Source organism: Psychrobacter sp. TAE2020 (assembly GCF_018919485.1).
In the GTDB taxonomy this organism is placed as follows: Bacteria; Pseudomonadota; Gammaproteobacteria; order Pseudomonadales; family Moraxellaceae; genus Psychrobacter.
Genome location: NZ_JAHLMU010000001.1, coordinates 2,020,688 through 2,078,358, shown reverse-complemented (window position 1 = coordinate 2,078,358; position 57,671 = coordinate 2,020,688). Strand labels below are relative to the sequence as shown.

47 protein-coding genes and 1 pseudogene (2 of these 48 running past the window's edge) are annotated in these 57,671 nt (G+C 41.9%); 21 read left to right on the top strand and 27 right to left on the bottom strand.

The genetic code is table 11. From position 1 onward, the window contains the following. Window positions 1–291 carry the 5' portion of a DEAD/DEAH box helicase gene (locus KPY62_RS08460; protein WP_216581608.1) on the bottom strand. The gene continues 2,697 nt to the left of window position 1, outside the view, so the window shows 291 of its 2,988 coding nt (coding positions 1–291); its start codon is at window positions 289–291; the stop codon falls past the left edge of the window. Window positions 292–1,026: 735 nt separating this feature from the next. On the opposite strand from KPY62_RS08460, the gene KPY62_RS08455 reads away from it, so the two are divergent. Continuing rightward, the gene (locus KPY62_RS08455; RefSeq protein ID WP_216581607.1) at window positions 1,027–2,187 is read left to right on the top strand and encodes a MalY/PatB family protein; all 1,161 of its coding nucleotides are present in this window, start codon (window positions 1,027–1,029) and stop codon (window positions 2,185–2,187) included. A 178-nt stretch (window positions 2,188–2,365) separates the two neighbouring features. Here the strand turns inward: KPY62_RS08455 and KPY62_RS08450 are convergent, their stop codons facing one another. Further along, window positions 2,366–3,712, bottom strand: a complete 1,347-nt coding sequence (locus KPY62_RS08450) for a YadA-like family protein (protein ID WP_228730628.1) — start codon at window positions 3,710–3,712, stop codon at window positions 2,366–2,368. 375 nt (window positions 3,713–4,087) lie between these two features. On the opposite strand from KPY62_RS08450, the gene guaA reads away from it, so the two are divergent. The 4 genes and pseudogenes from guaA to KPY62_RS08430 all read left to right on the top strand — a co-directional run bounded on the left by guaA (window position 4,088) and on the right by KPY62_RS08430 (window position 9,068). After that, window positions 4,088–5,695 carry a glutamine-hydrolyzing GMP synthase gene (gene guaA / locus KPY62_RS08445; RefSeq protein WP_216581606.1) on the top strand — a complete coding sequence of 536 codons (1,608 nt, stop codon included), beginning with the start codon at window positions 4,088–4,090 and terminating at the stop codon, window positions 5,693–5,695. A gap of 370 nt (window positions 5,696–6,065) precedes the next feature. Continuing rightward, window positions 6,066–7,517, top strand: a complete 1,452-nt coding sequence (locus KPY62_RS08440) for a dihydrolipoyl dehydrogenase family protein (RefSeq protein ID WP_216581605.1) — start codon at window positions 6,066–6,068, stop codon at window positions 7,515–7,517. 44 nt (window positions 7,518–7,561) lie between these two features. After that, window positions 7,562–7,759: pseudogene (locus KPY62_RS08435) on the top strand (GMP synthase (glutamine-hydrolyzing)); the annotation flags it as partial. 193 nt (window positions 7,760–7,952) lie between these two features. Continuing rightward, on the top strand, window positions 7,953–9,068 hold the full coding sequence (locus KPY62_RS08430; protein WP_216581604.1) for a hypothetical protein: 1,116 nt from the start codon (window positions 7,953–7,955) through the stop codon (window positions 9,066–9,068). A gap of 80 nt (window positions 9,069–9,148) precedes the next feature. On the opposite strand, the gene KPY62_RS08425 is transcribed toward KPY62_RS08430, so the two are convergent. From KPY62_RS08425 to KPY62_RS08405, 5 genes are all read right to left on the bottom strand, one after another. Then, window positions 9,149–10,153, bottom strand: a complete 1,005-nt coding sequence (locus KPY62_RS08425) for an oxidoreductase (protein ID WP_216581603.1) — start codon at window positions 10,151–10,153, stop codon at window positions 9,149–9,151. Window positions 10,154–10,259: 106 nt separating this feature from the next. Continuing rightward, window positions 10,260–11,237 carry a zinc-binding dehydrogenase gene (locus tag KPY62_RS08420; protein WP_216581602.1) on the bottom strand — a complete coding sequence of 326 codons (978 nt, stop codon included), beginning with the start codon at window positions 11,235–11,237 and terminating at the stop codon, window positions 10,260–10,262. 228 nt (window positions 11,238–11,465) lie between these two features. Continuing rightward, complete coding sequence (locus tag KPY62_RS08415; RefSeq protein ID WP_216581601.1) at window positions 11,466–12,203, bottom strand: GDYXXLXY domain-containing protein; 738 nt, start codon at window positions 12,201–12,203, stop codon at window positions 11,466–11,468. Continuing rightward, window positions 12,200–13,465: a DUF4401 domain-containing protein gene (locus tag KPY62_RS08410; protein ID WP_216581600.1), complete on the bottom strand. Its 1,266-nt coding sequence runs from the start codon at window positions 13,463–13,465 to the stop codon at window positions 12,200–12,202. The genes KPY62_RS08415 and KPY62_RS08410 overlap by 4 nt, the downstream gene beginning before the upstream one ends. Next, a complete protein-coding gene (locus KPY62_RS08405) occupies window positions 13,458–14,573 on the bottom strand; it encodes a DUF2157 domain-containing protein (RefSeq protein WP_216581599.1) in 1,116 nt (371 codons plus the stop codon). Before KPY62_RS08405 ends, KPY62_RS08410 begins: the two co-directional genes overlap by 8 nt. Window positions 14,574–15,562: 989 nt before the next feature. Between KPY62_RS08405 and KPY62_RS08400 the strand changes: the two genes are divergently transcribed. The 5 genes from KPY62_RS08400 to oppF all read left to right on the top strand — a co-directional run bounded on the left by KPY62_RS08400 (window position 15,563) and on the right by oppF (window position 21,717). Further along, window positions 15,563–17,236, top strand: coding sequence for an ABC transporter substrate-binding protein (locus KPY62_RS08400; protein WP_416384032.1), 1,674 nt, complete (start codon window positions 15,563–15,565; stop codon window positions 17,234–17,236). 386 nt (window positions 17,237–17,622) lie between these two features. Then, window positions 17,623–18,543 (top strand): oligopeptide ABC transporter permease OppB, encoded by a 921-nt coding sequence (oppB, locus tag KPY62_RS08395; protein WP_216581598.1) that lies wholly within the window; start codon window positions 17,623–17,625, stop codon window positions 18,541–18,543. A 102-nt stretch (window positions 18,544–18,645) separates the two neighbouring features. Continuing rightward, window positions 18,646–19,551, top strand: coding sequence for an oligopeptide ABC transporter permease OppC (gene oppC / locus KPY62_RS08390; protein WP_216581597.1), 906 nt, complete (start codon window positions 18,646–18,648; stop codon window positions 19,549–19,551). A 12-nt stretch (window positions 19,552–19,563) separates the two neighbouring features. Continuing rightward, window positions 19,564–20,679, top strand: coding sequence for an oligopeptide ABC transporter ATP-binding protein OppD (oppD, locus tag KPY62_RS08385; RefSeq protein WP_216581596.1), 1,116 nt, complete (start codon window positions 19,564–19,566; stop codon window positions 20,677–20,679). Window positions 20,680–20,682: 3 nt separating this feature from the next. Beyond that, window positions 20,683–21,717 (top strand): murein tripeptide/oligopeptide ABC transporter ATP binding protein OppF, encoded by a 1,035-nt coding sequence (gene oppF, locus KPY62_RS08380; RefSeq protein WP_216581595.1) that lies wholly within the window; start codon window positions 20,683–20,685, stop codon window positions 21,715–21,717. A gap of 212 nt (window positions 21,718–21,929) precedes the next feature. Here oppF and KPY62_RS08375 read toward each other — a convergent pair whose 3' ends face one another. Next, on the bottom strand, window positions 21,930–22,481 hold the full coding sequence (locus KPY62_RS08375; protein ID WP_216583256.1) for a DinB family protein: 552 nt from the start codon (window positions 22,479–22,481) through the stop codon (window positions 21,930–21,932). 41 nt (window positions 22,482–22,522) lie between these two features. Further along, window positions 22,523–22,777, bottom strand: a complete 255-nt coding sequence (locus tag KPY62_RS08370) for a DUF2798 domain-containing protein (RefSeq protein ID WP_201623412.1) — start codon at window positions 22,775–22,777, stop codon at window positions 22,523–22,525. A 185-nt stretch (window positions 22,778–22,962) separates the two neighbouring features. Between KPY62_RS08370 and KPY62_RS08365 the strand changes: the two genes are divergently transcribed. Continuing rightward, the gene (locus tag KPY62_RS08365; protein WP_324033917.1) at window positions 22,963–23,142 is read left to right on the top strand and encodes an aspartate/glutamate racemase family protein; all 180 of its coding nucleotides are present in this window, start codon (window positions 22,963–22,965) and stop codon (window positions 23,140–23,142) included. On the opposite strand, the gene KPY62_RS08360 is transcribed toward KPY62_RS08365, so the two are convergent. Then, entirely contained in the window at window positions 23,132–24,694 is a 1,563-nt protein-coding gene (locus KPY62_RS08360) for an MATE family efflux transporter (RefSeq protein ID WP_228730627.1), read from the bottom strand. The genes KPY62_RS08365 and KPY62_RS08360 overlap by 11 nt on opposite strands. A 239-nt stretch (window positions 24,695–24,933) precedes the next feature. Here KPY62_RS08360 and KPY62_RS08355 point away from each other — a divergent pair, with 239 nt between their 5' ends. The 3 genes from KPY62_RS08355 to KPY62_RS08345 all read left to right on the top strand — a co-directional run bounded on the left by KPY62_RS08355 (window position 24,934) and on the right by KPY62_RS08345 (window position 29,391). Next, window positions 24,934–25,881 carry an alpha/beta hydrolase gene (locus KPY62_RS08355; protein WP_216581594.1) on the top strand — a complete coding sequence of 316 codons (948 nt, stop codon included), beginning with the start codon at window positions 24,934–24,936 and terminating at the stop codon, window positions 25,879–25,881. A 272-nt stretch (window positions 25,882–26,153) separates the two neighbouring features. Beyond that, a complete protein-coding gene (locus tag KPY62_RS08350; protein ID WP_216581593.1) occupies window positions 26,154–27,344 on the top strand; it encodes a hypothetical protein in 1,191 nt (396 codons plus the stop codon). Next, window positions 27,334–29,391 (top strand): hypothetical protein, encoded by a 2,058-nt coding sequence (locus KPY62_RS08345; protein ID WP_216581592.1) that lies wholly within the window; start codon window positions 27,334–27,336, stop codon window positions 29,389–29,391. The genes KPY62_RS08350 and KPY62_RS08345 overlap by 11 nt, the downstream gene beginning before the upstream one ends. 50 nt (window positions 29,392–29,441) lie before the next feature. Here the strand turns inward: KPY62_RS08345 and KPY62_RS08340 are convergent, their stop codons facing one another. From KPY62_RS08340 to KPY62_RS08330, 3 genes are all read right to left on the bottom strand, one after another. Beyond that, the gene (locus KPY62_RS08340) at window positions 29,442–29,984 is read right to left on the bottom strand and encodes an acyl-CoA thioesterase (protein ID WP_216581591.1); all 543 of its coding nucleotides are present in this window, start codon (window positions 29,982–29,984) and stop codon (window positions 29,442–29,444) included. Between the two features lie 52 nt (window positions 29,985–30,036). After that, on the bottom strand, window positions 30,037–31,068 hold the full coding sequence (locus KPY62_RS08335; RefSeq protein ID WP_216581590.1) for a YheT family hydrolase: 1,032 nt from the start codon (window positions 31,066–31,068) through the stop codon (window positions 30,037–30,039). Between the two features lie 277 nt (window positions 31,069–31,345). Next, entirely contained in the window at window positions 31,346–31,945 is a 600-nt protein-coding gene (locus KPY62_RS08330; RefSeq protein WP_216581589.1) for a YigZ family protein, read from the bottom strand. A 167-nt stretch (window positions 31,946–32,112) separates the two neighbouring features. Between KPY62_RS08330 and KPY62_RS08325 the strand changes: the two genes are divergently transcribed. Continuing rightward, window positions 32,113–32,817: a pseudouridine synthase gene (locus tag KPY62_RS08325; protein ID WP_216581588.1), complete on the top strand. Its 705-nt coding sequence runs from the start codon at window positions 32,113–32,115 to the stop codon at window positions 32,815–32,817. Between the two features lie 401 nt (window positions 32,818–33,218). Then, window positions 33,219–34,274, top strand: coding sequence for a thioredoxin fold domain-containing protein (locus KPY62_RS08320; RefSeq protein WP_216581587.1), 1,056 nt, complete (start codon window positions 33,219–33,221; stop codon window positions 34,272–34,274). A 150-nt stretch (window positions 34,275–34,424) separates the two neighbouring features. Here KPY62_RS08320 and KPY62_RS08315 read toward each other — a convergent pair whose 3' ends face one another. Next, window positions 34,425–35,084, bottom strand: coding sequence for a DUF2939 domain-containing protein (locus KPY62_RS08315; protein ID WP_216581586.1), 660 nt, complete (start codon window positions 35,082–35,084; stop codon window positions 34,425–34,427). Window positions 35,085–35,751: 667 nt separating this feature from the next. Between KPY62_RS08315 and dnaJ the strand changes: the two genes are divergently transcribed. Next, window positions 35,752–36,888 carry a molecular chaperone DnaJ gene (gene dnaJ / locus KPY62_RS08310; protein WP_216581585.1) on the top strand — a complete coding sequence of 379 codons (1,137 nt, stop codon included), beginning with the start codon at window positions 35,752–35,754 and terminating at the stop codon, window positions 36,886–36,888. 222 nt (window positions 36,889–37,110) lie between these two features. Then, window positions 37,111–37,953: a 4-hydroxy-tetrahydrodipicolinate reductase gene (gene dapB, locus KPY62_RS08305; protein ID WP_216581584.1), complete on the top strand. Its 843-nt coding sequence runs from the start codon at window positions 37,111–37,113 to the stop codon at window positions 37,951–37,953. Window positions 37,954–38,047: 94 nt separating this feature from the next. Here the strand turns inward: dapB and KPY62_RS08300 are convergent, their stop codons facing one another. From KPY62_RS08300 to erpA, 8 genes are all read right to left on the bottom strand, one after another. Then, complete coding sequence (locus KPY62_RS08300) at window positions 38,048–39,223, bottom strand: type III PLP-dependent enzyme (protein ID WP_216581583.1); 1,176 nt, start codon at window positions 39,221–39,223, stop codon at window positions 38,048–38,050. Window positions 39,224–39,408: 185 nt separating this feature from the next. Next, window positions 39,409–39,951 carry a peptide deformylase gene (gene def / locus KPY62_RS08295; protein WP_216581582.1) on the bottom strand — a complete coding sequence of 181 codons (543 nt, stop codon included), beginning with the start codon at window positions 39,949–39,951 and terminating at the stop codon, window positions 39,409–39,411. 286 nt (window positions 39,952–40,237) lie between these two features. Next, on the bottom strand, window positions 40,238–40,492 hold the full coding sequence (locus KPY62_RS08290; protein ID WP_216581581.1) for a GlsB/YeaQ/YmgE family stress response membrane protein: 255 nt from the start codon (window positions 40,490–40,492) through the stop codon (window positions 40,238–40,240). A gap of 430 nt (window positions 40,493–40,922) precedes the next feature. Continuing rightward, window positions 40,923–42,512, bottom strand: coding sequence for a UDP-N-acetylmuramate:L-alanyl-gamma-D-glutamyl-meso-diaminopimelate ligase (mpl, locus tag KPY62_RS08285; protein ID WP_216581580.1), 1,590 nt, complete (start codon window positions 42,510–42,512; stop codon window positions 40,923–40,925). A 320-nt stretch (window positions 42,513–42,832) separates the two neighbouring features. Further along, window positions 42,833–43,456: a copper resistance protein NlpE N-terminal domain-containing protein gene (locus tag KPY62_RS08280; RefSeq protein WP_228730626.1), complete on the bottom strand. Its 624-nt coding sequence runs from the start codon at window positions 43,454–43,456 to the stop codon at window positions 42,833–42,835. A gap of 454 nt (window positions 43,457–43,910) precedes the next feature. Beyond that, on the bottom strand, window positions 43,911–44,423 hold the full coding sequence (locus KPY62_RS08275) for a disulfide bond formation protein B (RefSeq protein ID WP_216581579.1): 513 nt from the start codon (window positions 44,421–44,423) through the stop codon (window positions 43,911–43,913). A gap of 109 nt (window positions 44,424–44,532) precedes the next feature. Further along, on the bottom strand, window positions 44,533–46,107 hold the full coding sequence (gene gshA, locus KPY62_RS08270; RefSeq protein WP_228730625.1) for a glutamate--cysteine ligase: 1,575 nt from the start codon (window positions 46,105–46,107) through the stop codon (window positions 44,533–44,535). Window positions 46,108–46,508: 401 nt separating this feature from the next. After that, entirely contained in the window at window positions 46,509–46,889 is a 381-nt protein-coding gene (erpA, locus tag KPY62_RS08265; protein WP_216581577.1) for an iron-sulfur cluster insertion protein ErpA, read from the bottom strand. A gap of 894 nt (window positions 46,890–47,783) precedes the next feature. On the opposite strand from erpA, the gene KPY62_RS08260 reads away from it, so the two are divergent. Beyond that, the gene (locus KPY62_RS08260; protein WP_216581576.1) at window positions 47,784–49,853 is read left to right on the top strand and encodes an ABC-F family ATP-binding cassette domain-containing protein; all 2,070 of its coding nucleotides are present in this window, start codon (window positions 47,784–47,786) and stop codon (window positions 49,851–49,853) included. Window positions 49,854–49,911: 58 nt separating this feature from the next. Here KPY62_RS08260 and KPY62_RS08255 read toward each other — a convergent pair whose 3' ends face one another. Further along, window positions 49,912–50,274 carry a septal ring lytic transglycosylase RlpA family protein gene (locus KPY62_RS08255; protein WP_216581575.1) on the bottom strand — a complete coding sequence of 121 codons (363 nt, stop codon included), beginning with the start codon at window positions 50,272–50,274 and terminating at the stop codon, window positions 49,912–49,914. 485 nt (window positions 50,275–50,759) lie between these two features. On the opposite strand from KPY62_RS08255, the gene KPY62_RS08250 reads away from it, so the two are divergent. Then, on the top strand, window positions 50,760–51,758 hold the full coding sequence (locus KPY62_RS08250; RefSeq protein WP_216581574.1) for a DnaJ C-terminal domain-containing protein: 999 nt from the start codon (window positions 50,760–50,762) through the stop codon (window positions 51,756–51,758). Window positions 51,759–51,838: 80 nt separating this feature from the next. After that, window positions 51,839–52,162: a chaperone modulator CbpM gene (locus KPY62_RS08245; RefSeq protein ID WP_216581573.1), complete on the top strand. Its 324-nt coding sequence runs from the start codon at window positions 51,839–51,841 to the stop codon at window positions 52,160–52,162. A gap of 150 nt (window positions 52,163–52,312) precedes the next feature. On the opposite strand, the gene KPY62_RS08240 is transcribed toward KPY62_RS08245, so the two are convergent. The 4 genes from KPY62_RS08240 to KPY62_RS08225 form a co-directional block, all read right to left on the bottom strand. Continuing rightward, window positions 52,313–53,500 carry an MFS transporter gene (locus tag KPY62_RS08240; RefSeq protein WP_216581572.1) on the bottom strand — a complete coding sequence of 396 codons (1,188 nt, stop codon included), beginning with the start codon at window positions 53,498–53,500 and terminating at the stop codon, window positions 52,313–52,315. Window positions 53,501–54,080: 580 nt separating this feature from the next. Then, entirely contained in the window at window positions 54,081–55,286 is a 1,206-nt protein-coding gene (gene sstT / locus KPY62_RS08235; protein WP_216581571.1) for a serine/threonine transporter SstT, read from the bottom strand. Window positions 55,287–55,626: 340 nt separating this feature from the next. Further along, window positions 55,627–56,133: a DNA polymerase III subunit chi gene (locus KPY62_RS08230; RefSeq protein ID WP_216581570.1), complete on the bottom strand. Its 507-nt coding sequence runs from the start codon at window positions 56,131–56,133 to the stop codon at window positions 55,627–55,629. Between the two features lie 6 nt (window positions 56,134–56,139). Continuing rightward, on the bottom strand, window positions 56,140–57,671 hold the 3' portion of the coding sequence (locus KPY62_RS08225; RefSeq protein ID WP_216581569.1) for a leucyl aminopeptidase. The gene runs 106 nt beyond the window's last position; only the last 1,532 of its 1,638 coding nucleotides appear in the window; its start codon lies off the right edge, out of view; its stop codon occupies window positions 56,140–56,142.

Sequence of the window (57,671 nt, the reverse complement as noted above, 5' to 3'; positions counted from 1 at the left end):
AAATTTTCCTGCTACAACAAGTGATAGTATTGTTTCAGTTTTACCAGTACCTGTTGGCATAACAATAGTTGCTGACTCGCTATGATCGGATTTTTCATATCCTAAGCCGGCATGAATTGCGCCTATTTGAGGAGGTCTTAATCCTTCATTATTACTATCTTCTTCTCTAAAAGCAAAAAAACCATTTTTCCATGAATTGATTACATCTTTATAGTTTTTATTAACCTCATTAATCGGTTGCCAGTAAACAGCATTTTCACCAATTTTCTTAGTTTTGATAATAGTATCCACAGAATATCCTTTTTTGATATTTTATAATCTGAACAACTACGATTCAATATGTATTAAAGTTCGAGTTATCTACATTTATTATAATCCAATTAGCTTATATATAGGTATAATTAATAAATATTTGTTTACTAAAATTTAAGAGCTAATTTACGAAGTTACGTTTTAGATATAACTTTTGAACAGCCTAAAAATTGCAATACGAATTTAGCGTATAGGATGAGTTATTTTTATTAAACTTTTGAAGAGAATGACGACAAGGAGTTACCCAAAATTTTATATCTGAATTACACATTCGGCGCGTTACACTATCGCTAACCCACTCTATTTTCCTTAAATAAATTATGCTTCGTCTAAAAAGGTTGCCCTAAAAAGCAGTTTAGCCCTGACAGTAGCGGCTATCCTTGTCTGACCAATAAGATTGCGGGGAGTTGGCTAGAGGTGGTCGCTCGAATGTTGGAACGACTCTAGCTTTAGTCACCGCCTTAGTGGACAGGCAAGATAATAGCGGATGGCAGGATTAGCTCCCACATCCTCATCTTTAATAACACTAGCTAAATAACCTCTTGAACCCTCCCACAATACTTCAACACCTCTACGCAACCGCTATAAAGTCACTGGCAATCGCCGCAGTCATCCTATACCCTAAATCATTATTTCTATTTATTAGTCTAACCTGTAAAATCGCCTTAAATCTTTGCCTGTAATAAGCCAAAGCCACCATCCAAGAGAACGCCTATGTTGTACAACTTTGATGAGATAATTGACAGACGTCATACTGGGTCGCTCAAATGGCATTATAGCGACGATACCATTGCGCTTTGGGTGGCGGATATGGATTTTAGAGCCGCACAGCCTATTTTAGATACGATTGAACGAGTAGTACATCATGGCGTATTGGGCTATACCAAACCCACTGCGGCGTTATACGAGTCAATTATTAACTGGCATGGCAGTCGTTATGGTTTAGCACTGGAGAAACAGCACATCCTATTCTCCCCCGGTGTCGTACCAAGTTTGGCGCTGATGATGAGAATATTTACTGAGGTGGGCGATGCAGTACTGGTCAACGATCCTATCTATACGCCTTTTATGACTAAGGTTCGTGATAATGGGCGACGGCTTATCCTCTCGCCATTAATAGAGGTGGAAGGACGCTATCAGCTAGACTTGGCTGATATCGAAGCTAAGATAGTGGCGCATAAGGTGAAGCTTTTTCTGCTATGTAATCCGCATAACCCAGGCGGACGGGTATGGACAGTAGATGAGCTTGAGTCGCTGCTTTTGATTTGCAAAAAGCACGATGTAGCGATTGTTAGTGACGAGATTCATCAAGATTTGACCTTGAGCAGTCATGAGTTTATACCATTTTTAAGCCTAGCAAAAGACTACGAGCATAAAGTAGTGAGCATCACCTCAATGACTAAAACTTTTAATGTAGCAGGCATTAAAGGCTCAATGATCTTTGCTAAAGACGAGGCCTTAATTGAACAAATCAGCCAACAGCAGCGCTTAAGTGACGAGCATGATTTGAATCTATTTGCTTATGAGGTTATGCAGAGCGCTTATGAGCAAGGCGATGAGTGGTTGGCGCAGGCGTTGACGTACATTGAAGCCAATATTGACTTGGTTTGTGATTTTTTAGCGCAGCATCTGCCTGATATTAAAGTTATGCGCCCAGAGGCCTCCTATCTAATATGGCTCGATTGCTCAGCGTATGCTCAGGACGATCAGACTCTTTATGACCAGCTTCGCGCTGCGAAAGTCGAGCTCAGTGCAGGCATCCAATACGGTAATGAGGGCCATGTGAAAATGCGCTTGAATGTCGCCTGTCCCAAAGCCCTGCTGGTGGAAGGCTTAAATCGTATTCATGCTGCCTTTAATGACATAAAATCTTAATCAGGCAGATAAGACTTTCATACTGATTGCCCATTACTTAATACTGCTTCGGCTACTAGCCAAAAACCCTGCAATGGCAGAGTTTTTATTAATTTTGGCTAGTTTGATCGAGATTAGTTATATCCAGTTAACCCTATCTACCTAAACATTAGGGGTTAACTAGATGTCTATCAGCTACTTACCAAGCAAAAGTTACGCCACCACGTGCGCCTACTTTCCCGGTATCAAGACCAACCCCTGCACCCGCTGAGATAGTCATGCTATCGCTAAGTCGACCAGCAAACGAGGTGCTCAGTGCTGAGCTACTATTATAATAGCCTGTACCGAAAGACATAGCGTAGCGCTTCCCTGAAGGAATAACTGGAGTCTCTAACGACAGCGCCATAGCGATCCCATCTTCGGCTTCATCTAAACGATCTGATTGACGATTGTATTCACTGCGTAAATCACTTATTTGTCTAGTGTTAATAGCGGTAGCTGCCCCAAAGTTTGCAACTTGCGCATTGGTATTGGCTAACTGATTGGCAGTCGCTAATGACTGTACAGTAACGCTAGTCCCTAAAGTGCCGTTAGCATCGGTAGTTACTATATTAGTACTGCCTGCTTGTGAGGCGGTACTCGCTTGTAGTTGACCTGCACCACCGAGAGCAATCTGGTTATCACTACCAGCTGCTGCTTGGTTACCGATAGCGATACTGTTTAAACCGCCAGCATTTGCCGCTTCCCCTACTGCTGTTGAACGTACACCACTAGCCTTGGCTAGATGACCAAAGGCTTGTGCTCGCTCAGCACTGGCAGTTGACTGCCAACCTACGGCAGTCGCACCTGCTTGAGTGGCTTGGGCTTGCGCACCGATAGCAGTTGAAGATGTGCCAGAGGCGGTAGTTTTACGTGCACCACTTCGGTCTCCTCCTATAGCCACGCCATCCTCTCCTGAAGCAACAGCAGTATTACCAATCGCAACAGCGTTAGTACCTGAAGCAACAGCATCTTCAGCACCAGCAAAACTTTGAGCACCTGATGCAGTAGTTTGATGACCAACTGCCGTAGCCATAGCGCCAGAAGCCTGAGCCTGCCAGCCCAAAGCGGTTGCTCCTGGAGTGTTCGCTAGACTCTCGCCACCAATTGCCGTGGTCGAATTACCTAAAGCCTGCGCACCTGCACGCGAACCATTTTCAGATACACCGCCCCCAAGTGCCACAGCGTCAATACCATCAGCCTGTGAGTTAGCGCCAATCGAGATAGAGTTTTCGAAAGAGGCAAAAGCAGTATTACCTATCGCCAAGGCATTTTCAGCCGCCGCAAAGGAGTTTTGACCTACTGCAGTGGCGTTATCAGCAAAGGCGCTAGTGTTCGGGCCACAAGCCAAAGCATCGGTTCCAAAGCTGGTTGCTCCCCCTGAATCGCCACTTGCCAGTTGACACTCAGCTGCCATCACGGTGGAGCTGCTAAAAGAAATGGCAGCGATTGCTAGTGAAAGTGCGCTGATTTTGAGTGCTGAGCCTGATAGAAAGTCCATTTTCATTATCGTTCATCCTTTTTAAAGGTATTAGGCACTTTAGTCGATTCGGCTAAAGGCTGATAGAGGTCAGAGCACTTGAAGTAACAGCATAATGGTCAGCTGGTACTGTTAAACTTGCCTTAACACCTTAGCACTATTGTGTAGTTAGATTCGACTATTATTTTACTGCTATTTGCAAAAATTACATTTAAATCAATAGCTAAAAGTTATTTACTACAAGCTGTTGTTGTTCAAAGCCTCTATTTCTAAGTAACCATGAAAGGTATAATTAAAACAATAAGCAAAATAGTCATTATTAATTATCATACCAACCGCCATTACTACCCCGAAACTTGTTAAAATAGGCCACCAATTTTATCTATTGATGGACATCTATTTATGACCACTGCCACTACGCCTAATGCTGCCATACCTACCATTAAAGAAGATCGCATCCTAATCCTTGATTTTGGCTCGCAGTACAGCCAGCTTATCGCTCGCCGTGTACGTGATTCAGGCGTATTCTGTGAGATGTTCCCTTATGATATCGATACTCAGCGTATCATCGACTTTGGTGCCAAAGGTGTCATCTTGTCAGGTGGCCCTGAGAGTGTTCATGCTGACAATAGCCCACGTATCAATGAGGCGGTGTTTGAGTTAGGCGTACCAGTATTAGGTATTTGCTACGGCATGCAAGCGATGGCAGAGCGCTTCGGTGGTAAAGTTCACGCTAGCGACATCCATGAGTTTGGCGCATCGACGATCAATATTGATAGCACCTCCAAGCTTACAGACGGCATCGAAGATGCCGCTGGCAAGCTAAATGTATGGATGAGTCATGGCGATAAAGTGATCGATTTGCCACAAGGCTTCAATATCGTTGCTAGCACGCCAAGCTGTCCAGTAGCGATTATGGCTGATGATACTCGCCATTATTATGGTTTACAGTTCCATCCAGAAGTCACTCACACTGCACAAGGCCAAGCATTATTAGGGCGTTTTGTCCATGAAATTTGCGACTGCGCTGGTAGCTGGACGGCTGATAACATCATCGATATGCGTATCGAACAGCTTAAAAAGCAAATCGGTGACAAGCAAGTATTGCTCGGTCTTTCAGGTGGGGTAGACAGTTCAGTCGTCGCCGCACTATTGCATAAAGCTATCGGCGATCAGCTGACTTGTGTATTCGTTGATACTGGCCTATTGCGCCTCAACGAAGGCGACCAAGTGATGCAAGTATTCGCAGAAAACATGGGCGTAAAAGTGATTCGTGTGGATGCTGAAGAGTTATTCTTAACGGCATTGGCTGGCGAGTCTGATCCAGAAGCTAAGCGTAAGATTATCGGTAAAACCTTTATCGATGTATTTGCCAATAGCGCGCGTGAAATCAGCGAGCAAAGCGATGGTAAAGTCATCGAATTCTTAGCGCAAGGCACTATTTATCCTGATGTTATTGAATCAGCTAAGTCGCATCAAGGTAAAGCCCACGTGATTAAGAGCCATCATAATGTTGGTGGTCTACCAGATGATTTGGCCTTTGAATTGGTTGAGCCGTTACGTGATTTGTTTAAAGATGAAGTACGCAAATTGGGTCTTACCCTTGGCCTACCAGCGAAGATGATCAACCGTCATCCGTTCCCAGGACCAGGTTTAGGCGTACGTATCTTAGGTGAAGTCACTAAAGAGTTCGCTGATATTCTGCGTGCAGCTGATGCGATCTTTATGGATGAGTTAGAAAAATCAGGCTGGTATGCAAAGACGGCGCAAGCCTTTGCGGTATTCCAACCTATCAAATCAGTCGGCGTGGTTGGCGATGGCCGCCGTTATGCATGGGTTATCGCCCTACGTGCGGTTGAGACCGTAGACTTTATGACCGCCCGCTTTGCCCATCTACCCTATGATTTGATCGAAACCGTATCGAATCGCATTATGAATGAGATCGCTGAAGTATCACGAGTGACTTATGATGTGTCTAGCAAGCCGCCGGCTACTATTGAGTGGGAATAATTATTTAATTAATTGTTAGATAAAATGATAAAAACACTCAACTTGTTGGGTGTTTTTTTTGCTTAAAATTTCTATAGCCAATTTAGCTCTTCGCTATCATATTCTGTGTTTATTAAATGCGACTAAAGCCTGTGGTGTTAATACTATCTTAAAACTAGGTTTAGCTGAGTTACCGTAACCTACCATATCGAACATACGCTAACAGAAAAGGTCACAAAGGGCGCAATAGTCGCCATTATTGTGTGTTTTACTTAATTACTGACGATCTGCACTGACACTAGAGCACAGCTTTTATAGATCAGTAGCTATCAGCAGCGCTCAGTGTGACAGATCAAATAGACCTTAAGTTATAGCTTAAATTGGAAAAAATATGAAACAAGATAATCAATCACAGAATAAGAAATCAAATAATGATAAACCAAATAATAAAAAAACAGTCCTCGTAGTTGGCGGCGGGCCAGCAGGGGTACAAGCAGCATTGCGAGCGCATGAACTTGGCGCAAAAGTAACCCTGCTTGAAGCCAATAAACTCGGTGGTACTGCGTTTAATGAAGGCCCAGCGCCGGTTCGAACGCTAGCCCGAGCAGCACGTCTGCGCACGGATACGGCGCTGTACTCTCAGTTTGGACTACAAGGCGATACGCCATCCGTCGACTTTAAAGCCGCCATCGACAATGCTAATCGGGTTGCCGCTCACGCTAATAAGATATGGCACCTAACAGAAGTGGTTAAGCAGCAAGGCATCGAGGTGATAGATGAAGTAGGGCCTGCGCATTTTGTGAATAACAACACTTTAGAGATTGCTGACGGACGCCAGTTTAGTGCCGACAAAATCATTTTGACCGTCGGTGGCAAACCCAAAAAGCTCTCTATTCCGGGCAATGAGTTAGCACTGTCGTTTCATGACTTATGGTCAATGACTGAACTGCCAGAGAGGGTAACGGTAGTCGGTGGCTCTGCAACGGGTTGCCAGCTTGCCTCCATCCTCATTGATTTTGGCGCGCAGGTCGATATCATTGAGTTTGCTGACCGCTTGAGCCCGCCGAGCGACGCTGATATATCGCGTAAGCTTGAGCAGGCCTTTAAATCACGGGGTATGAATGTCCTGACCAGTACTGGGTGTGAGTCAATCTCCAAGGAAAACGGTCAGTTAAAAGTGACCTATAAGCATGATGAGCAAGTAGACTCACTGATGACCGATGCGGTGTTCTTGATGGTGGGTTGGCCAGCTGATTTGGAAGGGCTCAATCTAGAGGCCACTGATATTAAAGTGAACGGCCCTTACATCGAAGTTGATGACTATTTGCAGACCAACGTAGAGGGCGTGTATGTCGCCGGAGACGCCAACGGCGTCAGTATGTTCGTCCAAAGTGCGGCCCATCAAGCACGAGTTGCCACGCAAAATGCTTTATCTGATACCGCTGAGAAATACGCTCCACGAGCTATTGCTACTGGCAGTTTTACTGAGCCAGAATACGCATCGGTAGGCATGACTCAAGCGCAAGCAGAAGAAGATCATGAGTGCATCGTTGAGATTATCGATTATGAAAATTTACCTCGTGCGGTTATGGATGGGCGTACCGATGGCTTCTGTAAGATTATTATCGATAAACAGACGCAACAGTTACTGGGCGCGCATGTACTCGGTTCTTACTCTGCTGAGGTGATTCAAGTGGCGGCTACTTGTTTGGCGACCAAAATGACCGTTAATGAGATCGCTAATTTAGAATTGGCCTTTCCTACGTTTACCGAAGCTTTGGGTATGGCGGCTCAACGCATCTGTAGAAACCTGCGAATGGAAGACGAAAAAATCGAAGAGTAACCGTTGTGCTTGTTTAATTAGTGAAGAATGCATTGGTCACCAGTTTGGTCGTAGATGGTTGTCGCTATGCGTGGGTGATTGCGCTACGTGCCGTTAAAACTGTAGACTTTGTGACGGCGCGCTTTGCTCATCTGCCGTATGATTTGATTGAAACCGTATCGAATCGTATTATGAATGAGATTGCCGAAGTATCACGCGTGACTTATAATGTGTCGAGCAAGCTGCCTGCTACGATTGAGTGAGAATAATATTTCTGCTTAATTTTTAGCTAAAACAAAAAAAGCACTCAACTTGGTTGGGTGCTTTTTTTAGTCGAAAGGTGATATTTTATAGCAATAGCAAGTAAGTCGAATATAATTTAATTTCCATTGTTTATATTAGTAAAATACAAAAACAGACTCCTCAAAAAAATTATTTTATAAAGTAGGTAAGTTAATGGCTATTGATATATCAAAATTAGATAAAATTGAATCTAGTACTGAATTTGAAACGTCAATTGGTAACTTATATTTGTTTTCTCTCAGTCTTAAACATAGCCATATTCTTTCAAGTGCGTTTAAACACTCCGATAATGAAAGTAAGCCTTTACAATGTATAAAAATATTGATTGCGCTTGTATTTTATCCAGAAATTAGCCTTAAAGATGGGAAATATAAACCTGAAGAGCGGGTTTTAAGCTTAGAAGACGTTAATAAGCTTAGTGAAGAAGAGATAAAAAATATAGCCGAGATTTACATAGAACATAATGGTTCATTATACAAAAGTAAAAAGACTTGGATTGAATTAAATGATGAGGGTAAAGAAATACATCATTCGAAATATGAAGGAATTAAATATCCTAAAGAAGAGGAAGAGTCTTCTGTCAATTATTTGTATCGACTTCTCTGTTTGAAAGACGAAAGAGAGCAAAAGCAAATGAGAGAGATAATGAATTCTATACCAAAGCTTGGAGGGTTTTCTCCAGAACTACAGAGAGCAGTAGCCGAAAATCTATCAACAGGAAATGCGCTGACTCAAGCCATGAAAAGTATTGAGCCATTACAGCAAAGTTTAAAAGCTAGATCTATTCCAAAAGAATATGTAATTAATAATAATATGAGAATGCATGCTGAAAGAATTAAAGCTAATAAAGAGCCTTTTGATAAACTAGCAGAAAGATTAGACACTTTAATAGAAGCTTCCAGCAAGTCTGCTGACATTTTATCTAAAGGCAATATTCAGCAGGTTGAGATGTATTCTGAAAATAAAAGCGTTGTAGATGAAACTAATAAGTTGCAAAAGAAGATTTTGCAAGAAACTATAAGCGGTGGTGATAGGTCTAATAAAAAAACTAATATAGTAATTTTCCTTACTATTGTTGGAATACTAACTTCTTTCGGTTTAAGTTTCTATACAGGGTTAGATAAAAGCAGTTCGGAAGCAGAAAGTTTAATATTACTAGAAGAAAATAAGAAAGATTTGCAAACCTTAAAGGAGTCTAATGATCTGTATAATCAAGAAATTAGCCGTCTACGTGCTAAAATCGAACAATTTGAAAGCACTAAGAAGTGAAAGATAATTAAGGTAGAATATGAAAAAAAGCAGCACCCCAAAAGAAGCACTGCCATCGTTTAAAACCTAATTGTTAAAAATTAACCCCGCAAATTAACCACATAACGTCCAACCACTTTACTCGATGTGAAGCGTTCTAAGTATTCTGGGGTTTGTTCTAAAGTAATCTCTTCGCTGTACTGCTCAAGATCAGCAAGCTTCATATCGGTGGCAACACGGGCCCAAATCTCTTGCTTGTCAGCCAATGGAATAAACACCGAATCGATACCTAATAAAGAGATACCTCTAGTGATAAAAGGTAGCACAGTCATAGCGAATTCAACTGATGAGGCCAAGCCACAAGCTGATACGGCACCGCCAGACTTAGTTTGTTTAAGTAAGTTTGCCAAATAATCACCACCTAAAGTATCGATAGCGTTCGCCCATAATTCGCGGCCAACAGGTCTATTACCTACCTCATTAATAGTGTCACGATGACGTACCTCGCTGGCTCCCAAGGTTTTTAGATGCTCGCTTTGCTCAGGTTTTCCTGAGAAGGCAATAACCTCATAGCCTAGCTGCTTTAGGATGGCGATACTGATACTACCCACGCCGCCAGTTGCGCCAGTGACTGCTACTGGACCGTCGCTAGGCTTTGCACCCATTTTTTCTAGCTTTTGAATACATAAAGCCGCAGTCAAACCACCAGTACCGTAGCTCATCGCCTCTTTTAAAGTCAAAGAAGTCGGACATGGCAAAGCCCAAGTTGCTGGGATAGATATCATTTGACCCAGACCACCCGCTGTATCCATACCCAAATCATAACCAAATACCAGCACCTCTTGGCCAGCGCTAAAAGTCCCTGACTTATCACTGACCACTATACCTGCTGCATCAATACCTGGGGTGTGCGGGTAGTGCTTAGTAATCATCTTATTACCAGCGGCTGACATAGCATCTTTATAGTTTAGCGAAGAGTAATGCACCTCTATCAATAAGTCATTCTCAGGCAAGTCACTGACGTTGCGTTCGCGAATGCTTTTTTTAAATTCACCGTCGTCAGTTTCTTCAACGACTAAAGCTTTGAAAGTTTTATGGTTAGACATAATCATATTCCTAGTTTGCGGTGTTTTTTAGCTACTGCCAGTAACAGCTTGTTATAAAAATAAAAAAGCTCATGATTGCATGGGCTTTTTTATTCGATGGCAATAACTAAGGCTTTAATAATATTTTACCTTTCTTGTCAGACTGTATTTTTCCGTCAACCGCTTTGGTGATATCCGCCAAATCAAAAACCGCTTCAACAGGCAGTTGTAGCTTACCGCCAACCGCTCTATCAATCAGCTCATCGACTAAGCGCTGCTTGTTGTCTACGCTCATCTCTTGGCTAATTTTACTACCCCAGAAGCCTTTTAGCGTCGCCTGCTTAAAGATTATATCAGTAGGGTTGAGCATCATCGGCTTACCTGACATCGCGCCAAATACCGCAAATGTACCGCCATGACCGAGTAGTGATAATAAAGCACCGCTGTCTTCGCCACCAACAGAATCAACTGCTGCACTGATTTTATCCTCAGCAATCATTGATTTTACTTGGTCTTTCCAGTCTTCATCTTCACTATTGATATTATTCTCTATCCCAATGGCCTGTAGGTCTGCCACCGCCTCACTACTGCGTACTATATTGATGGTTTTTACCCCACGAGCTGCCGCTAGCATAGCTAGAGATTTACCGACCGCACCATTAGCAGCGTTATGGATCAGCCACTGGCCGCGCTCTACTTCTAGGAACTCAAGCAGCATCAAGGCACTGAGTGGCATAGCGATCAATTGCGCCGCCATTTCATCGTTTAAGCTCTCCGGTACCGGAAACACCATGTCTTCTGAGGCCACAAAATATTCTGCCCAAGTCGCTTGCACACTAGCAGCGGCAACACGTTGACCGACTTTTAAATTTTTAACATTGCTACCTACAGCATCGATGATACCGACCGCCTCAGAACCACCAATAGCTGGCATTTCAGGTTTAAAGCCATATTTGCCACGAATAGTTAGTAAGTCATGATTATGGATAGAGGCCAAGATAGTCTTCACTCGTACTTCGTTAGCTTTTGGCTCTGGAGTAGGGCGGTCGCCTAGGCTGAGGACTTCAGTAGGTTTGCCAAAATGATCATAAGTTGCGCTACGCATAGTATATTCCTTGAGTTATTATTAAATAATTATCACGGTTTACAGTAGCAAGTCGCGCCTAACTAGCGCAATATCAGTTTAGTTAAGTATTTTGTCAGTATGGTTAATGATGGTTCAATACCCCTTAACGTAAAAACAGCGCTTTGATATCCTCAGAGCACTGTTTTTAGGGGTTTGGCCCATAGCCTAGCATCAGCCAAAGCTTATAAAATGAGCACAATTTTAATCTTACTGATCTAAGGCAATCACCTCATAATTTTTGTCCACCATATCCGTTAATAAGGGTTCGCCCTTATCGTTAACTCGGAATAACCCATACTCTGCTGCCTCAAAGGCTTTGGCCTGACCTTCTTGAAAGAAGAAAGCATTGGTTGCTAGTTGCACGCTACCACGGCGGATACGGTAATGAATAGACCGCTCATTTGCTGCTAAGCCATGCTGATTATTATTATCAGCTAAGCGTACAAAATGCCCGACGTTATGCTTATCGACTGCGACAATCACATGACCTTGCATAGGGTCATATATACGAAAATCTGATTCTGATTCATTTGGCTCAGATTCCTGTAGCTCAGACCCTTCTAATTCAGAACCTTCTAATTCAGAACTTTTTAATTCAGAATCTAGGGCTGGTATTGGCGGCTGTAAGCTCTCGTATTGTGGTCGTAGGGCATCAAAGATATCACGCTCTATAGTATAACTGAGCGCCATATAATCACCTTGCATAAAGCCACGCGGATCGACAGGAGCCAGCTGCAATAGTATTGGTTTACCAGTAGCTAGATGGTTTTCATGTTCAATTACTTTTATAGTGATCGCGACTAATACTGCTAGTAATCCTAGTAGCGCCATGGCGATAGTCACTGAGCGTTTCTGCCACCAAGGCAACTTTGAGAGTGTTGGTTTGCGCTGATTGCTTAAACTATGACCCTTAGTAGAGTGGGGGTTATTAATAGGCTGAGTCATGAGGGACGCTCCTGATCATCACTACCGCTGTCTTGGTTAGCCATGGTGCCAACAGAGGTTTTAGGAGGTAGGTTAGCAGTGGTTGTACGCAAGACTGTCAAAGGTAAGTCGCTAGCAATATAACGACTTACTAGCAGCCAACGCATCAGCAATATACTGATAGCGATAATAAGCATTGAGCCTGACTTTATTAATAAAGAGCTATCAAGCTGATAGTAATACCAAAATATATAGCTTACTAAGGCAAACAAGCCAACCCCTAATAGTAGCCGTTGGCTATTGGCAATGCCAATAATAATCACTATGCTGGCAGACAATAGCCCTGAAACATAGACCGATATGATGCCGATGATAATGATGACGCAGACGATAATAATGTCAGGTTGTGAGGGTGATTTAAAAGACAGTAGTTTCATCTGGTAGCGCTGAAGGATAAGGTGAGCACCATACAAGCTGACTATCACCAACAGCCCCTGCGCAATATAGTAATTATAGCTAAATTTATTACTAATAAATTGGACGTTGTATTCGCCGGCGAAAATATAGATAGAAAAAATAAGTAGCACAAAGGCAGAAGCATAGCTCAGCGCTTTACTGATATCAAAAGTCCCTGCACGCCAGCGAATCGGCAGGTAACTTACTAACCAATAGCGTTGTAGGTTTGCCATAATAGTGACTAGAGCTAATAGTGCTAAGCTCAGTTCAGGCAGTTGATAAAAGCTAAGCAAATAGACTATTACGCCCAATACCGCCGCACTACTGAGCAGTCGATAAATAAAATTAGGCATGACAAGAGTCATGATGACTTGGATCAGTAAAAACAGCCAAAGGCTCAGCGGTTGGGTTATCTCACTGCCAAATAAGGCAAACATCAAATATAGCTGTCCTGCGCCACTCAAGGCAAAGGCCAAACTGTTCCAAAAAGTATTATCCGCAGATTTTTTATTTTTAAATAAAGTAAAAGCTATGGCGCTCAGTATTATGCCGACCAGCAATTGTAGTAGTGAGCTGTCAAAGACCTCTGCTTGATACAGTATCAGGGATAAAAACCCAACCAAAAATATGCTGGATAACACCCCACTAAAGCCAAAAAATAAGTGGATAAACCAAGGCGTGCTATCATTATTATGAGCTGGGTTAGCAAGGTTATCAGCCAAAGCAGCGGCATCGCTATCCCTATGGTTATGGCTATCTACAATAGGGTTAGGCGCAATCAGGCCTAGCTGTTGCAACTGCGCAAGCGTCTGATCATAGTTATTCATAGTCACCTCGCGTTTGTGCCAGCCACTCAGATTGCTGATCCCTGTTATCTAAGTGGGCGAGGCGTCGTAGCCAAACTACCATCGCTGAACTCATGGCAATCAGTAATAGCGCTAGCAATAAAAAGCCACCAGCCTCCCAATCATCGAGCAGCAACTTGCCCGCCCAGAACATAACTACTGTAATCACAGAGCCGCATAGATAAGTCAGCATTAATAAGTCACTACGCTGCCGATAAAAACGCCAAAGCATAAAGCCACACCAGCTTGCCCACAGCGACAAAGTAACGAGCAACGGTAGCGTTTTGATATCGTCAAAGATAGTGATAATGGCTAGATGAGTAATGAAATAAGTGCTTAGCAAGCCGACCACATAAGTACTCCAGTGCAAACTGTACTTAGTGGGTAGCGCTGTTTGAGAAATAGCAGCTTTAGTAGCAGCGGTTTTTAATAGCGTTGGTTTATATAAGCTTAAACGAAAACCGGGTTTATTCTCTACAGTAGATAGCCATAGAATTAGGGCTACTAAATTGAAGATAGCTAGGATACTCAGCTGCAAGATATCTTGATAAATATAATCTGCAAATACAATAGCTACCACGTCGATATAGAGTATCAGGCTGGCATTTACGAGCCCAAGCCATAACAGCCAAAGTGCAGGTAGGCGAGCAATGAGCACCCAAGGAATAATCAATAGCGCCCAATTAAAGAACAGCTGCCAAGTATCAGCGCCAGTTTGATAAACCTGACCAAATAACGCCAATAAACTACCAGTGATGATACTAGCTATAAGCAGCAGTAATTGCCGTACGAGCTGAAATCGTTGTTTAAAACAGAGAATTATGTAGAGCGCTATAGTGACAACTAAAGCTCCTTCGACTAAAGCGAATTTGCCAGTGTGGCTCATATTTTGCCAGTTATAGGCGATAAAGAACACTAAAGCTAATACTAGCGCTACTGAGCCAATAATCAATGCCGCTTTATCAAAGAACGCAAGCCAAGTGTGTTTAGTAGGATAAACTTCCAACTTTAGAGCTGCTGTATCAGCATGAGATAAGGGTAAGCTGCCTTGCTTAAGCAGTTGCTCGATGCTACGCCGTGGTTGACTCATAGCGATCTCTAAATAAAAGATTATTTAGCTCATCTTAGCTGTTTTTTACATTAATATCATACTAAAGTTTATAAAGCGCTGGTTAATAGTGAAGTAACGTTTGGCAGTAGTGCTGATGATAGTCTACCGCCAGAAACTACAGCAATAGATACTACCACTAGCAATAAATACTATTTTATTAATAGGGGTGCCCTTGAGGTATTGAATAGCATTATTAGCTCTTTTAGAATGCTAAAAATGAGTCAACAGCACTTTTAACCGCTATGATTTTTACAGATAGAATTTTCTACGCTTAATTTTTCAAATTTGTACAAAAATAAATAAGTTGAAAATAAGCAATAGGCTAACTTTTTGTGAGAGTGGATAACAGCTGTTTTTCACATTATAAAAGTATGATTACTAGAAGGTGATATTGGCTTAAAGCTTATAGTGGACGACACTGTTTTAATTCTCTTTTTTTAACTTAAAATCTAGTGCCTTGTTGAAAGTATTAAATTAATAGTCTTTATTTTCAGTAGTTTATAAAGATATACATTATCTATGCTTTCAAGCTAATAGCATAAAGGTAAGCTTTTTATCAAGGATAAAGGGGCTATGTTACGAGGGGGTAAAGGGGGACGATGTCTACTATAATAATAGAGTTGTAGATGGTTTTTATCTGTTAATCGTGCTGCGCTTATAAGCTAATTTTAGGGGTCGCTATTATAACAATATTAAAATCTATTGACATTTGCTTCGTTTTTTATTACTAATAGTTGTCCCTTTTGTTACTAATAGTTACCTAAGATTATCTCAATTAGAATGGCTAACTTTTAATTATCAGCTTATTACTCGATAGTTATAAATTAAGGCTTGAACACAGAACGGTAGCGCTGCCAGCTATACTGATGATACTTAGTTGATAAAAGCAATATACGGATATATTAAACTTAAGAGGTTGACTACAACTTAGTCGATCTGCCCCAGCCACCTGCTAGCTAGGTCATTACATGATGCAAAATCCTACCCGCCTATTCAATACTCTTTTTCTGCCTACTGCTCTTGTGCTCGCCATGTCTATGACTGGCTGTAGTGATAAGTCTGCAACTGATAATAACGCCAGTAAATCAGCTGCTGTTGATCCTAGTGTACTTGCTGATACTCAAGAGCTAGTGGTTAACAATGCTGCGGAGCCAGAATCACTGGATCCACACAAGGTATCTGGGGTTCCTGAAGCCAACATTGACCGTCAGATATTTGAAGGCTTGACTAATACTGATGCTGAAGGCAAAACGGTTCCCGCCATAGCGACCAGTTGGGAGAGCGAGGATAATAAAGTATGGATGTTTAAGCTGCGTGATGCTAAATGGTCGAATGGGGATCCAGTAACGGCAGAGGACTTTGTCTATAGTATGCGCCGCTTGGTCGATCCCAATACTGCCTCACCATATGCAAGTTATTTAGTCGATGCCAAAGTAGTCGGTGCCGATCAAATCGTAGATGGCAAAGCCGCTATTGATACCCTTGGAGTAAAGGCTATCGACGATAAGACTTTGCAGATTACTTTGTCACAGCCAGTACCTTATTTCCCAGACATGCTGATCCACAACTCGGTCAAGCCGGTTCATAAAAAGACGGTTGAGGCCTTTGGTGATAAATGGACAGATCCTGCAAATATCGTGGTGAATGGTCCTTATAAGCCTAGCCAGTGGCAAGTCAATGACAAGATCGTCTTAACCCGTAACTCCTCTTATTATGACGATGCGAACACTACTATTAATAAGATCACGATGCTAGCGATTCCTTCTAGCACCACGGATGTTGCACGCTATCAGGCCGGCGAGATCGATATAACTTACAATGAGGTGCCGACTGAGCAATTTGCGTCTCTCAAAGAGCAGCTTGGCGATCAGCTCAGAGTATCCCCTTATCTTTGTACTTATTATTATGAGTTTAATACCGTTAAGCCACCGTTTAATGATCCTAAGGTGCGCCGCGCCTTAGCATTGGCGTTGGATCGTGACACTATTGTAGATAAAGTAATCGGTCAAGGCCAGACTGCGGCGTATCAATTGACACCGCCTGCCACTAATGGCGATGTTAAAAACACGCCAGAGTGGTCGACTTGGGATAAAGAAAAACGTATTGCTGAAGCCAAAAAACTGCTCAATGAAGCGGGCTATAGCGACAGCAAGCCGCTTAAATTCGAGCTACTATATAATACTAATGACAACCATAAAAAGACTGCGGTGGCGGCTACGTCATTATGGAAACAAGCGCTTGGTTTCGTTGATGTGACTTTAACTAATAAAGAATGGAAGACTTATTTGGATACCCGTCGTAATGGTGATTACCAAATCGCACGTGCGGGCTGGTGTGGCGATTATAATGAGCCGTCAGCATTCTTAAATATTGTTAAATCCGATAACAGTGGCAACTATGGTAAATACAATAGCGCTAACTTTGATAGCTTAATGGCGAAAACCTTACAAGCGGGTGTCACCCCTGAGCAGCGTGGCGGTTTATACAAACAGGCCGAAGTGCAGCTGGATCAAGATATGCCTCTGTTGAACATGTACCATTATGTCAGCCCGCGTCTAATTAAGCCTTATGTCATTGGCTTCCCAAGCCAAGATATATTAGATAACTGGCAAGGCAAAGATCTATCCATCGCCAAACATTGATCCCTTTAGATATAGCAGTCATATGCCGATAGTAGCTAGGTGCTGTGAAGAAGATTAAACCTGATTCATAGCACTATCAGCGACTGAGAGTTGCAGCTGTTTATAGTTTTGTATTGCAAGATAGGCCATTGGATAGCTTATAAACAGTCACTGAATATTTTTAGTATTATTTCCTATTTCTCATTAGTTTCATTCTTCATTGCCATTTTTTAGGCTTGATGGATGAAATTTTTGCAGTTTAAAAAGCACTGATTTCAGATAGTACAGGTAAGTTCAGTCCCTTAAAGTTAACTATTTGATAGCTAACTGGGCATTGGTTTTGCTGTCGTTATTTGTCTGCCACTGGGCTTAGGAATGAGCACTATGATCATGATAAAAGAGGCCTTATGCTAAAACTAATTTTCCGACGCATCTTAGAGGCAATCCCGACTTTATTTGTGCTAATAACCGTGTCCTTCTTTATGATGCGTTTAGCACCAGGCAGTCCTTTCACTGGTGAGCGTAATTTGCCGCCAGCGGTGATGGCTAATATTGAAGCGAAGTATCACCTCAACGATCCCATGTGGTTACAGTATGTTAATTACCTAAAGCAGCTGGCAGTAGGCGATTTTGGACCGTCTTTTAAATATAAAGACCATACGGTCAATGAGCTATTGTCGCAATCGTTTCCAGTATCTATGGAGCTAGGCTTATATGCTTTTATACTAGCATTAGTATTGGGGTTGGCCTTCGGCGTTATTGCTGCACTGAAACAAAACTCTTGGCTAGACTACGTGCTCATGGCCTTTGCAATGACAGGGGTAGTGATTCCAAGCTTTGTAAAAGCGCCATTACTAGTACTTATTTTTGCCATTCTTTTGCAATGGTTGCCAGCAGGGGGCTGGAATGATGGGGCGCTTCCTAATCTAGTATTACCAGTCACCGCTTTGGCGCTGGCTTACGTTGCCAGTATCGCCCGCATCATGAGGGGTTCGATGATTGAGGTGATGAACAGTCAATATATTCGCACCGCAAGATCAAAAGGCCTACCGATGCGCCAAATTGTAATGAAGCATGCATTACGACCCGCTATGCTGCCAGTTATCTCCTATTTAGGCCCAGCCTTTGTCGGTATTATCACGGGCTCTATCGTGATTGAGACTATTTTTGGTCTGCCAGGTATCGGACAGTTATTTGTCAATGGTGCGCTTAATCGAGATTATGGTGTCGTGCTTAGTTTGACTATCTTGGTGGGCGTGTTGACTATTACTTTCAATGCTATCGTCGATATTTTGTACGCGGTAATTGATCCAAAAATTCAATACTAAGTGTGACATTGGCTAAGGCATTCAAAAGTATGACTAGTACTTAATCGCCGTTTTATACATTCTATTCATTGCTATGTTAAATAAATGATTACAAGGACGACTATGAGCCTTACAGCAGATAAGCCAACCGCTCTACTAGACGAACCGGCCAAGGAAATTAAAGGCCGCAGCCTTTTGCAAGATGCCAAGCGCCGTTTTTATCGTAATAAGGCCGCGGTCGCCAGCCTATTTATCTTATTATTGATTGGGGCTTTTGTTATATTCGTGCCGATGCTAGCGCCTTTTGGCTATGCTGAGACCGACTGGAACTTTATGCAAGCCGCACCTGCTATTGATAACAAACATTACTTCGGTACCGATTCACTCGGTCGTGATTTATTAGTGCGAACGGCGGTCGGTGGTCGTATTTCATTATTAGTTGGGATAGCAGGTGCCACGGTTGCCGTAATTTTTGGGACCATATATGGAGCGACGTCAGGGTACTTAGGGGGCAAGGTTGACTCGGTGATGATGCGAGTGCTAGAGATTCTAAGCGCCTTTCCTTTTATGTTCTTTGTGATTCTATTGGTTACCATCTTTGGACGTAACCTTATCTTAATCTTTGTGGCAATTGGGCTAGTCTCTTGGTTAGATGTTGCCCGTATCGTCCGTGGACAGACCCTAAGTTTGAAGGGTAAAGAGTTTATTGAAGCGGCGCATGTCGGTGGGGTTTCAGGCTTTAATATTATCCTGCGTCATATCGTACCTAACGTACTGGGTGTGGTAGTGGTCTATGCCTCTTTATTAGTACCAACGATGATTTTGTTTGAGTCATTTTTAAGCTTCTTAGGTCTAGGGGTACAAGAGCCGATGACCAGTTGGGGCGCGCTGTTGCAAGAAGGCTCTAAAACTATGCAAGTAGCGCCTTGGCAGATTTTGATTCCTTCAGTTTTTTTGGTTATTACTTTATTTTGCTTTAACTTTATTGGCGATGGGCTGCGTGATGCGTTTGATCCCAAAGACCGTTAGGAGGCTGACATCATGGCAACTCACAATGTTAATAGTACCCCTGTAAAAATAGACTCTACTATTATTAATACAGGCGCTGATTCGGTCTTTCATAATCAGCGTAACCCTGCAGACAGTCTATTAGCCGTTAAAGATTTATCGGTTCAGTTCACTACTGAAGATGGACTAGTAACGGCCGTTAATGGCTTAAATTTCAACCTGCACCAAGGCGAGACCTTAGGTATCGTTGGTGAGTCCGGCTCAGGTAAATCGCAGACTGCGTTTGCCATTATGGGACTGCTTGCGAATAATGGTCACGCAAAAGGTTCGTTACTCTTTGAAGGCAACGAGCTGCTTGGCTTGTCACAAAAAGCACTGAATAAAATTCGCGCTGAACAAATCGCTATGATTTTTCAAGATCCAATGACTTCCTTGAATCCTTATATGAAGATAGGCAATCAGCTGGCTGAAGTATTGACCTTGCATAAAGGCATGAGCAAAAAAGAAGCTTGGGCTGAGTCAGTACGGATGTTGGATGCGGTTAAGATTCCAGAGGCCAAAAAGCGTATTAACATGTATCCGCATGAGTTCTCAGGTGGTATGCGCCAGCGAGTTATGATTGCGATGGCGCTCCTATGTCGGCCCAAGTTATTGGTTGCCGATGAGCCAACGACCGCCCTTGATGTCACAGTGCAAGCGCAAATTATGGTGCTGTTAAACGAGCTAAAGCGTGATTTTGGCACGACCATTATTATGATTACCCATGATTTAGGGGTGGTCGCTGGTATTTGTGATCGAGTGCTAGTGATGTATGCAGGTCGCACGATGGCCTATGGGCAAACCGATGAGATTTTTTATACGCCTACTCATCCCTATACCATCGGACTGTTAAAGGCTATTCCACGTTTGGATGATAAAGGGGGCAAGCTTGAGACTATTCCGGGTAGTCCACCAAACCTATTAGATTTACCTGCCGGTTGTCCTTTTTATGAGCGCTGTGGGCATGCGATGGATATTTGCCGTGATACGCCGCCGCCGCTGGAGTTTTTACCACATGAGCGTCAGCGCGCCTGTCACTGGCAACCTGAAATCCAAATTGACGCCTCAGCGACTAGCACCACTAACACTGCTTCAGGGATAGAGGGGTAAGGTATGACTATCACCACAAAAGATTCAATTAGCACTAATAGCACTCATCAAATCCCGTTGCTAAAAGTAAAGGACGTACATACGACTTTTAATATTAAACAGCAAGGGGCTTACTTTTGGCAAAAGCCTGCCACTCTAAAAGCAGTCAATGGCGTATCGTTTGAGTTGTTTGCTGGCGAGACCTTAGGCGTAGTAGGAGAGTCGGGCTGTGGTAAATCAACGCTTGCTCGGACTATTATCGGCTTGATCCAAGCTGATTCTGGCAGTATTAAGTTCTATGATGAAGAGATGGTCGGTGCTTCTAAAAAGACCATGAGAATCAAGCGTAAAGACATTCAAATGATCTTTCAAGACCCGTTAGCGTCGCTTAATCCGCGCATGACGGTAGGTGATATTATTGCTGAGCCACTACGCACTTATTACCCCAAAATGAAAAAGCCTGAAGTGCAAAGTGAAGTACGTGCCATGATGAAAAAGGTTGGTTTGTTATCCAATCAGATTAACCGCTATCCGCATGAGTTTTCAGGCGGTCAGTGTCAGCGTATTGGGATTGCGCGCGCCCTGATATTAAAACCCAAAATCATCATCTGTGATGAGCCGGTTTCTGCTCTGGATGTCTCCATTCAGGCGCAGGTCATTAACTTATTACAAGACGTACAAGAAGAGATGGGGTTGGCTCTAATCTTTATCGCTCACGATTTATCGGTGGTCAAGCACATTGCTGATCGTGTGCTCGTTATGTACTTGGGTAACGCTGTTGAGCTTGGCGTGGACAAAGCGGTGTATGGTAATCCAACCCATCCTTATACCCAAGCGCTGATGTCGGCTGTGCCGTTACCTGATCCTATTGCTGAGCGTAATAAAACTATTCAGTTGTTAGAAGGTGATTTACCAAGTCCGATTAATCCACCATCAGGTTGCGTTTTCCGTACCCGCTGTCCACTAGCTGATGCAGAATGTGCTCAGATTAAACCGGTATTAGAAGGCACTTTAGAGCATCGTGTGGCTTGTTTAAAGAACAAGGTTGTAGCAGCTTAATCGGTTGATCCTAGTTACTTAAACTTAGTCACTTAAGCTCAATCACTTAAGCTCAATCAGTTGAGCTTAGTCATATGAGACCATTGAGTACTTTGCAACAGCGATAGTATGGTTAATAGGTTAATAGGTTAGTGGTTTTGTCTTAATCATATAGGGTGTATCGACTGCAGCCTATATGATTATTCATTCATAACAATAATCAAAAACAGCAATCAAACATCAGTAATCAACATCAATAAATCCATCTCACCAATATCGATACCAGCTTGATTTAGTAGCGTCGTTACTTGCCCACGATTATGAGTTTGATGGTTAAAAAAGTGCTGAAGTAGCATCGAGAAGGGTTTGTTATACACTAAGTTTTTAGTATTAATATAAGTTAATACTTTTGCATAATCCCTTTCTAGGGTTTGTTCAATGAACTCAATGATGAGCTTATCTAGCGCTTGTCTGTTATTAATAAACTCTGATTTGCTAAGATATAAGGTTTGGGTAAGTGTGGTTATGGAAGGGAAGTCTGCTAAAGATTGCGAGGTTTGAGCGGAGTCACTGACATCGATATCTACAAGGTTAGCATCGGCAGTAAAACGTCTTAACCATAGTAAGTCACCGACCATTAGATGGTTTAGCGTTCCTAATATGGAGCCAAAAAATGCTTGGTTATCCTTCCATAGAGCATCCTCGGAAAGGCCGGCAAGACTATCATTGATCTTTTGATTCATAACGGCATTGTAATTTGCCAGTAGTGAAAAGTGTAATTTCATCACCGTCGCTTCCTAAGGTTTTTGCTTAGTATGGAACCAATTCAATAAAACTCAATTCGACTCAGGACGTGCTCTTGCACAAAGTAGGCACAAACATAAGCGCTTGGCCAAGCAAAAACAAAAGCCAATCCCCACGACTGTAATAAGATCATAAAAAACCCATCATGAATGCCCGTTTTTACGGTAATAAGGGCCGCTGAGATAATCAGTGACATCATCATTGCCATCAGGCCAGTGAAGATTAGTCGATAATACTTACGGCGGGTACGTATTCTAAAGGTAGGGGATGCGGACATAATTGCACTCAATTTGATATTTTGATAGTTAGTTATCATGGTTTTAATTTACTAAAGATTAAGATTATAGTGCTACTGAATACTTAGTTCACTATGACTGAGATTCATCGTATTATCTATGCAAAACTATGCCAAGAGCAAATATTAGCTAACTCACATGACTGTTATATTGTGGCTACATTGCAGTGCTTAAGCAGCTGGCTACGCAAAGTGCTGAGGGCGTAATATTAGGCTGTACTGAGATTGGACTGCTAATCAAACAAGCAGACAGCCCAATCCCCATATTTGATACTACTGCTATCCATGCGCCAGCAGTAGAATTTTTATTGAAGACTACTAATATGGACTACGCTACTAGCGTTTAGATTTATTGAGTTGATGGATTCTATGAATTCTATGAATTCTGCGATGCAAGTTAACCACACGACGTAGAGGGGAACGCTTCCACGAAGTGGTCGGTAAAATATCCCGACACGACGCGCTAGTGCCGGTATTAGCACGAAACGCTTCAGACCTTTGCGCCGCTTCTTCTGCAGATAGATTTTTGCCTTGGCGCCAGCCACCGTGCATATATAGTCCTAACCCCATTAGGGCAGTGGCTACCATGCCTGCTGGAAACGACCACCAAAGCGCATCCGTTCCCAGTAGGGGAGAAAGCCCGAAAGCGAATCCAAGACGCACGGGGTACATTGAAATGACCATAACGATCAGCGGCCAAATCACGTAGCCGTTCGCCCGCATGGTACCGAACAGCACCTGTGCTACGCCAAAGAACAGATAGCCCCATGTCGCCACTACTTGGATATGGCGCCCGATCGGTATGGCTTTACTGTCACTGCCAAGGAAAAACCCAAGAAGGTTTTCATCAAAAATGGTCAGCAGCACAATAATAAAACCTGTCAGTACTAAGTTAAAAATAAGGCCCCAGCGGGTGATGCCCGAAATCCTATTCCATTGATTAGCACCGATGTTCTGGGCAGCCATGGCACTAGCCGCGGCACTTAACGCCATAGCGGGCATCTGCACATAGGTCCAAAGCTGTTGGGTGGCGCTATAAGCGGCTGTCGTCTGTACACCTTCACGGTTTATCAACGATAGCATAGTCAACGCCGCTGAAGAGATGACGATCATCTGCAAGCCCATTGGCAAGCCTTTTGACACCATTGATTTCATGATGTTTCGGTTAGCGCGTAAAAAGCGAAGCTCCGGCATCTTAAGTGCCAGTATAGAGCCACGAAAGTACATGGTGATGACCATGCCAATAAGCGCTAGGGTGTTTGCGACAGCGGTGGCAAAGGCTGCGCCAAATATGCCCCATTCAGGAAAGGGGCCTAATCCCAAAATGAGCGTTGGGGTCAAAATCAGGTCAATAATGACCGATATAATGATAAACCAAAGCGGCGTCGTGGAATCGCCAGTACCACGCAATGCCATCATTATTAACGTAAACGTTAAAGTAGTAGGCATCGCAATAAAGATCATCCGCATATAAGTCAGAGCGAGGTCTACTGCACTGGGAGGCGTACCCAGCAGATCAAGTAGCATCGGCGCAAATATCCAGCCGCCAGCCGCCACTATTATACTTATTGGAATAATACTACCTAGCGCTGTCCCCATGGTTCTCTTGACCATAGTATCGTCGCGGCTGCCCATTGCTTGACCAATCAAGATAGTGGATGCCATACCGAAACCAAAAACGAAGGAAATCAGTATAAACATCAATATATTGCCATTCGCCGTTGCCGCCAACGCTTCTTCACCTAAAAATCGGCCTACCCAAATGGCATTGATCGATCCGTTTAACGACTGTAGGGCCGACGATCCCAGTGTTGGCAGTGCAAACAACAGCATGGTTTTAGGGATTGATCCTTTGGTAAGGTCACGCCGTTTGTCAGTGGGAGTACTAGGGTTACTCAAGGTGCATCCTTTTATGCCATTCCAGTTGTTTTCGGTTGGCTTTTCAATTTACGATAAAAACGCTTATTATAAATGACATCATTCATTCTATCTTGATTAAAAAGGTAATCAGTTAAGCGGTAGTATTGTTTATTAATACAGAGGAATAGTGTTTTGACTACGAAGTTATAAATTAAAAAGTCTAAGCAGGAGTTTACCTTTAAGATTGTCATTAAAATTCATTTGTAGGAAGATTTTTAATGCTATTAACACGTTTAGCTCTCGCCACTATCTTTAGTGTGTCAGTCGTAGGTTGTACGACTGCTCCTAATACCCTCGCTGTTTCTACTACTCAAAAGCTCGTGCAGTACGAACGTAATAAATCAGATCTTGATATAAAGACCTTTACTTTAGCCTCAGGTGATAAATTAACTTACGCTGAGAATGTCAATGTGACTGGCGAGCCTTTACTACTGATTCATGGCTTTGGCGGTAATAAAGACAACTTTACGCGCATAGCGAATCAATTAGACAGCTATCACCTTATTATTCCTGATTTACTCGGTTTTGGTAATTCTAGTAAGCCAATGGCGGCCGATTATCGCGCTGATGCTCAAGCTGAGCGTTTGCATGAGCTGTTGCAAGCCAAAGGTGTCGCTTCTAACATTCACGTCGCTGGTAACTCGATGGGCGGCGCTATCAGTGTGGCTTATGCTGCCAAGTATCCGCAAGATGTCAAGAGTCTATGGCTGATAGACAGCGCAGGGTTTTGGTCAGCGGGACTGCCCAAATCGCTTGAGGGCGCGACGCTTGAGGATAATCCTTTATTGATCACTAAGACAGAAGATATTTATAGCTTATATAATTTTGTTATGTATAAGCCGCCCTATATACCAAAGTCGGTAAAAGCGGTGTTTGCACAAGAGAGAATCGCTAATAAAGAGCTAGATGCCAAAATCCTTGAGCAAATCGTCATGGATAATGTAGAGGAGCGCGCCAAAGTCATCGCTGAGTATGATATTCCAACGCTGGTGGTTTGGGGAGATAAGGATCGGGTTATCAAGCCTGAAACGACTGAGCTCATTAAAGATATCATCCCGCAAGCAGAGGTTATCATGATGCCAAATATTGGTCATGTGCCGATGATTGAGGCGGTAAAACAGACAGCTAGTGATTATAAGAAATTTCGGGCGGGGTTAAATGAGTAGCTATTCCCGCTTTACGCTACTATCTTAGCTGCCACTGTGGCGGTGACTAATAGGCAGTCGTGCTCCTGTTGCCTCGATATCCCGCCTGCCTAAGTCCCCGCAACACAGTGTCGAGCTAAGTATATCCGCTACAATCAGGGCTAAACCGCATCCCAAGTCACCCTTTGCTGTTTTTGATAGATTTGGCTACAGATTTGTAGTTAAAATTTTTGACTATGGATTCGTAGTTAAGTATTATGACTATAACTTTGTAGTCAAATAGGAATTTAGATATGAGTACAGGAAATATAGTAACAGGTGACGATTATTTTCCAAGACCTGCTGATGAAAAAAAGCTATGGAGACATTTGTCAGACGGTGCTCATATATTGTTGCTTGCGCCTAGACGAGTAGGCAAATCATCTATGATTACTCATATCAAGAATAATCCCAACTCAGGTTATGCTGTCATATATGTTTTTGTGCAAGCTTGTGATAGTGAGCAAAGCTTTTATCAAAAAATGCTACGCGAAATATACCGCTCCGAACACATTAAAAAATCTGAAAAAATAAAGAATAAGCTTTCAGAATGGGCGAGGAGTATTAACTTTAGCTTATCAGTTAGTCCAACCAATCTCGAATTTGAATTAGGTGAAGATAAAGGTGTACCTAAGCTAATTACTTATGAAATGATTCGAGATGTATTATATGAGAGTCTAAAATTAAGTGAAGATACTATCATTATTGCGATTGACGAATTTCCTGATGTGCTTGAAAGAATATCTGAAGAACAGGGTAAAAAAGGGGTAGAACAGTTCTTGTCAGGCATCCGTGCATTATGTCAGGATCCAGAGTTCAATGAAAAAGTTCAGTTCATATTAACAGGCTCGATAGGACTAGATACATTAGCTGAGAAGCTTGCCGTTACTGATTTGATTAATATGTTGGTCAATATGAGTGTCCGACCTTTCAAAGATGCTCAAGCTATGGAGTTCATAAATTTTTATCTCAAAAAACATTGCCCCGATATTATTTTAAATATAGAGGCTCAACAAGCTATTATTGATGGTGTAGGTTGGAACATGCCTTATTACTTAGGGCTAGTATGCAGTCAGCTTATTGATATTTTTGATGAGGAAGAACGCCAGATAGAGTATAGCGATATAAAGGTAGCTATAGACAACCTATTCAGCCCAGATATGAAAACAGTTTTTTCTCATTGGCGTGATAGATTAAATCGTTTAGAAAGCAGTGAGCGTAGTTACGCCAAACAAGTCTTAGACTTAGTTAGCAGAGATAATACTGATGTGACGTATGGAGAGATATTTAATTTATCACAGCATAGTGATTTTAAAGACACTATAAACAGTAGATACGTTATTAACTGTCTCTTACATGACGGTTATCTCTATCAACCAGATGACGATATTTACCAATTCACTTCTCCTCTATTAAAACGCTGGTGGGGTCGCTATGGAAGCTAATACTATCATGCCTGTGAGTAATTCAGTATTGCTATACAACACGCAGAATGTTGATAGTGAAGTGTTAAAAGCTGGATTTAGCATACGTAAAAAAGAGTATCAGCGTATTTGGAAAGATATTCAGATAGGCTCTATGCAATATCCTGAGATACACTATCTTATTCAAGGTGTGCGTGGGGCTGGCAAGACTACGTTGCTATCACTTCTAGCGCACGAAGTTGCTGAAGATGAAAAGTTAAATAAATGGCTGATTCCTATTCTACTTAATGAAGAAGAATATGGCATATTATCGCTATTTACTTTTTGGTTACGTATTGCTGAAAAGCTTGCGGAGCAGAATTCTGATTTATACGCAGAGCTATTTGAGCAAATCTCTAACTTAGACGATAGTGCTGAGGTAGCATGGGATTTGATACAAAATAGTTTAGACGAGAACAAGCAGAAAATTATTGTCTTCGTTGATAATTTAGGCGAGTTATTCAAAGACTTCGATGAAATTGAACATGCCCAGCTTCGTGAAGTTCTAAGTTTACATCCACAGATCCGTCTTATTGGTGGCTCTAGCCAATTGCTTGAAGCTCATTTCGATGGTGCAGCACCTTTCTATCAATTCTTTAAATTGGTTAATTTAAGACCAATTAATGAAATGGAAATGCATGAGCTATTACGCTCTTTAGCAAAGCAAACTAGTGAAGACGCCGTAAATACTATAGAAAAGATTATTACTGAGCATCCTGAACGGATTGAAGCGGTCAGACGTCTTACTGATGGCGTACCTCGTACTATAGTATTACTGTTCCAGATTATTATGGAAGGTGCAAAAGAAAGTAGTTACGCTTATTTAGAAGAAACGATTGATAAAACTACGCCTTTGTATAAACATCGAATGGATGATTTATCACGCCAACAAAAAGCTATCGTACATGTGATAGCGATGAACTGGGATGCGATGAGTACTAAAGAAATCGCTGAGCAAACTCGCTTACCAAGTAAGACGGTATCAGCGCAGTTGGTAAAGCTACAACAGCAGTGGATAGTCGATAAGATTGAGACCAATACTAAAAATCATCTTTATATTGTTAAAGAGCGATTTTTCAATATCTGGTATCTCATGCGCTATGGTAATCAGACGGATAAACGCCGTGTGTTATGGCTTACAAGATTTTTAGAGAGTTGGTGTGACGAGAGCGAACTAATTGATAGACTATTTGAGATATATAAAATTGCTAATGTTGATAATAGCCAGAGCCAGGTACATCAAGACTATATAAATGCACTATTATCAAGTAATAAAGTACCTTATACCTTTAAGAATCATTATTCTATAGAACTTAAAAAACAGTATCCAAATATTATTAGTGCAGAAAAAGAAAACTACGAAAACACTGATATATCGAATGTTATTACTAGTTTAGTCAGAAATAATCAACCATTTAAAGCTATTGATACTGCTTTATGGCAAGCGACTAGTAAAAATTTGAGTAATGTTTTATATGCTGGAAGCTTTATAGATATTTATACTAAAGATTCTGAAAAAGCTAATAATTTATTTGATCATGCAGAAAGTTTAGTTAAAAATGGAGACTATATTTTTGATTCTGTGTATGAAATAACTCGTTGGTACTTCATTACGAACCAGAATAATAGAAAACATGTAGCTCTAGATTTATTTTCAACATTAGATAGATGTTTTGTAGAAAAGGAGACTTTGATATTTTTGGCAACAATCCAATTGTGGAATAACTGTTATGAAGATTCTATAAAAACATTAAAAGACGCTTTTTTGAAAAATGTTGACATTAACTTGATCGCTAGATATCTAGATGAATACTTTCTATTACTATTAGCAAATAAACAAACAGAATCTACGTACAATATAATGAATGAACTTCATCTAAAAGAAAAATTTAAACCTATCTACTACGCTACAGTATCTCTATTCAAAGATGAACGCCAACAAGAATATCTACGCATGGGACCAGAACTACAATGTACAGTAGATGAAATCCTACAAAAGGTTGAAGAGTATCGAGTTAAGTATGCTTAGATAATGTGTAGAGCCATAATTTAGAATAACTAAATTATAGCTCTAATCTCTCACCCCATCGGCGGCCAACGATGAGTCTTATCACCATCTATCCAATCTTGTACCCACGGCTCAGGTTGTTTATCCCAATCTGATCTACCTAAAGCTGCCAGCACACGCTCAGTGGCAATTACCTTACCGCCTTCTGTAACACCCGTTCGTAATAGCGCCGATGAGCAAGGTTTGCCCTTGACCCACATCGATTGTTCTATATATATCCAACGCTCGTCAACGCCAACGATTTTGGTCTTCATGGTTACCTTTTGAAAGGCACGGATGCGCTTACGATATTGGATAGTACTGCCAGCCACTACTAAACCCCAACGCTGCTTGAGCAGCTGCTTACCAAGTCCAGTACGTACCGCAAAGTCAGTACGACCCATGTCATAAAGGGTCAACACTCGGCCGTTATTCATCTCTAAAAAATTATCGATATCGGTCAAGCGGCAGCGTAGGGTAATCTCACTGACATCGTCAAAGCTCAGGGTATTGCCTTTTTTTACTTGTAGCGTAGCTTTGACGATAGTGGCGGTATAACGTAGGAACGGATACATAAGCGGTCTCAAATTTTAATGTTGAAATGATATTAGGCTAAGCATTATCAGATTAAGAGGCAATAGAGGCTACGCCAATATAATTAAAATAAGCACTGACGGTTTCGGGTACCCAATTGATATCGAATCTTGATTTTTTATAGAGGTGAGGTGACTTGTCTTTATCAGAGTGATAACGCAAATAACCGATATGACCACCGTGCGCAGTTTCAATAATAGTGACACTTTCAGAGACATCATTTGGCGTGGCGGTAAAGCCAATAAATGGGTCGTCTTTGGCGCTAATGAGTAATAATGGACAAGTTACATCAAGTAAATAGGGTAGGGCTGACGAGGCTTGATAGTAGTGATTATTAGAGCGGTAACCATGACGCGGAGCAGTAAAGATGTCATCGAAGTCACTGATGCGATTGACCGCTTTTATCGAATCGATCTCTTCCGGCGTGATGTCATTGGCTAAGGCTTTTTTGATAATAGGGTTGAGCAGATAAGGGGTATAAATCCGATGGCTCAAAAAGCTGTGCATACTAAGAGCCGCCGAGGACATATCAACAGGAGCTGAGATGACCGCTGCGCCTTTGCATAACGCTTTATCGCCATATTCGCCCATATACTTGGCCAGTGCATTACCGCCTAGTGAGACACCAACGGCATAGATATTGTCATAAGTTGTGCGTAGATTCTGTAGAGCATGATGTACTTCGCCTGTATCGCCAGCATTATAAAATACCCGACCGCTGGCAGGAATGCCGCCACAGCTGCGAAAATGGGCGACTACAAAGTGCCAGCCCTGCGCGTGCATCTGATAAGCCAAGGCGCGCGCATAATGACTGTCGCTACTGCCTTCCATACCGTGGAACAGCACGATGAGGGGCGTCTGCTCAAGCATTTCACTAGTGCTGCTAGCTACTGGATGAGCATCATAGAAATCATAAGCAATATCGCTTTCACCCAGCGAGTCTTTTTTGATAATACGTCTGTAGGTTGGTGTTTTTGGCGCAAAAAACTTAGGCAAAATGCTCTGTAGGTGCGGATTGGTTAGCCAAAATGGAGGCTTGAATTCATTGTAGATAAAGTTATTCATAAAAGGGCATCGAAAGTGGTGGAGTGAAAATAAGAGGAAGCGAGCTGATTACTATATGGGACTATTTAAATGGCTTTATTAGCTGATTCATGGCAACCGCTATCTGAATCTAGTAACTGTCTGTTTTAACTAGCCGCTTAATATGTAAGGTTTCACGTGAAACAAGAATAATAAATTAATTAAATTTTAAAATAAAGAACATCAAGGTGCTAGCGCTTCTGTTACTCACTATCATACTAATCTATGAGCAAGGTTCCAATATTTTTTGGTGAACGCCCTACTCAGCACTTGTTAAAATCCGCCCATCCATTGCAAGGCGTTGTTTAAGGGCTTCAATATCAGCCTCAGCGATGGTTACTGATAACCGTACCTCTTTACTATAATCCACCGCGTCAATAGTGCCGTTTAAGCTCTCAACTATATAACGACATTGGCCTTCAGTAGCAAACTGCGCTAGGATTTGTAGTTGCGTCATAGGCACATAGGGACAGAGTTGCATTGCATCGACTGCCGCTTGTGCAGAGCCAGCATAGGCTCGTGTCAGCCCGCCTGCGCCTAACTTGATACCACCGAAATAGCGCACCACAATGACAATAATATTACCAATAGACTTATGTTGTAGAACATTGAGTATCGGTCGCCCAGCGGTACCACTCGGTTCGCCATCATCATCAAACCCAGCACTAGTAGTATTACCAGGGTCACCAATAATATAAGCCCAGCAGTGATGACGCGCATCAGCATATTGCTCACGTAGCTGTTCCACGTGAAACATAGCTTGCTCGCGCGAAGTCACTGGATAGGCATGAGTGATGAATTCAGATTTTTTGATTTCAAGGCGGGCAGTAACCGCGCTTTTTAAGGTTTGATAACTCATAGTTCAATAACTTAGTGTTTTATAACTAGTAATCTTTTAGGTGATATACCTAGGTTTAGGTTGAATATGCTAAACTTGTTTTATTATCGCTGTTGCCAATATTCGGCACAGGATCAATTTATTCTCCACTATAACAAAACATTATGATATCCAAGGTAGCAAATAGCATGCGTTTAGATAAATTTATTAGTAAAGCCACTGAGCTGTCACGCAAAGAATCAAAAAGAATCTTGCACGCCGGCGAAGTCACTGTCAATGACCAAGTCATCAAAGATGTCGGCTTGCATGTTGATATTGTCAATGACGAAATCATGTGGGCCAATGAGCCACTATCAGTAGCTACTGGCAATCGCTACATTCTATTGCATAAGCCTGAAGGCTTTGAATGTACCCTAAAAGTGAAAGATCATCCTATCGTGACTGAGTTGATTGCAGTGCCAGAAGGCGGCAGCTTGCGCATGGCTGGTCGTCTAGATGTCGATACTACTGGGGCGTTGCTAATTAGTGATGATGGTAAATGGTTACACCGTGTCACTAGTCCAAAACGTGAACATGCCAAGGTCTATGAGCTTACGTTAGCGGATGCTATGGACAGTGAAGCACAAGCCAACGCAGTAGCTGAGGTTGCCGAAGGTATCTTACTAGAGGGTGATCATGAAGAGACTAAGCCAGCAGTACTTGAATTCATCGATGAGACTCATGCCCGTCTGACGTTAGAGCAAGGTAAGTATCATCAAGTCAAACGCATGATGGGCTACTTTGGCAACAGAGTAGTGGCGCTACATCGCTCTAGTGTCGGTCATATCACTTTAGACGGTCTAGAAAAAGGCGATAGTCGCTTTTTGACAGCAGAAGAAGTTGCTAAATTTTAATAATTTTTACTAGATTTCTCTAAAACTAACGGCAGCCGTTCTCTAATGATGTGAACGAGCTGCCGTTATTGTTTGTCAGTCACTATTAGCTAGAAACTATCAGCTAGGAACGATTAGCCAAAGATTATTAAACATAAACTACTATTAGTTGTACATCATCAGCCGTTAGTTATCCTAAATTCTTAGCATCTGTTACTTGTCTCTTAAGCTCAAGTAGCATATTTGCAAAATAAGCCATCTATCCTAGGCTCAGCCCTTATAAAAATAAACTACTGTGCTACAGTCTTATCATCTATTTATTCTACTTTTTTATATACTATTTATAGCTGTTCATAGTTGACGCTTATCTCAAAGCTGATTAAAAAAGTTGTTATTTATTAAAATTTGATAGGACCTTTTCTGTGAAACTACCTGCATTCAAATCCCTCGCCATTGTTAGCGCTATACTATTATCAACTAGTGCTTGCGCTCAACCCACACCGACTAGCAGCAGTAGCCAAAACTTGCAAACTGCGTCTAAGGTAATTACTAGTGTGAACAGTACTGTTGATACGCATTTGCGTAAAGTACTGACTGAAGTCGGTATCAAAACCCAGATTGTGGCTATCACTCCCTCAAAGTTACCGAATATGTATCAAATTGATTTAATAGGGCAGCCACCACTACACATTACTGCTGATGGCAAATATGTGATCCAAGGCGAGCTGCAAAAAAATCCAAGTAAGCGTCTGGTTAATACTATTCCCATGCGTAGCAATAGTACCCAAACAGGTAAGCCTATCAGCGCTGCCACTAAAAATTCTATGCTGGCTAATATGAGCGCGCTGAAGAATATGAGTGCCAAGACCCCATTCTTCTACACCGCAGTACCTGGTGTGATTTGGGGTGCCACGCTTGAGGGTGTGCCGTTTTTAATATCGGATGATGGACAATATGTGACGGATGGTGAGATATCAGTGATAGATAAAGGGCAGTTCACTGGATTAGATAATAATTTTGAAAAGCTCAAAAATCAGTCAGTGTTTAGTAGCTTAGATGAAGCGCAACTGATTACTTATCCAGCTACTAGCGCTGAAAAAGCCGTGATCTATGTAGCCACTGATGTCAATTGTCCGTACTGCCGTTTGCTCCACAAGCAGATGCAGAGTCTCAATAACAAAGGCGTGACGGTAAAAACTATTGGCTATCCTATCTATGAGCAGTCGCCTAAGCAAATGCGTGGAATTTGGTGTCAGGCAGAGGATAGCAGTCGCCGCATCGCCTTAGATAAAGCTATGTTAACCGGAAAAATGACCCCAGCACCAGCCAGCTGTAGTACTGATTATGTCAGCCCTAATCGTGAAAAAGCTGCTGGCTTAGCTGTGATCGCTACTCCAGCTATCTATCGTGATGATGGGGTATTATTCCAAGCTAGCTTTGAGAGTCCGGAGTTCTTAGAATTTTTGGGTGTAGACTAATCAGCTGATCTTCTAGCTACCTCAATAAGCGACAGCGCCGCATAAACCTTTATTTATGCGGCGCTGTTTTTATAGTGTTGCTAATACCAATGAATAGCTGCTAACCAGCATTAATCAACTAGCAGTGATGAATAGGTTTTTACCAGCAATTTACGGCAACACCACATCAACGATTTTCCAATTAACAAAGCCTTCACGTTGCATCTCAATAGTCAGTGGATAACCTTTGACTTGACCACTAATAGTAAAACAATTGATACCACAATAGCTTAAGCTTGGCTTATTACTATCTTCGCCTTGCGCCACTTGTTGCTCAAGCTCGTCCGCTTGCTTTTCCATGATCTGCTGCATTTGATTCTTAACTACGGCATCAACATCACCACGTTGGATAATTAAATCACGAATTAGGTTCTTTAGATCAACCTGATTACTAGCAATGGCCCATGCAGCGGCAAGCTCTTTAGTAGCAGTATTGGCTTGGCCCTGAGTATTGATAAGTTTTTCTATGTTTTCTGCAGTGATAGCCCCGTCTACTGCTTGAGTGATAAAGGTATTACCAGCCTGAGTAAGAGGCTCGCCACCCAGCTCTGCAACTAGCGGATAATAAGTCATAGTATTAGCAAACTTGCTAGTTAACTGCATTTGCATACTAGGGCGCAGTTGCTCATAATCAATCGCTGCAGCGACAGTTGCACCGTCTTTAGCATCGTAAGCTTTTTTTAATTGATAAGCGCTATAGTAAGGTGATCCCGCATATACAGTTACAACGATGACTATCAGCAACATAATCAATGCAATCAGCTTTTTCATAAATAGTGCTCTCTTATACAGGTGTCTATAGTTTTTTGTGCAGCAATAGGGCGATAAATATTAGCACGACTAGGGGGTTTACAGCTACGAATAGCTGAGGTGAGCTAGCAATTATAAAGAGGCCTGTCATGTTAATTATCACGATGCCCATCATGTTGACTATCAGGATAACTGTCAGGAACTATTATTTTTAAGTTTAAATTTTTTCTATACTATAGTTAAGCCTAAATAAAAACAGTAGCCTAACAAAGATATTTTCTACATCCACAAGTATAGTAAAGATATTTAATAATGCCTTGCTCACTTAGGCCCATCTTTAGTAAATTTTTGGCAGATTTCAATGGCTACTAATGAGTTTATATCGGTTTAATATAAAAATTCATCAGCCGAGCGCTTGATAAATCAGTGCAGCATCTCCATTAAGAGCGCAAACTTTTATTAATTGATTTGATTAATCATTATCCCATCAATCAGCTATCAGCACTCATAAAACAAACCCTATTCTATACTGTAATTAAAGCATCAGCAGTTAGAGCCTTAATAACTATGTTTCATGTGAAACATTAGTGAGCATAGTGCTATATAAATAGGGAAGTTGATGACATGACTGATGTTATGGTCAATAAATAGGCCAGTCGGTGGCTCGATAATGACAAGAGGAGAACCCATGAGTAAGCGTGATTTTTATGAGGTATTAGGCGTCAGCAAGACTGCAGACAGTAAAGAGATCAAACGCTCTTATCGTAAACTGGCGATGAAATATCATCCAGATCGCAACTCTGATGATCCTGATTCTGAAGAAAAATTTAAAGAAGCCTCAATGGCTTATGAAGTCCTCAGTGACAGTGATAAGCGCTCAGCGTATGATCGTATGGGTCATGCTGCCTTTGAAAATGGCATGGGTGGTGGCGGATTCGGCGGTGCAGGTGCCGGCAACTTCCAAGACATCTTTGGCGATATCTTTGGTAACTTTGGCGATATCTTTGGCCAATCTCGTGGCGGCGGCGGTAGTCGTGCGCGCCGAGGTTCGGACTTGCGTTATGTGCTTGAGTTGACTCTTGAAGAAGCCGTACGTGGCTGCAAAAAAGAAGTTAGCTTTACTGCTCCAGCGCCTTGTGGCACTTGTGATGGTAAAGGCGCTAAAAATGCCTCAGACGTAGTCACTTGCCAAACTTGCCATGGCCAAGGTCAAGTACGTATGCAACAGGGCTTTTTTGCGGTACAGCAAGCTTGTCCTCAGTGTGGTGGCTCTGGTAAACAGATAAAAAACCCATGCTCGGACTGTCATGGTAATGGTGTTAAAGACAAGTCTCGCAATTTAGAAGTCTCTATTCCAGCAGGCGTAGATGATGGCGACCGCGTCCGTCTAGCAGGCGAAGGCGAAGCAGGCGGCGCAGGGGTACAAAACGGTGATCTATACGTTGAAGTACGTGTTAAGCCACACAATGTCTTCACTCGTCAAGGCGCTGATCTATATATGGATGTGCCAGTCAGTATAACTGATGCAGCCCTAGGTAAAGAAGTCGAAATTCCGACTTTAGATGGCAAAGTAAATATCAAAATCGCTGAAGGTACTCAAAGTGGCAAACTGCTACGTGTCCGTGGCAAAGGCGTAACGCCAGTGCGTACCACTATGAAAGGCGATTTGATCTGCCGAGTAATCATCGAGACCCCAGTTAATCTAAATCGTGAGCAAAAAGATTTACTGCGTCAGTTCCAAGATACTTTAGATGGCGATAGCCATCATAAGCAGTCACCGCACAAGAAGTCTTTCTTTAAAAAGATTGGTGACTTGTTCGACTAGCCAGCAGACTGCAAAAAACTCTTATCTTAAGCCTCGTAGTTTCACGTGAAACTATGGGGCTTTTTGTTTTCACTGAGATAAAAACAAACCACTGATAGGCTTATAAGCCACGTCCTTCTATTAAGCATTTTTGCTAAAGGCAGTAAAATCAATTCATGCTATGATATTAAAAAATATTATCAACAATAATTATCTTCCAAAATTAGAATTTAAGGGATAAAAATGAGTAAAAAATTAAATAAAAGAATGGCTGGAGAGCTTATAAATATCGGTGTCATCGGAGCCGGTGGCCGTATGGGTCGCATGTTGATTGAAGCAGTACAAGACAATCCGCAGACTGCTCTTAGCGCTGCTATAGAGCGCCAAGGCTCAAGTCTAGTTGGTGCTGATGCTGGTGAAGTGGCATCGATAGGTCGCATTGAAGTAAAAATTGTCGATGACTTAGTCGCTGTCATTAATGACATTGACGTATTGATTGATTTTAGCTTGCCGGAAGCTACCGAGCAAAATATGCAGATTTGTGCTGAGCATAAAGTCGCTATGGTGATTGGTACTACTGGCTTTAACGAGCAGCAAGAGCAAGTATTGACCGAGGCTAGTAAGCATATCGCTATTGTTTATGCTGGTAACTACTCTACTGGCGTTAACTTATCACTAAAGCTACTAGGATTAGCCGCTAAAGCGTTTGGTACTAACGCAGATGTAGAAATCATCGAAGCCCATCACAAGCATAAGATTGATGCGCCATCCGGTACAGCATATATGATGGCCGAAGCCGTGGCTGAAGCACGTGGTCAGGATTTAAAAGAAGTGGCGGTGTATGGACGAGAAGGGCAGACAGGCGCACGCAAACCAGGAACTATTGGTATCCATGCTATCCGTGGTGGCGAAATCATCGGCGATCATACGGTGATGTTTATCGCTGATGGCGAAGTGGTGGAAATCACTCACCGAGCACGAGCACGCATGACCTTCGCTGCTGGTGCTGTTCGAGCTACTACTTGGATCGTTCAACAAAAAGCCGGTCAATATAACATGCAAGATGTGTTGGGTCTTAATGACTAATGCTTGACTTAATACTGCTAAATTTTTCAAATAAAAAAGCGCGATGCTATTAAGAACAGCACCGCGCTTTTTATTGATCACGATTTATCAGGGATTAATCAACGTAGACTACTTCTAATGGCGGAAAGCCATTAAACTCAATAGAAGAATAAGAGTTAGTATAAGCACCAGTCGTAAGCCAGTAGATCTTATCGCCAATTTCCAGCTCTTGCGGCAATTGATAGCCAGTTTCTTCATACATAATATCAGCAGAATCACAAGTTGGACCTGCTAATACGACAGTGCCTGCATTAGTAGAAGTTTCCATTTTAGGCGTATAGAGCGGGTATTTAATCGCTTCGCCTAAAGTCTCAATCAAGCCTTGAAACAGACCGACATCAGTATAGACCCAACGCACCAAATCGGTATGCGACTTGCGAGATATCAGTATCACATCACTGACTAATACCCCTGAACCACCCACCAATGAGCGACCAGGCTCAAGAATGATCTCTGGCATATCTTGCTCATTATAATCATCAGTCAGATAGCGCTTTACTTCTTGCGCATAAACTTGTATCGGATTAACTTCACTTAGATAGTTAGCAGGAAAACCGCCACCCAGATTAATCATCTGTAGCTTGATGCCTTCTTCGTTGATCATCCAGTCAAACATATATTTAACTTTAGCAAGCGCATCATCCCATGCGGCGACGTCTTTTTGCTGACTGCCGACATGGAACGAAATACCATAAGGTACTAAACCAAGATCGCGTGCTTGAATCAGTAAATCAATCGCCATATCAGGGTGACAGCCGAATTTACGTGATAGTGGCCATTCAGCAGTATCTGAACCTTGCACTAGAATACGTACGAATATCTTGGAACCTGGAGCGTGTTCAGCGATGTTTTTTAGATCAGCCTCAGAGTCAGTGGCATACAAGCGTACCCCTTTTTCATAGGAGTATTTGACATCTTTAGCTTTTTTGATAGTGTTGCCGTAGGAAATTCGGCTGGCATCAACATCACAATTAAGTACCCGATCCAGCTCATAAACAGAGGCGCAGTCAAAGTTCGATCCTAAATCAGCGAGTAGATTAATCACTTCAACCGCAGGGCTAGCTTTCATCGCATAATGAATCTTAGCTTGCGGAAATAGCCCAATCATCTCGTTGTATTTAGTTTTGATACGGCTCAAATCAACCACCAAAAATGGGGTTTCACGGCCTTCAGCAGCTTTAGTGAATTTTTGCCAACTGGCAGGGTCAAAATATCGGTCAATTTTGATCATGTAGCAAGACCTTTAATAAAAGATGAAATTACGCAGATAGTCAATGAAGTGCGTGGCTGGCCAATGCTATTTTTTGACAACCCTAAGCCGCAGCAAGCACTAGATGTAAGCCCTAAAAACAGCTCCTAGAACCATGATCAGAAACAAACGCTAATATTATTAAAGATAAATAATCTTAGAGATCATCAGACATTGCTAGGCTGTGCCTGATTTTCTAACTGCTTTTCACGTATCTTAAGTACTTTACGCACTTTGTCACGGGCACGATTCTGTTTAAGATTAGACAAGTAATCAACAAAGATAACCCCATTCAGGTGATCCATTTCATGTTGAATGCAAACTGCTAACAGGCCTTCAGCTTCTATATCTAGAGCTTGACCATTTTCATCTAAAGCTTCAATACGTACTTTAATAGGACGCTCAACCTTATCGTAGACATCAGGTACAGATAGGCAGCCTTCTTCGTATGGCTGCTTTTCTTCTACTAAAGGGGTCACTTTTGGATTAATAAACACCATTGGAGTGTCTTTGTTTTCAGACAAATCCATGACGATTAGTTGAATATGCTGATCAACTTGCGATGCTGCAAGCCCAATGCCTTCAGCGTCATACATAGTTTCAATCATATCAGTGATTAAAGTTTTTATTTTATCATTGACTTCTTTGACCGGCTTAGCAAGAGTGCGTAGGCGTGGGTCAGGATAGTTTAAGATCGGGAGTAATGCCATACGGCTCACCTCAAAAATACAGACAGACGGGAATACTAATAAAACAGGCGGTTTATTATAAAGTAAATGGGGACAAAAGTAATATTTATCAACAGCCGCTATCAGTAACTCATGATATAGGTCTAAGTAGCTAACACGAGTAGCTAAAAGCAAAAAGGACCTTATAGAGATAAGGTCCTTTTAATAAACGAATAACTATTTAAGAGAAATATTAGACTAACTACTGAGAGCTTAATATTTTTAATCAATGGTATATCTTAGTCAAAACTAGTACAACAGCAGCCAATTATATACGGCGTCTGTTCATAATCATCTCATACAAGAATAACAATAGAATTGCACCGATCACTGAGAAGATCAGACCTGTAAAGCCACCATCAGCATTGATACCGATAAGTCCGGCAACAAAACCACCTAGCATTGCACCAACGATACCTAAAATGATGGTCATAATCCAACCCATAGCATCGTTACCCGGTTTGATGGCACGTGCTAATAGACCGGCAACTAACCCTACAATAATCATCCAAATAAAGCTCATTGTTATTCTCCTAATATTTAATATTATTAACTAAAAATTCTATTACTTTTCTATTACTTTTAGTGTGTATTACTTTGAAACTAAACTTCTAAATTTGATAAAGCTATTGTAAACACTCGGCAAGATCAATAGTAAGCGCAAAATGTTACCTGTGTAGGGGCTATGTGAGAAAAACTAAGTATTTGCTATTTTGCAAGTAAAGTAAGTAAATGGTGAGTAACAGAAGCAGTAAAAAGGTTAATAGAGATAATGATTCTAATTTGCTGTAAGTGAGCGCTAGTATCATAAGCCAATCGCAAAACAGCGCCATCCTTATAAAAGAATGACGCTGTCTGTAGTGACTAATTATTTACCGCTACTGCTATTTCAGCAGCAATTCTATAAGAAATTAGCGGCTAATCTTTAACCAGTAAGTCTCAAGCCATTTAGTTTAGGCAGATGGTGACTGTAATGCTGTTAATAGACGCTGATGAATCCCTTCAAAACCACCGTTCGACATAATGACGATAGCATCATTTGCTCGAGCATGAGTGCAAATGTACTCAATAATGGCTTCTACGCTGCTTAAGACCTGTTGCTTAGGTTGACGACTATCTGTGTTTTCACTGATACTTTCATCGACATTATTAGCAGCAGTATTTAAGTTAGCTTGCTCGATAACCTCTCTAAGCCCCCATTCAAGACCAGCAGGTTCATACCATAAAGTGTGATCTGCAAGCACTGCTGACTGTGCTAGGCTATCTTGGTGAATGCCCATTTTCATAGTATTGCTACGGGGCTCAATGATGGCCCAAACTCGTCTGCCAATCAGCTTCTTTTTGGCACCATCTAAAGTAGTATTAATAGCTGTTGGGTGATGGGCGAAATCATCGAACACTAAAATATCGTTAACTTCACCAATCAGCTCCATACGACGCTTGATACCAGCAAAAGCAGACAAGGCGGCGCAAGCAGTAGCGATATCAACACCGACATTATAAGCGGCGGCTATCGCTACTAAAGCATTATTAACATTATGGATGCCACTCATTGACCAATCGACGCTAGCTGATAATTCAGCACTGCTACTAGTAGCAGAGCGATTACTGTTATTGCCATTTTGCGCAAAGCTAACTTTAAATTGACTGCCATCTTCATTAATTAATTCAGCTTGCCAATCGATATTTTCAGCCTCTTCAAGGTTTTGACCTTGTTTATACTGATTAGCGCTGGCCTGTTGATCGGTTATCGCAGTACGCCAAACAGGAGTCCAAACACCTTTAGCTAAAGTCTCTTCTAAACTAGCCGTCTGCGCTGGCATGATGATCCTGCCAGTACTAGGAATCATACGTAGCATATGATGGAACTGGGTTTGAATAGCATTTAAATCAGCGAAAATATCAGCATGATCAAATTCTAGGTTGTTTAAGATAACCGTACGTGGACGATAATGGACGAACTTGGAACGCTTATCAAAGAACGCACAATCATATTCATCAGCTTCAATGACAAAGTAGCCGTCAAGCGCTGACTGAGTATCAGCAGTTTCTAAAGACTCTGCGCCTAAGTAGCTACTATGAGCGAAGACTTGTTGTAAATGCTCATCAGTAGTATTGACTAAAGGCACGCCACCGATCAAGAACCCAGCATCTATACCTGCATAATGTAGTATCCACGCTAGCATCGTCGTCGTTGTGGTCTTACCGTGAGTCCCAGCGACGGCTATCACATGACGCGACTGTAATACTTGCTCAGATAAAAACTGTGGGCCTGAGGTATAGCGCAGACCTTTATCTAACATATACTCAATCACATCCATGCCGCGTTTCATTGCATTACCAACTACCACTAAGTCTGGCGCTGGTTGCAAATGTTGCACCAAGTAGCCTTCTTTGATCACCACACCAGCACACTCAAGCTGGGTAGACATAGGAGGATAGACATTGGCATCTGAGCCAGTTACGGTATGACCAAGGCCACGTGCCAGTAGGGCCAATGACCCCATAAAAGTGCCACAAATACCAAGAATATGAATATGCATTGATGTACCGCGCTAGATAAAATGGATGTATGGGATAAGGGTATAACCATGAGATTGTAGTACGATAAAATATTTTGCGGCGTGTTGAATGGTCACTAGTACACACTGCTTTGGTCGAGACTGCAACACCGCCTAGTTATTGTAACTCATTAATAACCTCTCTAATAGCTAGCCAATAAAAAACGCCTAGTAACGAAGTGTTAGTAAGGCGTTAAGGAGGGTAGAATTTTTTTTGAACCCTATCAGCAAAACCAGAAAAAAATTATTATAAAATATACCCTAAATAAAGGTACTAACTAGCGAGTGCTTAATGCGGCTTATTATTTACGCGATAAGGTGTAATCACTATCAGGTTGTTTATCAGCATCCAATAGCACTAGATGGTTATCTTGAATAACATAAGTCTCGAGGTTCTCTTCATCATAGACGATAGTAATCACATCATCATCTTGACGATAGATACCAGACTCAACCAAAGGTGGCCGGATCTCTTGAGGGCTACTATAAAAGCTAGTTTTTTGCATAGTCCCATCTGCACGCAGATTAAGAGTTAAACTAATCCCTTCGCAATTTCTACAAGATAACATCCCCATGTAATCACCGATTAAAACGGCTTGCAGTGCACTATCAGCGCGTTTTTCTGCGATCATCGGCGAACTTCTTTTTACAGGTTTTCTATCATTGCTAGCCGCATCTATAAGCGAAGTACCTTCGTGGTCATCATTTTGGACAGTGGGTGTAGGGGTTTGAGCGGCTATTTCTGTAGTGACTTCCTGATTGGTCTCAATAGCCATTTTATCTTCTGCAGTAGCCGTATAGGCTGATTGACTATCGCAGCCAAACAGAACCATACAAAAAGATAGAGACAACACTAGACGACTAAAGCTCTTATTAATAGGGACAAGCCTAGTAGCAGCTCTTTGAGAACAATAATAATGTTTCATTATCACACCAATAGTAGGTAATTAGCAGTACACGCTTAATAATTATTATCTAAGCGTCAGCGCATAACCCTAGTAATCAACATCACTATATCGGGTTAAAATCGCTCAAATTCATATAACTTTATAGTTACCAAGTAGATCAACAACACAGGTTTTTATATAAGTATTTTAGATAATAATAAATAATTATAAGGTAACAAATACCATTGCAGTTTCTGTGTTGTTTTTGTTGCCTCTATTGCCGCTTCATCTTGCTGCGTAATCTAATTTAGCTAAGCAAAAATACTCGCTAAGCAAAAGTATTCGCTAGCGAGTCCCAATGTAGATGCTTATCGATAGATAGTTGTTTTTAATAGGGGTTTAGAGATAAACATTATGAATAAGCACTTATTTACAAGCGCTCATTCATAAATGCTTAGTTATTACTATTAATCTACAGCTAGCACCATAACTATTACCAACGAGGTTTAATAATGCGCCAAAAAATCAATAAATGAGTGAGTAATAAAATGCTGAATAAAATCAAAGACTGTTCAGGAATACTCAGCCCTAAGAACGACCAGTCAACTAAAGCACACTCACCAGAACCAGCTAGAACCTCATTAAGGACTTGCTGCATGGGTAAAGTATCAAGCCAGTAATCAAGACCAGGACCACAAGAGGGTACTTGATCAGCAGGCAGATGTTGCAGCCAAACATGACGCGCCGCTACCGCAGTTGCCCACACAATACCCGCTAAACTTCCCAGCCATAATAACAGTCTGATCGCTTTAGACTGAGGATTAAATAGGGCGGCAATCAGTGCAAAACCACCCATTACCATCAGACCAATACGCTGAAAAATACACAGCGGACAAGGGGAAAGACTCAAGTGACGCTGTAAAAAAAGTAGCGCAAAGCTCATGCCTACTATCGTCATTAACACTAAAAATACTTGCAAACTGCGATAAGTGGTCAGACGTTGCATTCAGTCGATACTCTTATAAAATAAAGTGGTTTTTGGACCTTTAAGTATTAATAGTCTAGCCAGTATTAACGGTCCAGCAAGTACTAATAATTTATCAAGTACTAATAGTCTAGCGATACTGCTGTAAAAATTCCATAAAGTCTTCGGTCTCAGAGGACTCGAGCTCAGCTTGTTGCAGTACTGATTTTTCGGCTAGTACTTCGTACTTAGCTTGAGTATGCGGGCTAAGCGTTTGCTGCAATAGAGAATCACGATGCTGATTGGCTAGAGTAAAGCCTAGTTGCCACAGGCTGCCTAAGCGTTTGCTATCAGCATTCACTTGTGCGGAGATAGTCGACTCAGAATTACCAGCTTTGCCTTGCATGAGTGCCACAGCAGCACGGTAATCGTTACCACCATAATGAGCATCAAGCAATGCAGCTAGCGGTTGCATATTAGTCAAATGCGTCAACATCCAGCTTTGTAGTAACTGCTCTGAGCCATTATTTAGTACATGTAAACCGTCAAGACGACCTTCATTTACCACCCGTTCAAGGTTGATTGCTAGCTCTTCTTCCTCTGCAGGCATAAGATCAGGAGAGTCATTTAGTAAGCAATACAGCGCCATTACTTCTAAGAAACACGCACTCGAAAGTCGAATACCAACATCGCTATAAGGATCTAAATCGATTGCCCGGAACTCAACATACGCAATACCACGACGTTCTAGTGCTTCAGTAGGCGTCTCGCCACGATCAGTGATTTGTTTGGGGCGAATAGGACTGTAGTATTCATTCTCTATTTGTAGAATATGATCATTGATCTGAATAGGATGACCATCAGCATCATTTAAGCCCAATTTTTTAAAGCTATCATGCGGGGTTTGAATGGCACGGCGTAAGCCTTCGACATACTCAGGTAAATGGTTATAACGAATATCTAGATGTTCCTGCACGCTATTGGTATAGCCAAGCTTGCCCATACGTAAGCTAGTAGCCGTGGGCTTATAGTAAGTGGAGTCATTGAGCAACTCTAAATCATGTTCGCGGCCGGCAATAAAGCACGGGCAAACGCTAGGGCTAGCACCTAATAAGTATAGTAATAAGCTAGTTAGGCGCTTAAAGTTGCGAATTAGGCCTAGATACTTATCATTTTTGAATTCTAAAAATGACTGAGAGGGTTGCTCCTGAGAGTGTTCTTGCCAGTATTTAAACAGCCCATCACCAAAAGATAAATTATAATGCAGGCCGGCAATAGTCTGCATGCGGCGACCATAACGAATACCTAGTCCGCTGCGATACAGAGTTTTTAGTTTGCCAGTATTCGAGCTACCGTAGTCTGCTAATGGGATATCCTCGTCGTTAGAGGACAGCATGCAAGGCATAGATAATGGCCACATCAGCTCACCTTCAGGTAACGCTTGATAGACCAAAACGTGGAGCTGACGTAACATCGCCAAAGTATCTTTCGGCGTATCTTTGGGGTCAGTAATAAGCTCAAGTAAACTTTCGGAGTAATCAGTAGTAATGAAAGGGTGGGTTAATTTTGAGCCAAGTTTGGCTGGGTGAGGGGTCTGTGCCAGATAGCCGTTAGGCCTAACTCGCAACCCTTCTTTCTCGATACCACGTAGCATGCCTACTAAATGCTCGCTATCGAACCAATCAGGGATTTTGAAATCAACAAAGCTACTTGCGAAATTACTCATAGTATTCATCTATTGTTATAGGTTATATCAGCGTAAAGGCTAATAAGAATTTGCTCAAAAAGAGGGGTTATGAAGGTGAAATAATGCAGTCATTTTAGCCCAAAGCACAACTAAACACTATGCAAAATTACAAATCCAGTAAGCTTCAGTTAAGCTATGTTGACTGTATTTACATCATAAATAATGGTTATTGAATCAGCTAATAGCCAAGGTATATAAGCTAGTAGCTAGCAGTTAAAAGCTACGCTAATAACCGTTATAAAAAAAGCATCTACTCGCTAAGCAAATACTTGAAATAGATGCTAAAAGTAGATGCTTAAAGGTTATAGCAACTAGGCTGATCATTTATCACAGTATATAACCGGTTTATCGCAGCTAATTAGTCATTAGTGCTCAATGCCCTATATAGAGAACGAAGAGCCACAGCCACAAGTAGTAGTAGCATTAGGGTTTTGCACTATAAATCGTGCCCCTTCTAGCCCTTCGGTATAGTCTACCGTGGAGCCTTGTAAATACTGATAGCTTAGCGAGTCCACCACTAAAGTCACGTCACCATTATCAAAATTAGCATCGTCTTCATTAACATCATTGGCAAAGTTAAAGCCATATGAGAAGCCCGAACAGCCACCACCGGTAACATAGACCCGTAGCATCAGGTCAGCATCGCCTTCTTCTTCACGCAAACGACGCACTTTTTGGGCAGCACTATTGGTCAAGCTTAATACAGTCGGATCGATCGGCTGATTTGAGCTTGGGTCGTACTGGCTGATTGTTTCGGTCATGATTACCTCAGTAGCTACCGTAAAAGACGCTTAGGAAACTATGGTATGTATTTAGCAATTATCAATAAATAACAGCTATTGCTACCTAGTAGATCCTAACGGCGCAAATAATTCGGTTAGATAGTATTTGATGGAGCAATAAAATTTAGTAAAGCAGATCTAATCAATAATGTGTTGCTATTAGTAAGCTTTTATTAGGCGTGTTGAACACTCGACTATGGCGCTTATACGTTTTTAGTACAGAGTGTTTATCAGGCGCTGATTCTACAGTAGCAGCAAGTTAGAACTCTCTATACGAGTCTTCTAAGGGCACCTTCAATAAAGTTGCTGCAAAAAATAGTTCTGCGTCTATTTTTATCTGTTGATACTTACAATCATACTGATAAATGATATTGGGTATCGCTGTTAACAGCTAGCCAAGGTACCTGCTTTATCTACAATTTTTACTTAGACTAAAGCACAGCTTTGATAAATCAATGGCTATTAGTAGTGCCTTACTGTGATTATTCAACACCGCCTAGTATATCATAATTGGGGCTGTGGTTAATTTGTCAAGTCTATCAGACATAGCTAATAGTGTTTAATAACGGTTACGAATAGCTAGAGCTAATAATGATTGCTAACCGCTAGATCTAATAACGGTTGTTAATAGTCAGTATTAGCAACCAATTATCAGTCATTAGCGTTGAAAACCGTCTATTATGCCTTCATTAATGGCTTAAAATTGAAATAGTTGTTTAATTGTTTGCCTATAGGGCGGGCGTTTGAAATAATAGTCAGTAATTATCTAATTTTATGTCTTTTACTTTTAAGAGCTGCTTAGTAAAGAGGCTCTTAAACCTGCTTTTACCTTTAGTAACTGCTTTTTCTAATACCCTTGAGATAAAAATCCCTATGATCGAATTTAAAGACGTTAGTGTTCGCCGTGATGGCCGTGAATTATTTTCAGGTGCCAGTTTTCAGCTGCACCCCAATCACAAAATTGGTCTAACCGGCAATAACGGTACTGGCAAATCAACTTTGTTTGCCTTATTACTAACGCAGATGGGCACTGGTGATACAGAAGTAACGCTTGATAAGGGTGAGGTTAGTATTCCTGACAGCTGGCATGTCGCACACATGGCGCAGGAAGTAGGCGCTAGTAGCCAAACCGCGATCGATTACGTACTAGGTGGTGATGAGCAGTGGTATACGCTCAACGAAGCTTTGAGCGACTTAAGTAGTGTTAGTGATGACCAAATTGGGGTGTTGCATCAGCAGTTTGATGAGATTGATGGCTATCGCACTCCTACTAAAGCGGCACAAATTATGGCGGGGCTTGGCTTTAATACGGCTCAGCACGATTTGCCAGTAGAAGGCTTCTCTGGGGGCTGGCGTATGCGCTTAAACCTAGCTAAGACTCTGATGAGTCGTGCTGACTTGATGTTACTTGATGAGCCCACTAACCATTTGGACTTAGATGCAATTCTGTGGCTGGAGACGTGGATCAATTCGTTTACCGGTTTGGTCATCGTAATCTCACATGATCAGGCGTTCTTGGATGCCACAGTTGGTCATATCTTGCATGTAGAACAACAGCAGATCACTCTGTATACTGGTAACTATCAGCAGTTTATCCGTACTCGTCATGAGCGTATGGCGCAGCAGCAGCAAGCGTTTGAGAAGCAAGAAGCGACTAAGGCGCATTTGGATGACTTTATTCGTCGTTTCCGTGCCAAAGCCAGTAAAGCTAAACAAGCACAGAGCCGTATTAAGCAGCTAGAGCGTATGGCTGAGCTATCACCTATGATGGCCGATAACCCGTTTTCTTTTCAATTCTACGAGCCCGCTCACATGAGTTCGCCGTTGATTGAGTTAAGCAAAGCAGATATTGGCTATAGCACAACGCCGCTATTGTATAACGCTAATGTGCAAGTGACTCCTGATACTCGTCTAGGCTTGCTGGGGATGAACGGTGCCGGTAAATCAACACTGATTAAAGCTTTGGTTGGTGAGTTAGGCGTGTTGACAGGGACTTATCAAGTTTCTGATACTCTAAAGCTCGGCTACTTCAATCAGCATCAAATGGATGCTTTAGATGCTGAAGCCACGCCTATAGAAATGTTACGTCGTCTAGCTGGCAAGACCTCTGATGCCCAATTGCGCTCGTTCTTAGGCAGCTTCGACTTTCGCGGTGAGCGTATTGACACCCCGAGTAAGCTGTTCTCAGGAGGAGAACGCGCCCGTCTAACTTTGGCATTGATTGTTTGGCAACGTCCTAATGTACTAGTTCTCGATGAGCCAACCAACCATTTAGATTTGCAAATGCGTCAGGCACTAACGGTAGCTTTGCAAGGTTTTGAAGGGGCAGTAGTATTAGTCTCGCATGATCGTGAGCTAATCGCTAATGTCTGCGATGAGTTATATCTAGTGCATGACGGTCAGATCGATGAGTTTGATGGCGATATCAGCGACTACGGTAAGTGGCTGTCTGAAAAGCGTAAACAAGAAAACTCTTCAGATAAAGGAACTAATAAAAAAGGCAAAAACAAAAAAGCTAACAAAAAATTCATTGATAAAGATAGTGTTTCACGTGAAACAGACAATGAAGCGGGCAATGGCAACACTGATAATTCTAAATCGTCTAAAAAAAAATTCGCGAATTCTAAATTAGCTGAAAATACCGCAGCTTCGTCGCTGACTAAAGAGGAGCAGCGCAAATTGGCTGCTGATCAGCGCAAACTTACTGCTCCTATTCGTCGTGATATTGAGGATACTGAAAAGTCGCTAGTTAAGATTGACCAAAAGCTGGTTAGTTTAGAGACTCAACTGGCTAATACTGAGCTGTATGAAGAAAGTCGCAAAGCAGATTTATTAAAATTGCTTGATGAGCAGACAGCATTGCAACAGCAGCATAGCGATCATGAAGAGAGCTTGCTACTGGCGATGACTACTCTTGAAGAGATAGAAGCTGAGTTTGAGTAAGGGTTTTTTGGATAATGAATAAAAAGGGGGAGAGCGTCAGCTCTCCCCCTTTTCTACGTTATTGCTTACGATATTTACCATCACCGTAAGATAGTACCTTCATACTAGTCGTACAAAGCTCGCAGTTTATTTTACCAGCAGCGGCTCTAGATAAATCAAGAATACGTCCCCGAATAAAAGGGCCTCTATCAGTAATTTTTACTATCACGCTCTGCTTTGTCTTGTTATTAGTTACTTGTACCTTCGTACCAAACGGCAGCGTTTTATGCGCAGCAGTTAAAGAGTTCATATTGAAGATGCTACCACTAGCTGTGCGTTTACCGTGGAACTTTTTACCGTAATAACTAGTATTAGCGGCAAAAACAGTAGTCGTTAACAACAGTGATAAAGCAATAACTAAAGACTTGATTAAATAAGACATTTAATACCTTTTTACAATTAACGAAATAGACAGATGTTCTTGCCTACAATATTCACGCTCCCTATGAGCATGAATAATATAACTATTTTACTAGAAAAAGCCTGCTATATCCTTACGACTTTGTAAAATGCATTTAAAGCTGAATATTTTATAAAAATACTTTTGAGATCTGAGGTCTTTGCTAATATTATTTCTCTATCAATAGGGGACTGGCACTTCGCCTAGCCATAGTAATATAGAGAGTCTCACAGAATTTTTTAGTCATGCGGATTGTAAAATTATATAGAGCGCCAATTATTATTTGTATAGCAGTCATAATTAAAATTAATTTTTAGCGTTTAATTTTTATCAACATAAACTAAGGGTTCATTGCGGTATGCTATAGATATAAACATCGCCCATACAAACATGAGAGTCATCACCTAAAAACGCTTAACTCAAAACTATCACATAAACATAAACATAAAAATAAAAGGAAACCCATCATGGCAGAAAAGAATTATTACGAGATTTTAGGGGTAAAAAAAGACGCTACAGATGCTGATATCAAGAAAAGATATCGCAAGCTAGTGCGTGAGTATCACCCTGATGTCAGCAAAGATCCGGATGCTGATAATAAGATTGCAATTATTAATAACGCTTATGAGACTATTAGAGATAAAGATAAGCGGGCTGAATATGATGCCATGCTAAATAATCCATTTGCAGGCCAAGGAGGATTTGGTGGACAGTCAGGGGCTGGACAACCGAGCGGCTTCCGTTGGGAAGATATGAAAAGTCAGTTTGGTGAAGGGCAAGCTTTTGGCGAAGGCAGCTTTCGCTTTGATGATATCTTTTCAGCGTTTGGTCATGGTGCGCGTGGTCAGACAGGGGGGCAACAGCGCGGTGGCTTCGATCAGTTCGGTGCTGGCTTTGGCAGTCAAGATAGCAAAGGCCAAGACCAACATGCGGAGATCAACGTTGACTTGGCTTCAGTGTATAACGGTGACGACTATAGTATTAAACTAAATGTGCCCGTCCGCCAACCTGATGGCAGCGTAAATTACGATAACAAAACGCTAAAGATTAAAATACCTAAAGGTATTACCGAGGGTAAGCAAATCCGTCTAAGCGGACAAGGGGCCGCAGGCAGTGGGAAAGGCAAAAACGGTGATTTATTCTTAAAGGTAAAAATTACTCATGCGGATAATATTCGCTTAGAAGGCGCTAATGTCTATCAAACGGTCAATATTACTCCGTGGGAAGCCGCGCTTGGTGCAAAGATAAACCTCACTACCCCGAGCGGAACTCTAGGTGTCAGTATCCCCAGTAACAGCAAGTCAGGTAGCAATCTGCGCCTAAAAGGTAAAGGTATCCCTGCTAAACAAGCTGGTGATTTATACTTAACCTTGAATATTGTTAATCCAGAAGTCAGTAGTGATGCCGATAAACAGGCTTATGAGCAGTTAAAACAAGCCTTTTCTGAGACTAGCATCAGCCGTTAAAAATCGCTAGCAGTGACTATAACGAGCGTACAATAAGATTAGTGCAAAACGTTAATATCAAAAGTAACGAGGATAATAATATGAAACACTCGCCTGAATTAACCGACATTATTATGAGCTTTGATGAGCTAGTATCTGCTTGTGGTCAAGAGCCACAATGGGTAATCGCTCTAATCGAAGAAAGCATCATTGAATATGACATTCCTGAAAGTCAGCAGTTTAGTGGTTATCAGCTCACTACTGTGCGCCGTGCTTCGCGACTTAGTCGTGACTTTGAAGCCAGCGTACCAGCGATTGGTTTGATACTAGAGCTGTTAGAGGAAGTCGAGCAGCTGCGTCAGTATAAGCGTCAATGGGATAACGATAAGACGATGATTGAAATAGAAGTGAATAGTCTAAAGTAAGCCAGTGGCTAAGTTTGCCATAGGTTTATTATTTTTACCCAAAGTAAAAGGGCCTTATTGGCCCTTTTTTATTTTATAAATAATTGCTTTGAATAGCTATTTAAATCAAGCTACCTATTGAATTATAACAAAACCACCTCACCTGCATGACTACTTAGCTCGAAAGCCATTCACTCTAGCGCTCCATACTATACACAAGCCTATCAAGGCGAGAGCAAGCACTGCCCAAGGGAATGATACAGCGCCAATATGTTGCAATAGTAAGGCACCGGCGATACCACCACCAGCAACTGCTAAATTAAATATAGTCACAAACATAGACTGCGCCACATCTGCATTCTTACCTGCTGCGCCTGCTAGTGCGGTTTGTAGCATTATCGGTGCGCCGCCAAAAGTAATACCCCATAGCGCTATACCTATTAGCACGATCGCTGCCGAGCCGCCAGAGAAGCCTAATATTAGTGCGGCTACTGCAAACCCGCTCAGACCTATCAATGCCATAGCACGTAGCCAATGATCGACGAGCAATCCAGTCAGCCAAATACCGAGCATGGCAGTGATACCGAATAGCAATAGAACGGCATCAACTCTCTGTTCTAGCCCGACTGAAGCCAAGAAAGGCTCGATATAAGTATAGAGTAAATTATGGGCCGATATCCATACGAACACCGTAACTAACACAGGACGGATACCTGGCATCAAAAAAATCTGCTTAATAGGCAAGCGCTGTTTAACGGATTGACCAGCAAAGTCTGGTATCGCTAAGCGTATCCACAATAATAATAACAAGGTGAGCGCTGACATGATCCAGAACACCCCACGCCAGTCAAATAACATACCCAACCAAGTGCCTAATGGAATGCCGAGGGCTAGTGCGATAGGTTGACCTACACCAGTAATGGCTAAGGCACGGCCACGCATATCACCTGCCACCATACGTAATACGTAACCGGGTAATAAACCCCATATCACTCCAGCTGCCATACCTGCAGCGAAGCGGGCCACTATGATAATGATATAGTTGCTAGATAATGTGGTGACAATATTGAATACCAACAAAGCACCAACGGCCAACATAAACAGCCGTCTGCGGTTCCAGCTGCGAGTGGCAGCGATAACGGGAATAGCCGCTAGCACTGAGCCCAAGGCATAGAAAGTTATCAGCTGACCGGCTAGCGCTTTAGAAACGCCCAACGACTCACTTATTTGTGGTAATAGACCTGCTGGCATGGTTTCGGTCATGATAGCTAGGAACCCTGCCAAAGTGAAAGCCAGTAGCTTCCAGATAGGTAAGCCGGAGATTACAGGGTTGGGTAGTGTATGATCGTTGATACTCATATCATCAGCCCCCCTATCGCTATGGCAGTTATCTGAGTAATTTGGGTGGTACGAGTAATATAAGATATAGCTAAGGTGAAGCTGGCAATGTTCATTTTTCTAGTAATGCTCATGTTAACTTCTTTTAATAATAGGTAAAACCCCTTTCCATAAATGGTTAGGGTAGCAAGACATTATGGTCTTTTATAAATAGAGGGTGTTAAGCGTTAAAATTAATATAGACAAAGCTATAAAAGCTCAGGTAAATCACAGCCTATAACCAGAACCTGCAAACCGACTTTATAAATAAGGACTATGAATAAGGTCTATAAATAAAGGCTATTAACAGGCTTAGAAAATCTAGGATATAGAGCTAAAACAGCTGCAGTATAACCGCGTTTTTACCACTCACCCATTCTGCCATGTACTGTTTTGTTAAGTGTGAAACCCTTACTGTATATGATGATTTTTATTTATAACAACAGTATTAAGCGGGACGATAGGAAGAGTTCTACAAAATTCAGATAAAAAAAAAGAGCATCAAATGCTCTTTTATTATTACTATAATTTTCGCAATCTAGTCACCACCCTTTAGAAGGGATCAGCGCGCATATTTTGGGTCAGCAGCGGCAGTAAATAACACGTCCGTTGAGGAGTTCAATGCGGTCTCAGCAGAGTCTTGTACTACGCCGATGATAAAACCTATAGCAACCACTTGGATGGCAATGTCATTCGGGATACTAAACAAGCTAGCAGCAAGTGGAATTAGAAGTAGCGAACCACCGGGCACACCGGATGCCCCACAAGCACTAATAGTTGCCACTAAGCTTAATAGTAAAGCGGAGGCAAAGCTAACTTCAATACCTAAAGTATGAGCCGCCGCCAGAGTGAGCACATTAATAGTAATGGCGGCACCGGCCATATTAATAGTGGCACCAAGAGGTATAGTCACCGAATAAGTTTCTTCATGCAGGCCTAACTTCTGGGCAAGATTCATGTTTACCGGAATATTAGCCGCGGAGCTGCGAGTAAAGAAGGCCGTAATTCCAGACTCACTTAAGCAAGTAAAAACTAAAGGGTAAGGGTTTTTACCCGTTTTTACGAATACAATAATGGGGTTAACCACTAAGGCTATAAATAGCATACAACCAATCATCACTAGTAAAATTCGCCCATAACCGGCTAAGGCAGCAAAGCCAGTTTCTGCAACAGTATTAGCGACTAAGCCTAAGATGCCAAAGGGGGCTAGAGCAATGACCCATTTTACAACTTGTGAAATAGCTTCGGAGAAATCAACCACAGCAGTACGGGTAGTTTCGCTGGCCTGACGTAGAGCAAAGCCTATAATGATGGCCCAAGCTAAGATACCGATATAGTTGGCATTGGCGATGGCATTAACAGGGTTGGCTACGAGGCTAAGTAATAAGTTGCTTAAGACTTCTTTCAAATTCGCTGGTGGTATTTGCTGAACGGCGTCACCACTGATAAACACCAATTCTGTAGGGAATAAGAAGCTCGCACCTACGGCGATTAGAGCTGCCAAAAAAGTGCCGAACAGATACATAATTAGCACTGGTTTGACGTAGACTTCGCTATCACTACGATGCTGACAGATAGCCGCCATCACTAAGATAAACACCAATATCGGTGCCACTGCTTTTAGGGCACCAACGAACAGTGTACCTAATAGTCCTAAGGCAATACCAGCACTAGGTGCCAACCAACCAATTAAAACACCTACTATTAAGCCAACAATAATTAGGGGTACTAGCCCTATTCGCTGGTACATCGAAATCAATGAACGCATTTTTACCCCTATAACTCAGTCAATAATAAACATTAGTAATAAGTGGGGGATATTAGCATTTTTTATGATATTAGCCTAATGTTAGACTTTATGACTATAACAACAGGACAATAGAACACTAGAACAATGAATTTTTTGACTGGTAAAGCATTATGGACTGCGCTGCATAAGCCAGATTTAAGCGTTAAGAACTTCTAATCACTGTCGCCGCTTTAAATGAAAATAATTATTTGATCGCTTAATATTTGGGCAAATAATAGCGCTAGCGGGGTTTTATTCAGCCATAAAAAAACGCCATGACTGGCGTTTTATAGTTAACATTAAAAATAAAAGCTAAAAATCAAACTTTAAAGTGAGTAAGCTCATAGCCCAACTGTTGATAGCGCTTATATTTTTCTCGACCTTGTTGCATGCTGGTAGTATCAGGTTTGATAATCTCCAAAATACGAGTCGGTAAAGTGTTACTAGTAGTGCTCATAAAGTCGTTCACCGCGCGAGTAGTAGTATTAAGGACAATGCCCTTAAACTGGCTCGGTAAGTAATCGCCTAATAGCACTGGCGCTAGCAAATCATCAGTAGCAGGCGCAGTAGAGCTAGCTACTAATAACTGATGGGGAATAAAGCTAACGGCTTGTTGCGACCATAGCGCCTCATCAAGCTCATTAAGCAAAGACTCGTTATCGATTAGTAACAATAACGACTGCTGACTTTTATTCAGCGCTGTTTGAACCAGCTGACTTATAAAGCCTAAAAAATCTTGCGCCTTATGGTCACTCAGTACATAAAAGCTAACCGGTAGCTTATTGCCATTAGTCACATTATTTACAGTAGTTTGATAGGTCGACATAAACGGTTATGCCATATCCGCAGCGTTCTTTAGATACTGCATAAATAGCGGCACTGGACGACCAGTAGCTGCTTTTTGTGCACCAGAAATCCAAGCAGTACCAGCGATGTCTAAATGCGCCCATGCTTGACCTTCTTCAATGAAACGCGATAAGAAGCAAGCGGCTGTTGTTGCCCCTGCACCTTTACCACCAATGTTTTGCACATCAGCGATAGGCGAGTCAATTAGCGACTGATAAGCATCATCCATCGGCATGTGCCAGACCAAATCACCAGACTGATTGCTAGCGTTTTCTAATGCAAACAACACATCTTCATCGTTACTGAATACGGCTGAACGCACATGACCAAGCGCCACTACACAAGCCCCAGTCAAAGTGGCCACATCGATGATAGCTTTTGGCTGATAGCGTTGGACATAGCATAAAGTATCAGCTAGCACTAAACGACCTTCAGCGTCGGTATTAAGAATTTCGACTGTTTTGCCATTCATAGCTGTGACGATATCACCAGGACGAGTGGCATCACCTGAAGGCATGTTCTCAGCACAAGCTAGCGCACCAACAACGTTGATAGGCAGACGAGCTTCACACAAGGCTTTTAAGGTACCTAATACCGCAGCAGAACCGCCCATATCGAATTTCATCTCATCCATAGCCGCACCTGGCTTGATTGAGATACCACCTGAGTCAAAAGTGACGCCTTTACCGACTAGGACGATTGGGGCATTATCGTTGACCACTTGGCTAGCAGCTTTATTAGCTTTTTTGCCAGCGCCTTTAAGTGGTAGCTTATCAGCAATAGCTTTGAGGCTGCCGCTAACTTTTGCGGCACTGTTAGGAGTAGCTTTTGCACTGAATTTTGACTTGCCTTGATACTCCATGATGACCAGCTGACCCTCTTTAGTAGAGCCTTGTGACACTGACAAAAAGCAGCCCATACCTAAAGCTTGCATCTCAGCTTCACCTAATACCGTCACCTTTAACACATCAGAATGCTCTTTGGCTAAGGCTTGTGCTTGCTCTGCCATATAAGCTGGGAAACAAATATTACCCGGCTCATTAGCCACATCACGAGTCAAGGTTTGACCAGCGAATACGGCTTGCGCAAAGTCTAGCGCAGGCTGCAAAGCAGCATCAGCCAGCAGATAGATATCGGTTAACACGGGCGTTGCTTTTTCTGACTTGTACTTGTCAAAACGGTAAGTAGCGGCTAATAGATTGAGAGCAAATTGACCGAACTCACTATCTTGTAAGCTATCAGCCAAAGCAACAGTAATAGAAGTTACTCGCTTTTGCGTGCTTTGATAAATAGTGTTAGCGATTTTTTGTAGCGCTGCGTTGTCAAGCTTATCAACATTACCTACGCCTACTAATAGCAATTGTAATGGGTTTTGTTTAGTGGTTTTTTTATCACCAGCTAAAGCATAATCAGCGACTGTTTCGCAAGCTTTACCAGTGAAATGAGATACTTCGATTAGTTGCTCAATACGTTGTTGATAATCACTTAGCGTAGCTTGAGCTAAGATATTTTTCTTAT

What these genes read in the sequence shown, in the direction of transcription:
- KPY62_RS08455 (WP_216581607.1), top strand. Translation starts at nt 1,027, where the DNA reads ATGTTGTACAACTTTGATGAGATAATTGACAGACGTCATACTGGGTCG.
- KPY62_RS08450 (WP_228730628.1), bottom strand. Translation starts at nt 3,712, where the DNA reads ATGAAAATGGACTTTCTATCAGGCTCAGCACTCAAAATCAGCGCACTT.
- guaA (WP_216581606.1), top strand. Translation starts at nt 4,088, where the DNA reads ATGACCACTGCCACTACGCCTAATGCTGCCATACCTACCATTAAAGAA.
- KPY62_RS08440 (WP_216581605.1), top strand. Translation starts at nt 6,066, where the DNA reads ATGAAACAAGATAATCAATCACAGAATAAGAAATCAAATAATGATAAA.
- KPY62_RS08430 (WP_216581604.1), top strand. Translation starts at nt 7,953, where the DNA reads ATGGCTATTGATATATCAAAATTAGATAAAATTGAATCTAGTACTGAA.
- KPY62_RS08425 (WP_216581603.1), bottom strand. Translation starts at nt 10,153, where the DNA reads ATGTCTAACCATAAAACTTTCAAAGCTTTAGTCGTTGAAGAAACTGAC.
- KPY62_RS08420 (WP_216581602.1), bottom strand. Translation starts at nt 11,237, where the DNA reads ATGCGTAGCGCAACTTATGATCATTTTGGCAAACCTACTGAAGTCCTC.
- KPY62_RS08415 (WP_216581601.1), bottom strand. Translation starts at nt 12,203, where the DNA reads ATGACTCAGCCTATTAATAACCCCCACTCTACTAAGGGTCATAGTTTA.
- KPY62_RS08410 (WP_216581600.1), bottom strand. Translation starts at nt 13,465, where the DNA reads ATGAATAACTATGATCAGACGCTTGCGCAGTTGCAACAGCTAGGCCTG.
- KPY62_RS08405 (WP_216581599.1), bottom strand. Translation starts at nt 14,573, where the DNA reads ATGAGTCAACCACGGCGTAGCATCGAGCAACTGCTTAAGCAAGGCAGC.
- KPY62_RS08400 (WP_416384032.1), top strand. Translation starts at nt 15,563, where the DNA reads ATGATGCAAAATCCTACCCGCCTATTCAATACTCTTTTTCTGCCTACT.
- oppB (WP_216581598.1), top strand. Translation starts at nt 17,623, where the DNA reads ATGCTAAAACTAATTTTCCGACGCATCTTAGAGGCAATCCCGACTTTA.
- oppC (WP_216581597.1), top strand. Translation starts at nt 18,646, where the DNA reads ATGAGCCTTACAGCAGATAAGCCAACCGCTCTACTAGACGAACCGGCC.
- oppD (WP_216581596.1), top strand. Translation starts at nt 19,564, where the DNA reads ATGGCAACTCACAATGTTAATAGTACCCCTGTAAAAATAGACTCTACT.
- oppF (WP_216581595.1), top strand. Translation starts at nt 20,683, where the DNA reads ATGACTATCACCACAAAAGATTCAATTAGCACTAATAGCACTCATCAA.
- KPY62_RS08375 (WP_216583256.1), bottom strand. Translation starts at nt 22,481, where the DNA reads ATGAAATTACACTTTTCACTACTGGCAAATTACAATGCCGTTATGAAT.
- KPY62_RS08370 (WP_201623412.1), bottom strand. Translation starts at nt 22,777, where the DNA reads ATGTCCGCATCCCCTACCTTTAGAATACGTACCCGCCGTAAGTATTAT.
- KPY62_RS08355 (WP_216581594.1), top strand. Translation starts at nt 24,934, where the DNA reads ATGCTATTAACACGTTTAGCTCTCGCCACTATCTTTAGTGTGTCAGTC.
- KPY62_RS08350 (WP_216581593.1), top strand. Translation starts at nt 26,154, where the DNA reads ATGAGTACAGGAAATATAGTAACAGGTGACGATTATTTTCCAAGACCT.
- KPY62_RS08345 (WP_216581592.1), top strand. Translation starts at nt 27,334, where the DNA reads ATGGAAGCTAATACTATCATGCCTGTGAGTAATTCAGTATTGCTATAC.
- KPY62_RS08340 (WP_216581591.1), bottom strand. Translation starts at nt 29,984, where the DNA reads ATGTATCCGTTCCTACGTTATACCGCCACTATCGTCAAAGCTACGCTA.
- KPY62_RS08335 (WP_216581590.1), bottom strand. Translation starts at nt 31,068, where the DNA reads ATGAATAACTTTATCTACAATGAATTCAAGCCTCCATTTTGGCTAACC.
- KPY62_RS08330 (WP_216581589.1), bottom strand. Translation starts at nt 31,945, where the DNA reads ATGAGTTATCAAACCTTAAAAAGCGCGGTTACTGCCCGCCTTGAAATC.
- KPY62_RS08325 (WP_216581588.1), top strand. Translation starts at nt 32,113, where the DNA reads ATGCGTTTAGATAAATTTATTAGTAAAGCCACTGAGCTGTCACGCAAA.
- KPY62_RS08315 (WP_216581586.1), bottom strand. Translation starts at nt 35,084, where the DNA reads ATGAAAAAGCTGATTGCATTGATTATGTTGCTGATAGTCATCGTTGTA.
- dnaJ (WP_216581585.1), top strand. Translation starts at nt 35,752, where the DNA reads ATGAGTAAGCGTGATTTTTATGAGGTATTAGGCGTCAGCAAGACTGCA.
- dapB (WP_216581584.1), top strand. Translation starts at nt 37,111, where the DNA reads ATGAGTAAAAAATTAAATAAAAGAATGGCTGGAGAGCTTATAAATATC.
- KPY62_RS08300 (WP_216581583.1), bottom strand. Translation starts at nt 39,223, where the DNA reads ATGATCAAAATTGACCGATATTTTGACCCTGCCAGTTGGCAAAAATTC.
- def (WP_216581582.1), bottom strand. Translation starts at nt 39,951, where the DNA reads ATGGCATTACTCCCGATCTTAAACTATCCTGACCCACGCCTACGCACT.
- KPY62_RS08290 (WP_216581581.1), bottom strand. Translation starts at nt 40,492, where the DNA reads ATGAGCTTTATTTGGATGATTATTGTAGGGTTAGTTGCCGGTCTATTA.
- mpl (WP_216581580.1), bottom strand. Translation starts at nt 42,512, where the DNA reads ATGCATATTCATATTCTTGGTATTTGTGGCACTTTTATGGGGTCATTG.
- KPY62_RS08280 (WP_228730626.1), bottom strand. Translation starts at nt 43,456, where the DNA reads ATGAAACATTATTATTGTTCTCAAAGAGCTGCTACTAGGCTTGTCCCT.
- KPY62_RS08275 (WP_216581579.1), bottom strand. Translation starts at nt 44,423, where the DNA reads ATGCAACGTCTGACCACTTATCGCAGTTTGCAAGTATTTTTAGTGTTA.
- gshA (WP_228730625.1), bottom strand. Translation starts at nt 46,107, where the DNA reads ATGAGTAATTTCGCAAGTAGCTTTGTTGATTTCAAAATCCCTGATTGG.
- erpA (WP_216581577.1), bottom strand. Translation starts at nt 46,889, where the DNA reads ATGACCGAAACAATCAGCCAGTACGACCCAAGCTCAAATCAGCCGATC.
- KPY62_RS08260 (WP_216581576.1), top strand. Translation starts at nt 47,784, where the DNA reads ATGATCGAATTTAAAGACGTTAGTGTTCGCCGTGATGGCCGTGAATTA.
- KPY62_RS08255 (WP_216581575.1), bottom strand. Translation starts at nt 50,274, where the DNA reads ATGTCTTATTTAATCAAGTCTTTAGTTATTGCTTTATCACTGTTGTTA.
- KPY62_RS08250 (WP_216581574.1), top strand. Translation starts at nt 50,760, where the DNA reads ATGGCAGAAAAGAATTATTACGAGATTTTAGGGGTAAAAAAAGACGCT.
- KPY62_RS08245 (WP_216581573.1), top strand. Translation starts at nt 51,839, where the DNA reads ATGAAACACTCGCCTGAATTAACCGACATTATTATGAGCTTTGATGAG.
- KPY62_RS08240 (WP_216581572.1), bottom strand. Translation starts at nt 53,500, where the DNA reads ATGAGTATCAACGATCATACACTACCCAACCCTGTAATCTCCGGCTTA.
- sstT (WP_216581571.1), bottom strand. Translation starts at nt 55,286, where the DNA reads ATGCGTTCATTGATTTCGATGTACCAGCGAATAGGGCTAGTACCCCTA.
- KPY62_RS08230 (WP_216581570.1), bottom strand. Translation starts at nt 56,133, where the DNA reads ATGTCGACCTATCAAACTACTGTAAATAATGTGACTAATGGCAATAAG.